This window comes from Sporomusa acidovorans (assembly GCF_900101845.1).
Classification (GTDB): Bacteria; Bacillota; Negativicutes; order Sporomusales; family Sporomusaceae; genus Sporomusa; species Sporomusa acidovorans.
Map to the genome: position 1 here is coordinate 1 of NZ_FNAM01000033.1, position 57,671 is coordinate 57,671.

General features: G+C 41.7%; 59 protein-coding genes (1 of these 59 running past the window's edge). 8 read left to right on the forward strand and 51 right to left on the reverse strand.

What is annotated here, in order from left to right; genetic code table 11:
- Positions 1-300 precede the first annotated feature (300 nt).
- Positions 301-3,876 carry an NACHT domain-containing protein gene (locus tag BLR65_RS19500; RefSeq protein WP_093795851.1) on the reverse strand — a complete coding sequence of 1,192 codons (3,576 nt, stop codon included), beginning with the start codon at positions 3,874-3,876 and terminating at the stop codon, positions 301-303.
- A gap of 494 nt (positions 3,877-4,370) precedes the next feature.
- Positions 4,371-7,145 (reverse strand): FtsK/SpoIIIE domain-containing protein, encoded by a 2,775-nt coding sequence (locus BLR65_RS19505; RefSeq protein WP_093795852.1) that lies wholly within the window; start codon positions 7,143-7,145, stop codon positions 4,371-4,373.
- A gap of 300 nt (positions 7,146-7,445) precedes the next feature.
- Here BLR65_RS19505 and BLR65_RS19510 point away from each other — a divergent pair, with 300 nt between their 5' ends.
- Positions 7,446-7,625 (forward strand): hypothetical protein, encoded by a 180-nt coding sequence (locus tag BLR65_RS19510; RefSeq protein WP_093795853.1) that lies wholly within the window; start codon positions 7,446-7,448, stop codon positions 7,623-7,625.
- A 128-nt stretch (positions 7,626-7,753) separates the two neighbouring features.
- On the opposite strand, the gene BLR65_RS19515 is transcribed toward BLR65_RS19510, so the two are convergent.
- The 3 genes from BLR65_RS19515 to BLR65_RS19525 all read right to left on the reverse strand — a co-directional run bounded on the left by BLR65_RS19515 (position 7,754) and on the right by BLR65_RS19525 (position 12,400).
- Positions 7,754-8,767 carry a hypothetical protein gene (locus tag BLR65_RS19515; protein WP_093795854.1) on the reverse strand — a complete coding sequence of 338 codons (1,014 nt, stop codon included), beginning with the start codon at positions 8,765-8,767 and terminating at the stop codon, positions 7,754-7,756.
- Positions 8,768-9,001: 234 nt separating this feature from the next.
- Complete coding sequence (locus tag BLR65_RS19520) at positions 9,002-11,629, reverse strand: hypothetical protein (protein ID WP_093795855.1); 2,628 nt, start codon at positions 11,627-11,629, stop codon at positions 9,002-9,004.
- Between the two features lie 216 nt (positions 11,630-11,845).
- Positions 11,846-12,400 (reverse strand): recombinase family protein, encoded by a 555-nt coding sequence (locus BLR65_RS19525; protein WP_093795856.1) that lies wholly within the window; start codon positions 12,398-12,400, stop codon positions 11,846-11,848.
- 269 nt (positions 12,401-12,669) lie between these two features.
- On the opposite strand from BLR65_RS19525, the gene BLR65_RS29920 reads away from it, so the two are divergent.
- The gene (locus tag BLR65_RS29920; protein WP_169716902.1) at positions 12,670-12,810 is read left to right on the forward strand and encodes a hypothetical protein; all 141 of its coding nucleotides are present in this window, start codon (positions 12,670-12,672) and stop codon (positions 12,808-12,810) included.
- 49 nt (positions 12,811-12,859) lie between these two features.
- On the opposite strand, the gene radC is transcribed toward BLR65_RS29920, so the two are convergent.
- The 17 genes from radC to BLR65_RS19610 all read right to left on the reverse strand — a co-directional run bounded on the left by radC (position 12,860) and on the right by BLR65_RS19610 (position 26,344).
- Positions 12,860-13,468 carry a RadC family protein gene (gene radC, locus BLR65_RS19530; RefSeq protein WP_093795857.1) on the reverse strand — a complete coding sequence of 203 codons (609 nt, stop codon included), beginning with the start codon at positions 13,466-13,468 and terminating at the stop codon, positions 12,860-12,862.
- A gap of 52 nt (positions 13,469-13,520) precedes the next feature.
- Positions 13,521-13,820, reverse strand: a complete 300-nt coding sequence (locus BLR65_RS19535) for a DUF960 domain-containing protein (RefSeq protein WP_093795858.1) — start codon at positions 13,818-13,820, stop codon at positions 13,521-13,523.
- Between the two features lie 42 nt (positions 13,821-13,862).
- Positions 13,863-14,864 (reverse strand): DUF6744 family protein, encoded by a 1,002-nt coding sequence (locus BLR65_RS19540; RefSeq protein WP_218130650.1) that lies wholly within the window; start codon positions 14,862-14,864, stop codon positions 13,863-13,865.
- A 20-nt stretch (positions 14,865-14,884) separates the two neighbouring features.
- Positions 14,885-16,264 carry a vWA domain-containing protein gene (locus BLR65_RS19545; RefSeq protein WP_143122619.1) on the reverse strand — a complete coding sequence of 460 codons (1,380 nt, stop codon included), beginning with the start codon at positions 16,262-16,264 and terminating at the stop codon, positions 14,885-14,887.
- Positions 16,265-16,275: 11 nt separating this feature from the next.
- Positions 16,276-17,409, reverse strand: coding sequence for an AAA family ATPase (locus tag BLR65_RS19550; RefSeq protein ID WP_169716901.1), 1,134 nt, complete (start codon positions 17,407-17,409; stop codon positions 16,276-16,278).
- A 39-nt stretch (positions 17,410-17,448) separates the two neighbouring features.
- On the reverse strand, positions 17,449-18,528 hold the full coding sequence (locus BLR65_RS19555; RefSeq protein ID WP_093795862.1) for a RecB family exonuclease: 1,080 nt from the start codon (positions 18,526-18,528) through the stop codon (positions 17,449-17,451).
- Positions 18,525-19,529, reverse strand: coding sequence for an ATP-binding protein (locus BLR65_RS19560; protein WP_093795863.1), 1,005 nt, complete (start codon positions 19,527-19,529; stop codon positions 18,525-18,527). The genes BLR65_RS19555 and BLR65_RS19560 overlap by 4 nt, the downstream gene beginning before the upstream one ends.
- Positions 19,530-19,810: 281 nt before the next feature.
- A complete protein-coding gene (locus BLR65_RS19565) occupies positions 19,811-20,380 on the reverse strand; it encodes a hypothetical protein (RefSeq protein ID WP_093795864.1) in 570 nt (189 codons plus the stop codon).
- Complete coding sequence (locus BLR65_RS19570) at positions 20,377-20,922, reverse strand: hypothetical protein (protein WP_093795865.1); 546 nt, start codon at positions 20,920-20,922, stop codon at positions 20,377-20,379. Before BLR65_RS19570 ends, BLR65_RS19565 begins: the two co-directional genes overlap by 4 nt.
- A gap of 342 nt (positions 20,923-21,264) precedes the next feature.
- On the reverse strand, positions 21,265-21,735 hold the full coding sequence (locus BLR65_RS19575) for a hypothetical protein (RefSeq protein ID WP_093795866.1): 471 nt from the start codon (positions 21,733-21,735) through the stop codon (positions 21,265-21,267).
- Between the two features lie 94 nt (positions 21,736-21,829).
- Positions 21,830-22,717, reverse strand: coding sequence for a vWA domain-containing protein (locus tag BLR65_RS30540; RefSeq protein ID WP_211285154.1), 888 nt, complete (start codon positions 22,715-22,717; stop codon positions 21,830-21,832).
- A 213-nt stretch (positions 22,718-22,930) separates the two neighbouring features.
- Complete coding sequence (locus BLR65_RS19585) at positions 22,931-23,194, reverse strand: hypothetical protein (protein WP_093795867.1); 264 nt, start codon at positions 23,192-23,194, stop codon at positions 22,931-22,933.
- Between the two features lie 127 nt (positions 23,195-23,321).
- The gene (locus tag BLR65_RS19590; RefSeq protein WP_093795868.1) at positions 23,322-24,299 is read right to left on the reverse strand and encodes a hypothetical protein; all 978 of its coding nucleotides are present in this window, start codon (positions 24,297-24,299) and stop codon (positions 23,322-23,324) included.
- A 6-nt stretch (positions 24,300-24,305) separates the two neighbouring features.
- On the reverse strand, positions 24,306-24,731 hold the full coding sequence (locus BLR65_RS19595; RefSeq protein ID WP_093795869.1) for a hypothetical protein: 426 nt from the start codon (positions 24,729-24,731) through the stop codon (positions 24,306-24,308).
- Between the two features lie 11 nt (positions 24,732-24,742).
- Positions 24,743-25,096 carry a hypothetical protein gene (locus BLR65_RS19600; RefSeq protein ID WP_093795870.1) on the reverse strand — a complete coding sequence of 118 codons (354 nt, stop codon included), beginning with the start codon at positions 25,094-25,096 and terminating at the stop codon, positions 24,743-24,745.
- Complete coding sequence (locus tag BLR65_RS19605; RefSeq protein WP_245692935.1) at positions 25,093-26,088, reverse strand: ATP-binding protein; 996 nt, start codon at positions 26,086-26,088, stop codon at positions 25,093-25,095. Before BLR65_RS19605 ends, BLR65_RS19600 begins: the two co-directional genes overlap by 4 nt.
- 28 nt (positions 26,089-26,116) lie before the next feature.
- Positions 26,117-26,344 carry a hypothetical protein gene (locus tag BLR65_RS19610; RefSeq protein ID WP_093795871.1) on the reverse strand — a complete coding sequence of 76 codons (228 nt, stop codon included), beginning with the start codon at positions 26,342-26,344 and terminating at the stop codon, positions 26,117-26,119.
- Between the two features lie 144 nt (positions 26,345-26,488).
- Between BLR65_RS19610 and BLR65_RS19615 the strand changes: the two genes are divergently transcribed.
- Positions 26,489-26,833 (forward strand): helix-turn-helix domain-containing protein, encoded by a 345-nt coding sequence (locus BLR65_RS19615; protein ID WP_169716900.1) that lies wholly within the window; start codon positions 26,489-26,491, stop codon positions 26,831-26,833.
- A 226-nt stretch (positions 26,834-27,059) separates the two neighbouring features.
- On the opposite strand, the gene BLR65_RS19620 is transcribed toward BLR65_RS19615, so the two are convergent.
- Both BLR65_RS19620 and BLR65_RS19625 read right to left on the reverse strand, forming a co-directional pair.
- On the reverse strand, positions 27,060-27,767 hold the full coding sequence (locus BLR65_RS19620; protein WP_093795873.1) for an outer membrane beta-barrel protein: 708 nt from the start codon (positions 27,765-27,767) through the stop codon (positions 27,060-27,062).
- Positions 27,768-27,971: 204 nt separating this feature from the next.
- Positions 27,972-29,498, reverse strand: coding sequence for a serine/threonine-protein kinase (locus tag BLR65_RS19625; RefSeq protein ID WP_093795874.1), 1,527 nt, complete (start codon positions 29,496-29,498; stop codon positions 27,972-27,974).
- Positions 29,499-29,546: 48 nt separating this feature from the next.
- Here BLR65_RS19625 and BLR65_RS19630 point away from each other — a divergent pair, with 48 nt between their 5' ends.
- Both BLR65_RS19630 and BLR65_RS19635 read left to right on the forward strand, forming a co-directional pair.
- A complete protein-coding gene (locus BLR65_RS19630) occupies positions 29,547-29,984 on the forward strand; it encodes a hypothetical protein (RefSeq protein ID WP_093795875.1) in 438 nt (145 codons plus the stop codon).
- A 365-nt stretch (positions 29,985-30,349) separates the two neighbouring features.
- A complete protein-coding gene (locus BLR65_RS19635) occupies positions 30,350-31,621 on the forward strand; it encodes a hypothetical protein (RefSeq protein ID WP_093795876.1) in 1,272 nt (423 codons plus the stop codon).
- A 57-nt stretch (positions 31,622-31,678) separates the two neighbouring features.
- On the opposite strand, the gene BLR65_RS19640 is transcribed toward BLR65_RS19635, so the two are convergent.
- The 9 genes from BLR65_RS19640 to BLR65_RS19685 all read right to left on the reverse strand — a co-directional run bounded on the left by BLR65_RS19640 (position 31,679) and on the right by BLR65_RS19685 (position 40,444).
- Positions 31,679-31,879 carry a hypothetical protein gene (locus BLR65_RS19640; RefSeq protein ID WP_093795877.1) on the reverse strand — a complete coding sequence of 67 codons (201 nt, stop codon included), beginning with the start codon at positions 31,877-31,879 and terminating at the stop codon, positions 31,679-31,681.
- Between the two features lie 84 nt (positions 31,880-31,963).
- The gene (locus tag BLR65_RS19645) at positions 31,964-33,427 is read right to left on the reverse strand and encodes a TniQ family protein (RefSeq protein ID WP_093795878.1); all 1,464 of its coding nucleotides are present in this window, start codon (positions 33,425-33,427) and stop codon (positions 31,964-31,966) included.
- Positions 33,424-34,674, reverse strand: coding sequence for a TniB family NTP-binding protein (locus BLR65_RS19650; RefSeq protein ID WP_093795879.1), 1,251 nt, complete (start codon positions 34,672-34,674; stop codon positions 33,424-33,426). The genes BLR65_RS19645 and BLR65_RS19650 overlap by 4 nt, the downstream gene beginning before the upstream one ends.
- Positions 34,671-36,497 (reverse strand): DDE-type integrase/transposase/recombinase, encoded by a 1,827-nt coding sequence (locus tag BLR65_RS19655; protein ID WP_093795880.1) that lies wholly within the window; start codon positions 36,495-36,497, stop codon positions 34,671-34,673. Before BLR65_RS19655 ends, BLR65_RS19650 begins: the two co-directional genes overlap by 4 nt.
- A complete protein-coding gene (locus BLR65_RS19660; protein ID WP_093795881.1) occupies positions 36,484-36,831 on the reverse strand; it encodes a hypothetical protein in 348 nt (115 codons plus the stop codon). The genes BLR65_RS19655 and BLR65_RS19660 overlap by 14 nt, the downstream gene beginning before the upstream one ends.
- Positions 36,832-37,316: 485 nt before the next feature.
- Positions 37,317-38,858 carry a glutamine-hydrolyzing GMP synthase gene (guaA, locus tag BLR65_RS19670; RefSeq protein ID WP_093795883.1) on the reverse strand — a complete coding sequence of 514 codons (1,542 nt, stop codon included), beginning with the start codon at positions 38,856-38,858 and terminating at the stop codon, positions 37,317-37,319.
- 206 nt (positions 38,859-39,064) lie between these two features.
- Positions 39,065-39,805: a polysaccharide deacetylase family sporulation protein PdaB gene (gene pdaB, locus BLR65_RS19675; RefSeq protein WP_093795884.1), complete on the reverse strand. Its 741-nt coding sequence runs from the start codon at positions 39,803-39,805 to the stop codon at positions 39,065-39,067.
- Positions 39,806-39,918: 113 nt separating this feature from the next.
- On the reverse strand, positions 39,919-40,266 hold the full coding sequence (locus BLR65_RS19680) for a hypothetical protein (RefSeq protein ID WP_093795885.1): 348 nt from the start codon (positions 40,264-40,266) through the stop codon (positions 39,919-39,921).
- A complete protein-coding gene (locus tag BLR65_RS19685; RefSeq protein WP_093795886.1) occupies positions 40,259-40,444 on the reverse strand; it encodes a hypothetical protein in 186 nt (61 codons plus the stop codon). Before BLR65_RS19685 ends, BLR65_RS19680 begins: the two co-directional genes overlap by 8 nt.
- A 208-nt stretch (positions 40,445-40,652) precedes the next feature.
- Here BLR65_RS19685 and BLR65_RS31480 point away from each other — a divergent pair, with 208 nt between their 5' ends.
- The gene (locus tag BLR65_RS31480) at positions 40,653-40,778 is read left to right on the forward strand and encodes a hypothetical protein (RefSeq protein WP_281241557.1); all 126 of its coding nucleotides are present in this window, start codon (positions 40,653-40,655) and stop codon (positions 40,776-40,778) included.
- Between the two features lie 222 nt (positions 40,779-41,000).
- Here BLR65_RS31480 and groL read toward each other — a convergent pair whose 3' ends face one another.
- From groL to tsaD, 5 genes are all read right to left on the reverse strand, one after another.
- Positions 41,001-42,653, reverse strand: coding sequence for a chaperonin GroEL (gene groL, locus BLR65_RS19690; protein WP_093795887.1), 1,653 nt, complete (start codon positions 42,651-42,653; stop codon positions 41,001-41,003).
- A gap of 41 nt (positions 42,654-42,694) precedes the next feature.
- Positions 42,695-42,979, reverse strand: a complete 285-nt coding sequence (gene groES, locus BLR65_RS19695; RefSeq protein WP_093795888.1) for a co-chaperone GroES — start codon at positions 42,977-42,979, stop codon at positions 42,695-42,697.
- Between the two features lie 205 nt (positions 42,980-43,184).
- Positions 43,185-43,766, reverse strand: a complete 582-nt coding sequence (locus BLR65_RS19700; protein ID WP_093795889.1) for an ANTAR domain-containing response regulator — start codon at positions 43,764-43,766, stop codon at positions 43,185-43,187.
- Between the two features lies 1 nt (position 43,767).
- Complete coding sequence (locus BLR65_RS19705) at positions 43,768-45,213, reverse strand: sensor histidine kinase (RefSeq protein ID WP_093795890.1); 1,446 nt, start codon at positions 45,211-45,213, stop codon at positions 43,768-43,770.
- Between the two features lie 361 nt (positions 45,214-45,574).
- Complete coding sequence (gene tsaD / locus BLR65_RS19710) at positions 45,575-46,603, reverse strand: tRNA (adenosine(37)-N6)-threonylcarbamoyltransferase complex transferase subunit TsaD (RefSeq protein ID WP_093795891.1); 1,029 nt, start codon at positions 46,601-46,603, stop codon at positions 45,575-45,577.
- A 126-nt stretch (positions 46,604-46,729) separates the two neighbouring features.
- Between tsaD and BLR65_RS19715 the strand changes: the two genes are divergently transcribed.
- Complete coding sequence (locus tag BLR65_RS19715) at positions 46,730-46,930, forward strand: alpha/beta-type small acid-soluble spore protein (protein WP_093795892.1); 201 nt, start codon at positions 46,730-46,732, stop codon at positions 46,928-46,930.
- Between the two features lie 262 nt (positions 46,931-47,192).
- Here BLR65_RS19715 and rimI read toward each other — a convergent pair whose 3' ends face one another.
- The 4 genes from rimI to thiL are packed head-to-tail and all read right to left on the reverse strand — an operon-like array spanning position 47,193 to position 49,820.
- Positions 47,193-47,642, reverse strand: coding sequence for a ribosomal protein S18-alanine N-acetyltransferase (gene rimI / locus BLR65_RS19720; protein WP_093795893.1), 450 nt, complete (start codon positions 47,640-47,642; stop codon positions 47,193-47,195).
- Entirely contained in the window at positions 47,642-48,334 is a 693-nt protein-coding gene (gene tsaB, locus BLR65_RS19725; protein WP_093795894.1) for a tRNA (adenosine(37)-N6)-threonylcarbamoyltransferase complex dimerization subunit type 1 TsaB, read from the reverse strand. The genes rimI and tsaB overlap by 1 nt, the downstream gene beginning before the upstream one ends.
- Positions 48,315-48,806 carry a tRNA (adenosine(37)-N6)-threonylcarbamoyltransferase complex ATPase subunit type 1 TsaE gene (tsaE, locus tag BLR65_RS19730; protein ID WP_093795895.1) on the reverse strand — a complete coding sequence of 164 codons (492 nt, stop codon included), beginning with the start codon at positions 48,804-48,806 and terminating at the stop codon, positions 48,315-48,317. The genes tsaB and tsaE overlap by 20 nt, the downstream gene beginning before the upstream one ends.
- 15 nt (positions 48,807-48,821) lie before the next feature.
- Positions 48,822-49,820 (reverse strand): thiamine-phosphate kinase, encoded by a 999-nt coding sequence (thiL, locus tag BLR65_RS19735; protein ID WP_093795896.1) that lies wholly within the window; start codon positions 49,818-49,820, stop codon positions 48,822-48,824.
- Positions 49,821-49,998: 178 nt separating this feature from the next.
- Here thiL and BLR65_RS19740 point away from each other — a divergent pair, with 178 nt between their 5' ends.
- Positions 49,999-51,573 carry a sigma 54-interacting transcriptional regulator gene (locus BLR65_RS19740; protein ID WP_093795897.1) on the forward strand — a complete coding sequence of 525 codons (1,575 nt, stop codon included), beginning with the start codon at positions 49,999-50,001 and terminating at the stop codon, positions 51,571-51,573.
- A 44-nt stretch (positions 51,574-51,617) separates the two neighbouring features.
- On the opposite strand, the gene BLR65_RS19745 is transcribed toward BLR65_RS19740, so the two are convergent.
- The 9 genes from BLR65_RS19745 to BLR65_RS19785 all read right to left on the reverse strand — a co-directional run.
- Entirely contained in the window at positions 51,618-52,196 is a 579-nt protein-coding gene (locus BLR65_RS19745) for a GerMN domain-containing protein (RefSeq protein ID WP_093795898.1), read from the reverse strand.
- Between the two features lie 13 nt (positions 52,197-52,209).
- Positions 52,210-53,301 carry an N-acetylmuramoyl-L-alanine amidase family protein gene (locus BLR65_RS19750; RefSeq protein WP_373657745.1) on the reverse strand — a complete coding sequence of 364 codons (1,092 nt, stop codon included), beginning with the start codon at positions 53,299-53,301 and terminating at the stop codon, positions 52,210-52,212.
- Between the two features lie 118 nt (positions 53,302-53,419).
- A complete protein-coding gene (locus BLR65_RS19755) occupies positions 53,420-53,653 on the reverse strand; it encodes a DUF3006 domain-containing protein (protein WP_093795899.1) in 234 nt (77 codons plus the stop codon).
- A gap of 2 nt (positions 53,654-53,655) precedes the next feature.
- Positions 53,656-54,555, reverse strand: a complete 900-nt coding sequence (locus tag BLR65_RS19760) for a ComEC/Rec2 family competence protein (RefSeq protein ID WP_093795900.1) — start codon at positions 54,553-54,555, stop codon at positions 53,656-53,658.
- 82 nt (positions 54,556-54,637) lie between these two features.
- Positions 54,638-54,988 carry a type II toxin-antitoxin system PemK/MazF family toxin gene (locus tag BLR65_RS19765; protein WP_093795901.1) on the reverse strand — a complete coding sequence of 117 codons (351 nt, stop codon included), beginning with the start codon at positions 54,986-54,988 and terminating at the stop codon, positions 54,638-54,640.
- A gap of 2 nt (positions 54,989-54,990) precedes the next feature.
- Entirely contained in the window at positions 54,991-55,269 is a 279-nt protein-coding gene (locus BLR65_RS19770; RefSeq protein WP_245692937.1) for a CopG family ribbon-helix-helix protein, read from the reverse strand.
- Positions 55,270-55,356: 87 nt separating this feature from the next.
- The gene (locus BLR65_RS19775; RefSeq protein ID WP_093795903.1) at positions 55,357-56,907 is read right to left on the reverse strand and encodes an NAD(P)H-hydrate dehydratase; all 1,551 of its coding nucleotides are present in this window, start codon (positions 56,905-56,907) and stop codon (positions 55,357-55,359) included.
- Complete coding sequence (acpS, locus tag BLR65_RS19780) at positions 56,907-57,287, reverse strand: holo-ACP synthase (RefSeq protein WP_093795904.1); 381 nt, start codon at positions 57,285-57,287, stop codon at positions 56,907-56,909. Before acpS ends, BLR65_RS19775 begins: the two co-directional genes overlap by 1 nt.
- A gap of 109 nt (positions 57,288-57,396) precedes the next feature.
- Positions 57,397-57,671, reverse strand: partial view of an LptF/LptG family permease gene (locus BLR65_RS19785; protein ID WP_093795905.1) — the 3' end only. It continues 805 nt past the right edge of the window; 275 of the gene's 1,080 nt are visible here — the last part of the coding sequence; its start codon lies off the right edge, out of view; it ends in the stop codon at positions 57,397-57,399.

Consider the following 57,671-nt stretch of genomic DNA (forward strand, 5'->3'; position numbering starts at 1 on the left):
AGTTCGTGGTAAGCATAAGGTCAGCGCTGTAGTTGGTCTCAAAATAATCGGGCATAATTTCCAGCAATTCATTACCTATCTAGCCAGAAAAACCAAGGAAACAATCAAGCAGGTAGCTACGTCATTTCCTACAACACCACCTCAAGGGGTTAGTCTGTCCTTTTAACAGACGAGTAATAATTAGATCATTAATTTTAGGGGTAAGTAGCTTGGAGATGCAGCGACATATATACGTAATAGGAAAAGATGTGGCTGTAGCCGATTTAAAATTTACAGCAACAGTGATAACAAGGTCATAAATTAACTTTTCGCAGTACAATCATATATCCAATTCCATGTTTGTACTTTTTCTTTATAAGCTTTCTTTCGATTTGTATCTGCATATTTTAGTAGTACAACCCATTCTTTTCCATTTTCATCTTTTGTAATGAGTTCACCCTTTTGATAATCAAAGAATTCAGGATATTCTTCTATCCATTTCTTTCCGTCTTTTTTAGAATGAATCATCTTTTCATTTTCACCTTTAAAAGATTCTTCGTCCACTTTTATGCCACCAAATATTGGGAAATCCTCATTTTTCATAAAGAATTCGTTTAATGACGGATCAAAATCCCTCACATAGGGGTCCCATGGTCCATCATACTTTTGTAATTCTTCATCGGAATAATAATCTCGTCTTTCACAATGATCCGCTATCCTGGCAAGAATATTATACATAGAAATCCATTGGTATTTTTTCCCTATGCGCTCGACTTTAGCTGTAGTATGACGATTATAATTATATCCGCCTAAACTATTGTCATAATCACCAAACAATTCATCATCATAACCCAAATCATTTATTATAAAATATATTGCATAATTAAATATCTGCTTATGATCTACTTCAAAATCACGTAATGCGGATTGAAAAGTATATCTGCCAAAGTCTCCATACATCCCCATACCTTCAAATTTCATTGAATGTATTATCTGATACAAGCCACTGCCATATGAACCATCTAAATATCCTTGTTCATTTATCTTTGGTATCTTTTTAGAAACATATGGCGGTTCAATCAAACTTCTCAAATAATGACTTTCCTCTTCTGGAAATTCATATAAGAATCTTTCCATAGTCAACCTAGCATAATCTCTCATGAGAATATCTGGATATACAAATTCTGATTGAAAAACGTGGTTATAAATATATGCCGCCAAAGTTTCAAAGACTATTTTATTTTTGTCCTTTCTCTTAACACACGCTCCCCATACTATGCCATATAAACGTTGAATCACATAAGGATCATTTACCATTTCAAATTTCTTTAATAGTATTTCTGACATGAAAAAATTATTTTTAATTATCTCAACCATCGCTTTAGCAGTTGTATCTCGTAACCATCTGCTTGATGATGTTAATAGCCATCCAAGCAATGTCAACAGTAATTCCAATTGTTTTTTTCCAGAAAAAGCCAGTCCATTACCTTCGTTATACATTTTAATCAGTTGAATAAGTCTGTTTTCTGAATCAAATTCTAATCCATTAATATACTCAGTCCATAAATAATCTCTTTTATTCAATGGATACGCCATCAATACTTCATGAAGTGCATCTGCATTAAAATTACAATTCAATTTTAAACTGTTTCCAATAAGCATGTCCCAGACCTTTTCCGGCTGAGCTTTATATTTATTACACATGTCAAAGAATTGTTCTGTCGTAACATTATGACACTTTCTACTTTGGAATGAGTCAATATATGCAGCGAACAAATCTTCTCTTTCGCAGTCTTCTTCAATCTTATCAATAATATCTATACACTCATCCCCATATTTCTCTGCATATAAAATACAAATATATATAAAGATATCCCTATTTTCATACTTAATCTGTCTGCTCTCACTTAATGCTAATACATGTTCCTCTATATACTTCCTTAATTCTTCTTTTGATGCACATTTTTTCAATATAGCTTTAGCACAATAATAATCATTCATTTGGTCATATGCAAAATATAATCGTTCTTCTTCACCATACAGATAATTATGCAAAATATTCTCTCTAACCAGATTCTGAACAAACGGCTGAAGAACAATTCCATTTGTTTTCCAAATTGACAAATCACTTATTTCATCTTTGGAAAAATATCGATGCCCTGTTTTTATTATATGATCTGCTAAAGATAGGATTACTGGTGCCACTACATCATCACACACATCATACCCAGCAGTTGTTAGTGCTGAAGTCATGTTTTTGTGAATATTGTCATTTGCAACACTTAATATTCGCTCATACAATACTGGGAAATCGATATCATCTCCTTGATATGTTTTGCAATAAAGTGTTAAGAACAAAGGATTTGTTATAGAATGATTAAACATTTGCAACGGTGTAAATGGTATTCCATAATAATTTAAAAATATTTGTGTTGCCTGAAATGATTCTTCTGCAAATCCACGATGTACTATATTGCAGACATCATTTCCTTTTAATTCTCCTTCTCCCAACAAGACTTTGCGATATTCCGAGCGAAAAGACAATACTAAACGTACATTTTCCAATTCTCTAATTTTATTAAAAAGAAGTGGGATAACTGGTTTCCAAAGTTTTGTATTCCATGTTTCATTTATTGCATCAATAAATATCGGTATAACGCAATTACTATTCTCTCCATCAATATTAAGTAAATCAATCAGCTCAAAAAAAGAATACGAAATGAACATATTCGAACGAATCTGTTCCAGTATCGGATTGTTATCCAAATAATCTCCACCAACCAACATAAGTGCTTTTCGATTATTTGCTAATAGTTTCATAGTCTCATTTGCTAATAGATGAGATTTACCAACTCCCGCATTTCCTTCAACAATTAGTATCTTAGTTGAAAGCAATTCCATTTCCTTATCTGTCAGCTTTAATGAATCACTCAAACCAATTAAAGTTTCAAAAACATCCATTTCATCCCTTAAGTTAGAAATCTTATTCCATATTTTTTTTCGTTTTTCTTCATTTTCAACTTTTTGAATATCGGATAATAACATTTCACGTTCTTCACTTATTTTATTTATGTTTATTCTAAATTTCTCAACTTCATCTTTTAACCTATTCTGAATAACGTCATTCCAGCCAATTGCTTCGAGTATGTTAAATTGTGTAACGTCACCTATACTTTTAACTACGACTTCTACTTTTTCTTTATACGTTTCGTATTTATCATATTTCCAATTCATTTGAGCCAATAAATCTATTGTATGTGTTTTTTTGTCATTCAAGTATCTAACTGCGGATTCGTCATGTAAAAACAGTGATAATTCTAATGCGGCTTTAGTATCTACATTCAACTCATCATTATATCGCTCACCTAATTTTGCTAATATTTCTTTCGTATGTAGTTCAAACCATTCTCTATTCACATAATTTTGTCCAAAATAATACAAACTCAAATTATGATATTTTCTTACAATATCTAAAACTGTTGTGTCTGTAATTAATTCAGTAGAAATATTCGCATCTGCTAATATTTCTACCACCTTTTTGTAACTTTGACAGTCCGCCGTAATCGCTTTATTGGAGAATATGTAAACATGCTCCACTTGACCCTTGTAGTATTGAACTATTTTTTCAGCCGAATGTTGTATCTGCCCATAATCAACACCGTTGTCAAAAAATTTTACTTGATACCCAATCCGGCGCTGATTTGTTTCGTCATAAATTGGTTCAGATTCTAGTCCTGCATTATTGGGATTACTATGCACATATTTATGAACCTTGTTACCTGAAAGGAACTCATATTCAAACAACTGTCTGCATAAGTCTTCAAATCTATATCTTATTCCACGAGTATCATTTGTACATGCTGAAAACTGCTCCCATGTCACTTTATCTACTACCATGTATATCTTCCTTCCTATAATGATTGGTTGAATTGGCAACACTGTTCCGGATAACTCTTCAGATAAGTAATTGTCTAAATTCCACAGGATTTTTATAGCCCAAACTTCCATGAATTCATGTATTGTTAAACCAATACACAATATGTTCTATTCGTTTTTTCTTCCCTGTTTTGTGTTTAATAAACCAAGAAAGGTGCAATCCCTCTTTCTCTTTATTATAGACCTTATTTTGTGTCTATCAAATCGAGAAAGTGACAAACTTAGGCCAAAACGATCCCCGCTTGGACATTTTTCTTTACATCAAACATATTCTCTGCTACAAAAAAATCAGATTTATATTGGTAAACAACGAAAACAGCCTCCTGTGTAGATAACACGGGAGGCTATAAGGCTACAAGCTGAGAGGTTTGCCCTAAATGGGCAAACCTCTATTTAATTTTTTATTCCATTCTCTTTTTTCATGCTGTTTCCGCACTAAATATTGACAATATCACTTAATCATTTTTACTTGATTGCTTCAGTAGCGCACTGTTTATATCAGCCTCATTATGACCATACGACCCCAAAAATTTAATTGCTTCGTCAGACATATTTTCAATACATTCAGGCAGCACTGCCCACCCCAAGTTACCATGCAATCTCTCTATTAAATGTAACTCTTCCATCCGTTCTAATATTCTGTTCGCCTTGATGTTGCCGATTTTGAGATAGGTTTGAAGCCTACTGTTCGCTATCTGTTTCTGAGATAATGACCACATAATAGCATCGGGCAATTTCTTATCATCGAAAATCCGGGGAGATTTTTGGGGGCTACTACTTGTTTCAGCATCTGATTCGATAGAGGTTGATACTAACTCCATATCTTTAAGGATGAATTGGTGTTCATTTCTTTGTTCAAAGGATTCCTTTATTTCACTAAGAAGTTCCTTCATGCCGGCTTTTGTAATATACGATCCCTGCAATCGTTTATTTTCTTTGCCAGGGGAATCCAAAATCATTTGACCTTTCCCTACTAGTTTCTCTGCACCTGCTCTACCTAGTATGGCTACAGAGTTTGGCAGATTGCCACATTTTAAAGCCATTTTTGCTTGAAAGTTTGCTTTATCAATAACCATATTATTATTTTTTGGATTTTGAATTGCCAGAACCAGATGAATATTAGCATGTCGTCCTATACTTAATAACTCTTCCAGAACGGTTTTAAGACGACTGCGTTCCTCTTTGTTTACAACACTTGTAAATAATTTTGGAAATTCATCTATAATGCAAACGATGTATGGAACTCTTTTTTCATCCTGATCTTTTGGCCTATTATTCATCTCTTTATATAATGCCCAAATCGCTTTTAGCCCTACTAACGGATCTGTAATCACCGGGCAAGACATGAATGGCTGATCATTAAATATTGCATATTCAGATCCCGTTTTATCTAAAAAATCCATAATCACTACATTAACATCTCCGGTACGCTGCTTGTAGGCTATGCTAATTAGCAGGCACATTATTGCGGTACTTTTGCCCGAAAGAGTAGCTCCACCAATTAACAAATGTGGATATTCTTCAATATCGTCAATGCGCGGAGTGCCAATTTCATCGAATCCTATAGCATAAGGTAATTTCATTTTACTATCCATGAAGTCCTTATGTTGCAATATTTCAGTCAAATTATTATCTTCCAATGGCTTATCAGCAACAATTAGTTTTATTGATTTTTTATCACTCAAATCAACTCTGAAATAGTCATATTTCTTTAAACGACGCTGAACAGTTTCTCTACCTTTATTGATATCGCTATCCTTCGTTTCTTGCAATGTCTCCACATTGAAAATAAATCGATCTGTCCTTACGACAATCGGTATTACGCGGATAAAAATTCTCAAGCCCCTGTAATGCTTTTCAATTAGCTTTGCCAAACGTACCGCCTCTCGATTATTGATACCCATTCCAGTTGGAGCAGGTAAATAACGTCGATGAAGTTCCACTAGGCTACGTTCGAATTTATCAGTCAGAATAGCTATATTCTTTTCTATGGTTAGCGGTGCCAACTCTCCATTGTGCTTAGACGTAAAACAACCAAACTCTTTATCAAGGGGAAATGTACATAATCGCTGAAAGACTCCCACATATCCTTTGAAAAAGAAGTTTAAAAATCCTACATTTTTTACATTATCTAGCGTTAAATCCGAATACTTTTTTTCTACATGATTTATGTAAGATCCAATTTCACTAAAGAAAGGAAGTTTTTTTGGTCTGTCCCATTCGCCCATATGAGGGAATAGATAGTGATCAGAGTCTTTAACGAATTCCAGAACCCATGATGCAAATATTTGCTTATTGTTTCTCAATAAATCCAAATACTCTTTGCTCATATCTAAATCTGTTAAATCCATATCAAAGACATTGTTGAAACTTGATTTAATCATATTGCAAACGAAAATTGGCAAGACATTGTATTTGTCTTTCAAACCTAGCGCCTTTTTCTTATTGGGTATGTTGACTATCTCTCTAAGTAAATCATTGTAGTAATGCTCATTTTCATAACCGGCAATAATAACAGGGACATCCTTATTATCACAAATCAAATTGTCTATGTCTTTTGCCGTAGATTGTGTAGGGTAGTATGTATAGGCTGTATACCCACAGGATCTATATGGATTGTCAATAGTGCTACATCTGCCAAGCAAACCCGAATTGACATTACATATTTCAACAATCTCCTCTATAAGCTGATACAGTACAGAACCTCTGTCACACGCTATTTGTAAAAAATATGGAGTAGTAAAACGATCCTGGTTTAGTCTTTTGCAAAACAAGGCCGCTAGACAGTAGCTAAAGATAAATAATGTTATTTTTCCATATTCATCGTCCAAGAATATGGAAAATAATTGATCAAATATAATTTTAGCTGATTCCACATCACATATGCTGGATTTATTTTTACAGTGATCTGTTGGGATAGAACGAAGACACGGATTGCTCAAGATATATTCATTACCATGCCAACCGTACTCTATTGATTCCAAATAGGACAATATCCTTTTTACATCAGCACCAGAGAGATTCATTAGTGAAAAAAAGACCTTCAACTTATCCATATCCATCGATCTTTTTTTATGATGACTTATAAACTGAACATACTCATCTAATTCAACAACGTCTTCATCTTCCAATTCCTTAATAAATACAGAAAAAGAGTCGCAGTCTTTACCGATTCCTGTAATAAGCCGTTGGCGGAATCGTTTAATATCACTGTCAGATAACTTACTCATTGTAGCTCTCCCATTCAGTTAAGTTTGTAAAAGCCAAATTCTGGCTGTTGAAATATCAGGAACAGTAACCGATCACTTTCTACTTATGTTCTTCTGTTATTAATCCATTATATAAATTATATCATAATATATATTCACTTTTTAGTAATATTATAATAATACAGCAGAAGAACATAAGTAAGCCTGAAAGATTTTTACTATAAGCTGCATCTGAAATTGTATTCTTACCATGAAACAAAAATAATCCCTGTGCCAGTCGCGGCACGGGGATTATTTTTTGTTTTAAGGAGGTCTGGAAAATTGGTTAAGTACCTAAAAGTCTGGCAGTATACACCTGCCACAGATGAAGCCGATGGGATCACTGACCATGAGCTCTACGAACAAGGCTATATATTCAAAGACGAGAGAACTCCCCCCCCTATCGAGCAGGAATTTTGTCCGGTCTTTCATAAGCAGGTCAGCATCCGAACAGTACAGTGATACTCCTCTATACGATAAAATCCCAAATTTTCTTACCATTTTTTATCTACACAAAATTACGTCTTGCTTGGAGTTAAGAAATATAATGAGTTCCCCCTGTGTGGGTTTACATTTCTGCCAAAATATAATCAGTGTGCTCCCTGCCGATCATCATCATTATTTTCATCTAGGTAGTAGTAAAGACATTTCAAATGCTTCACATCATGCCGCTTGCTTATGGTGATGGGCGACACATTAATCTTCGCAAAGGTTTTCATAACATCGTCAACTTTTCTATAATTCAAGGCTTTTTGTGCGAGCAACAACGACTTTTTCTCTGGTACCAGTGCCACTAGTCGTAACATTCGCCGTCGAAACGTCATATTTTTTACTTCTCTTTGGATAATCTCTACAGCCATATCTTTTTTATAAAAGGCACCAAAAGGGACTACACGTACAAACGTAGCTAAAAATATCTCCCGACTGTTTTCCAATAAAACTGCTAATTGCTTGGAAGTATCGTTTTCATCAGTATAAGCTCGTACTGTCTTTGGCTGAGTTAAGCGAATTTCAGCTCTTAAAATACCTTCGGAATTTTTTATTATAGATTTCATTTTCTTATGATTTGTTTCGTTTTTTCTAAATTGGCTTGCGAGCAGTCCTTCTAAATCATAAATTAAAAACTGAATGCCATTACTGTTTCCATCTAAACAAAAACCAATATCAGCATCCATACAATCATAACTTAATGGCGAGAACCCTTTTACCTTGCCAATTTTTTGTAAAACTTTTATATATGCAGATACTTTTGCTCGGCTACCAACATCAATGTCTGCCATAAAAATCATTCTTTTCAAATTAAAATCGTTAAGATTGCAGATTGAACCGAAATAATCATGAACGCATCTCTCCAGCTTATGGATTAACTTGCCTGAATCAAGATCTCCGCCCTCTAGCATAACATTTGAGTTTATAGTAATCTGAACTTTCTTTTTATATTGCTTATCTTGGTAAGTCACAACTATTCCTTTAGACGACAAAGTCTGATCAATATATTTATGGTCATTCAAATATTCTGTTTGTTTACAGACTCTGGTTAATAAATTATGGAATTTTTCATTGTCCAGCACCATAGAAAGTTCAAAAACATAATTTAGATACATATATTAATCCCTCCGATTGTAATTATTTTTTACACTATTGTTATGGATGGGTTGCTTTTTAATGGAACCATCTACGATAAAACCATCGACTAGCATTCCCAGTGATTTTTAATGGTCGATTTATTCGCTGCGTTAAGGAAAAATCATGATTTCATCAAACACTTCTTCAATTAAAAAATATAATTAAGGAGAAAAAGCGGCACAATTAAATGATTAAGCTGACAAAAATAGATTTCAACTTTCATCATTATCATCATAATTAAAATTATTCATTATCGTAGCTTGTCGAAGTGGGAAATTAGAAAATAAATTAACAGCACATTCACATCTCAACAATCTCGCTCTGCCTACAGCCTGTTCTAATTCTGATTCTATCATGTAGAATTGTATGGCTCTTAGGTTCTTATCGTCATAGGTGTTAAAATGGAAGCGGTATCCATTATGAGTAACAATGGTGTTGGGTTTCAGTTTTGTATCAATGCCAAATCCAAGTGCATAGGAAAACAACTTATATATCCACTCTGGCTGATGCGGCGTTCCAATAACATCAATGTTTTCGTTTTTCAGAATATCGCAACCAGAACAATTACCAAAATGCAGATCACCCATGTAATGATTATCGAACTCCTTAAAAGAAATGGTATGCTTAATCCCTGACCATTTCTTAATTTTACCAATGATTGCAGGATTGTCTCTCATGAAAGATCGGCTCATTGTTTTACCACCATACTGAAACAAAGTACCTGTAAGTTTAGCTTCCTTAGAAGTATAAAACTTCACGTTATCCTCACCAAAACAATATTCGCAGATGTCTTTGTCCGCTGTTGCTGATAGCATGATATACTTTGTATTTTCTTGAATTTTAATAGGCTTGATAAAGCTGACGCAGTCTTCTGTTAGGTCATTTTCAAAATTTGATGGTTTCCGATAACAGAAATATTTTGCGTCACACAACGCCGGTATATTAACTTCCATCTTTATACTGGAGTATGATCTGTCATAATCAATCTTACGCAGAGTAAAAAATTCTGATTTCTCAATGTGCTTTAAGATTTTTACAATTTTTGCCGCCAACGGGTCGCCGGTGTTCAATTTCTTTTTTAGTTTTTTTAGTTTAGAAATAGGAACTGTGTCTCTGCTAGGAATAACAGTGCTAAAGATTAAATCTTCATCAATGATGACAAGATCAAACTTGCTCACATCCATGCTTGTCAGGCGCCGGTGAGTAGTAATAGCATGACCGTCACTGTTATTGAATTCATCTAGTTCTCGCTTGTATTCTTTAAACAACTTAGCACATTCTAAATCATCTTCAGCAATAGCCTTGTTCAGACGAGGCATTGGCGACCTACCTGTCTCGTAGAGATTTTCTATATCGTCCCAAACATTTTGAGGCAAATCGTCTTTTAGTTCATGCAATGAAGGTGATACGATTATGTCTACCCCCATCGCTTTCGCTCGTTCACATTCTTCACGCTTCAATTTGTTGGTTGGAACGGCAATTAAAACCCTTAGGTGAGTATCCCTAAGCAGCTCCAAAATTGCTTGAGTTTTGCCAAGAGCCGTTTGACATTTGATGACGTGCCATATCTTGTCTCTTGACATTACCGCACTGTGAAAATTCTCTTTAAAATCTTTCCATGCTTCATCTAATCCAACCCAATGATCGTTGCAATTAGCAATTTTCTCAATTTGATGGTATTTAGGCTTCGATGTAGAAAGGATGTTTTTTCCATGGGGACAGGTAGCATGATAAGAACAGAAGCTGGTACACGGCCTAGGATCTTTATCTTTGATATAATAGAAATAGTAACTCCAGTTGTCGTACTTTTCCTTCCTGCTAGAGTAATATGAGTTTGCGCTGATAGTATCTTTGAATTTGATTTCTCCTGATTCTACCTTAGCTAGATTCGTAGCTACCCCGAGTAGTTCTCGTTGAGATAATGTTTTATTTCCCAACTCAAATTCCTGATACAATCTACAACTGGAACTGAGGGATTTTAGAGTATCAGAGGGGTAATCTTTATGGATAGATGGTTTTTTTTGATTTGATGATACACTATATTTATCTTCATGATCTTCAAATTTGATTAAATAATTTAAATTTGATAATTTCTCACTATTTCTATGGTATATCATAATAGGATTTTGTGAGTTTTTATCATTTATATTTTCTTTAATACCTTCAGTGAAATCCTCAACTATAGAAATTTCAGGAAGTTTTTTTTCATTTAATGCAACGCCTGTTGTTTTAGAAAACTCAACTATCTTCCGTTTGTAGTTGGTGGCTCCATATCGGTTTCTCAGATAAAGGCTCATATTCATAAATAGCATATCAACACTTACCTCAGGAGTGGTATCGTCAAAATACAATACTTTATTCCCGCCATTATATACCTTTGAAACATCATCACAGCTTTTATCAGCTTCTGGAAACATCATCATCAAGGAGTTTTGCATGGCTTCAGCTTCTTTTAATGAAGAAGACGGACTGTCTTTTAGAAATACAATGCTAAATCTATTACGGCTTCCGATGGAAAAAGCATCATAGGCAAACAGTATGGGAAGATCATATTGTTCGGTTCTGTCCTTTATTGCCTTAAATGATGTTTCTTTGCTGTCAAAATGGAGAGCTAATAGCTGCGACTGTTCGAAAGTCTCTTTACTTTTTAGTCCCTCCTTGAATGTAGAAGGACAGAATACATGACCTTTTGAACCAACTTGTTCTACAAATGACCTAACGTTATCGCTTTTAATAAGTTCGCTATTATCAGCAATTAAAGTATCGAACATTTCCATTTCCTTGCCGTTAAACTCTCTCTTACTGGAAATTTTGCTGATGCTAACATTAAATTCATTCATACTCTCAACTCCTCAGGAAATATATTTTATTTCCTTGTAAGAGCTAATTACAAAAAATATTGCAAAAAATAGAGGACGGTTTTGGGCCGCCCTTCATTTTACACGTTTGTTTCCTGAGGGATTCTATGCTTATTTTAGCAATCTAGTCTCCCGCTATGTTAGCACTGGGATGACTGTAGATTCCATCTGTAAAATACAAATATTTCTACAGAGAATTTAGCTGTTAGATTCCCGTACCTTCCTATAGAATGTAGAAGGTTTCATGTTTAACCTTCGCATAGCCTCAACCGCCGTCATGTTGCCCGATTTCCATATAGTCACGACCTTCTCAAATTCCGGGTGGCAAATAGGCTTACGTCCCTTGTATTTTCCTAGCTCTTTAGCAATAGCGATTCCTTCATTTTGGCGTTGCAGGATATACTCACGTTCCAATTCTGCTACGGCTCCGAATATCGTCAGCATAAATCTACCAGTCGGAGTTGTCGTATCAATGGCTTCTTTCTTAGAAATAAACTCAACCTGTTTGGCAGTCAACTGGGAAATGAGATCAAGCAGGTCTCGTGTGTTACGGGCGAAGCGGCTGATGGATTCAACAATAACAGTATCGCCCTGCCGGACATAAGTAAGCATCCGCTTCAGTTCTGGCCTATCGGTATTTTTGCCACTGGCCTTGTCGATAAAGAGTTCATCAACGCTAAGCTCTTTTAATAGAATCTCTTGCCGAATCGTATTTTGTTCTGCTGTGCTTACGCGAATATATCCTATCTTCATACAAATTCCTCCATTAAAATAAGCCATTAGACTACAGCCCAATGGCATGTTGAAAAAGTGTCTCAATAGAGTTGTTTTTGGATTTTTGGCATGTGCCCTTGTCAAAGACAACCCTATTGGTAAAATGAGTGAAAATGTTTATTCATTTCACACCACTATAATCCGCAAGATAAAGATTGTCCCCAATTTAATCTCCTCGTATCTTTTACTGTCAAAATAATATATTATGATAGATATAGATGGAAATAATTATATGGGAGGGTATTATTTTGAAATTCATTATATTTCGAGGAAAAAAGCTTCCTGTAGGTTTAGCCAGGAAGCTTTTAACAATAGCTGGACATGTAGTACCTCTTAATAAATTATATAGAGATCTTTATTTTGCACTGGCAACCCAAAATAAAAAATAGATGGGATTAACCCATCTATTTTTTTGATAATAGTATCTCAATTTGTAAATCACATCCTGCCTTGCTCCTTAAGGCTAAAGTAACCTCCGCCAGCAGCAGCTACAATAATATGGTCAAGCACTTCAATGCCAATAATCTTGCCACATTCAACCAATTGCTTCGTTAGCAAAATATCTTCATTACTCGGCGAATGATCTGAACTTGGGTGGTTATGAACTAAAATGCAACTAGCACATGATCTACGAATCAAACCTTTAAATGCTTCACGAGGATGCACTATACTGGCATTTAATGAGCCAATCGAAATATTCTCTCTGAAAATAACATGATTCTTGGTTGATAGACCAATCACATCAAAATGTTCAACCTGCAAAAATTCCATATCGGCACGCACTAAATCAAATACGTCTTGGGGGCTTCTAACAATAATGCGCTTACTTGCATCTGGCATATATACCTTACGAGCAAATTCCAGTATCGCGCTAAGTTGCTTCGCTTTTACTACACCAATCCCCTTAATACTGTTGATTTCTTTTTCACTGGCGTTCATTAATTCGCTAATATTAGGGTAACTCTCAATCAGAGCATCTACAACATATCCATTGGCACTTTCGCGTAGACAACCAGCCAATAAATTTCTCATTCCTTCCATATTCATACACTCCTCACAAAATAATTTGCCAGCCCTGAATTACAAGGCTGGCTTATTTTTAATACTCATCGTTTAAAAGCATCGTACAATGTTCAACATCATCAATTACATAAATTTTATGCTGTAATGGGTTCACCACTTTGTCAAATTGATATATCGCCTGATATGGCGGATTTTCCTGCCGATGAATAATGGTTTGATTACCATTTTCACCGTAAAACTCAAAGACTTGCAGATAATCCGGTTCCTCTGCCATTTTTGCAACTAATTCATCTAAGAGTGACCAAAGAAACATTTGAACTTCAGGCGGTATTGTATCCGCTACGCCTCGCGTAATCATTCTTTTGCCTTGAAACAAGTTTCAACGCCCCTTTCAACATTCCCATTACTTCAAAATTATTTATGCCACACCATTTTCAGCACTAACCCGATCTAGCATAATCCGTACCTGTTTACGCAATATATCAATTGTAGCTCGCACTTCACCGAGATTGCTTTCCAGCAGGTTTTCATATTCCGCTACTTGCTCTTTTAACTCCTGTAGCTGATAAATGGCGTGATTGGCTGTTGTTTTTGAAACTACGTTCTGTGCTCGTAAGGTCACTGCAAATTCCGATGCTAACGATTTAAGCGTCTTTTTCACGTTCAGCACTTGTGCATTCCCTCCTAGCATACTGCCAATCTGGGAAACCTGTGATAATACATGACCGCGAAGTTTTTCTTCAAGCATCTGCTTTTGTTCAGTAGCATTCACTACAGGTAAATAGTGCATCTCCACTGCATTTCCTGGAAGTGTTTTTACTAGCGAGTTAAGCGCTTTTATCGTCGGCTCATAGGCGGCTGGTGTAAAATACACTGCGCCTGCTGGACGAACGCCAACAGCTTGGCAATCACCCAGAGCAACTTTAATCAGCCGCCGAATATGGTCTGAGATAAAATAGTCCCGATATTTACTATAAAGCACTTTCGCTTTATGCAAGGCTGGCTTGGCTTCATCGGTAAGTGCTACCGTACTTATGGTTCCCCATTGCCGTTCAAATTCAATTTCGCCAATTTTTTCATAATGAAGTTGAACGTTCTTTTTGTCTCTGACTTCTTTAATTAAATGCCTTATCACTCGTTCTTCAGCAGATAATACCTCGCGTACCATCAATACCTCTGTCATTTCTTCATTCGAGCGTAATACACCACCAATTTCGGAAGTTGCTCTACGAAAAGCGTCTGACGGACGTATCGGTGCAGGCACATACTTTTCAGGAAGTCCAACCGTGACAGCCAGCTTCACCAACTCGTCACGTAGTATTTCCATATCGGAAACACTAAACCACACCAAATTACCAAGGATATTATCCGTAGTACCACCACTTACCGCATATAAAGCTGTTGTATCTTTTGTCATCATTACCATTATTATCGCCCCTCTTATATTTTTTGAAATAATTCTTGTACCGTAGTTTCATCTAATAAATCGGTTATACTCCACACCGCATCTGACCAGCGGTTTAGCTCTTTCAGATTGCTACCAATAAGAATGCTGTAAATTCTACACTGTTTTTGCACTTTTACTTTCTGCAACTCTTTTAAAAATTCATTACCCACAGCGCATTCACCGTCGGTAATCATAACAATATCAGCTTTGCTAAAGGTACTCTCGCGCAGTTTATCCATTGCCCATTGTAACGGTTGCTCAAAATTAGTTCCTCCGCCAATGAATTCACTGGCAATTTTGATTACCTTATCCGGGGAACGTTGTCCGATCTGAAAATCATCTGTAATTAATGCAGCCCTGCCACTGGCGAAAAGCGCATAACTAAAGCCTCGCCGCTCTTTTTCCGCAATTTCAGCCAGACCTAATGCAACGGCTTTTGACCAATGTTCGCGATTGCCAACCATAGAACTAGATGTATCAATGAGCGCAAGAATCGGGCCTTGTCCTACATACTCTTGCTGATTCAGGTCATACTGAAATAACTGTTTTTCCATCATCCGCCGATAAAAGTCCAGTTTTAATAACGGCCTACGCAGTGCCAGTAATTCCTGGGGTAATACATGATTAATATCAGCACCCTGCGTAATAGAGTGTAGCTCCACACGTTGTTCCAGCTTGGCTTTGCGCGAAACACTGGCAAGTCTTCGCATTCGCCCTACTAAATTGCTCATGTCTTTAAATTTCTGCTGGCTTCGTAATACGTGTAGTAATTCTAGCTTTTTCTCATAAGGTAATCTTGTAAACTCACCTTGATTTAGCCCCCACGAGGTAATAACCTGTTCGACTTCTTCTGCCTCAGTGACCGCTTTGTCAGTAGCAAGCTCGACTACCTGCCGTAATTTACTTTGCAGACTAGCTACCCTCGGATGCACTTCATCAGAGGGTATGCCTATTTGCTTTTTCATTGCATCATTAATTTTGTTTGAAACTTCTTTTAAATCACCATCCTGTTCCAGTTGTTTTAGCAAATTTTCAAGCAAAGCTTTACTACCAAGCCCTGCTCCTAGTTCGTCGAGTTGGGTATATTCTCGTAATTCGTAGTAGGACTGTGATTCCATCAGCTTTGACATCAGCCCATGATTTAGTAAATATTCCGTCGCCATCTCATTTGCTGATGTTAGCTCGGGTTTGACTTTATAAAGAGCAAAGAATACATCCTCAGCCATTTCTGCGAACGTATTCAAGGTTTGTGTCCCCTGCGCGCTTATGTTTTGCAGTTCTTTGGATTGGCGAAGTATTTCTTCATATGCTGCCTTATCGAAAGAATCATGCCGAACACAATTTCGTGATAATATGCTGCTATTTTTTCTCATAACATCCACCACTATATTCCTAAAAGATAGGTATTCACTACGTTTTCATTCATTTCTTTAAGCTGTGCCAAACGCTCGATAATTTTAGCTGTTGCTTTTCCCTCACTTTTCGCCTGTTTCAGGAGGCCATCTAGCATCTTTTGCGCGGCTTTGAATTTATGATTGGCTTCGGCGGCCATCGCAGTCCGCTCGCTGCCATCAGGCGTTTCTTTTAGCTTTGCTGATAATTCAAACGCTCCGTCAAATATTTCATTGGCTTTTACCGTCAGTGGATTAGCAAATCCCATTACAATTTTCTTCGTCAGCTTGATTTGATCGGGTTCTGTCCAGAGCATGTTAGATAGAATAGAAATATCATCTTCAGCAACTTGTACACGCCCTTCAAACCAAGCATGAGCCTTTAGGAAACGCAAACTATTTCTAAAACGACGGTCTGAAATCAAAAAGCCTTGGCTTTTCAGCTCTTTCCAGAGCCGTACCAAGGCATTGATTGTATCATCGGATATATTGACTTGTTCTGCTTGCTGCTGTGCGCTTTGTAGCTCTTGCAGGCTTATTGTGGTAGATGGCTTATTGGTACTGAGTTTTAGCATCGTCGCAAAATTTCGTTCGTCTTTTACATAAGCAACTGTATATTTCAAATCAAATCGATCCCATAGTGCTGCCAGCTCTCCATTTACTCCACCATCAGGAAGCTCATTGGAAAGTCCAACCAATACCTGTAGCGGGATTGGCTTAGGAGTACTGCTATCATCAAAATATACCCGTTCGTTCATAATCGGGAGTAGCGTGTTCAGCACTGCACTATTGCATTTAAAGACTTCATCAATCACCGCAAGATCGGCCTCTGGCAATTTTCCTACCGTCACTCTTTTATATTGATCATTTTCCAGTGCTTTTAGTGACAGCGGACCGAATAATTCTTCGGGAGCAGATACTTTCGTTAATAACCGGCTAAAGAATTTACCGCTAAGTTGTTTTGATAATGCTTCGGCTATAGCCGTTTTCGCCGCGCCTGGCGCACCAAGAATCAGTAGATTGCCTTTAGCCACTGCGGTTACAAGTAGCCCACGTACAATTTCTTCACGTTCCATGAAGCACCCATTGAGTTCTGTTTCTAATTTTAATAATTTTTTGTGTATCATTTTAAAATTCCCCCATCTCATGTTTTTATTGACTATTTTCTAACAAGCTTCTTTGGCTTTTACTAGCCGAAAAGTCTTTGTTGTCTTCTGCTTACCATATAACTGCAACTGCGCATCCGTAACCCCCATTTTCTTTAGGTTTGCGGCAGTGAGCGTTAAATATTGAAATACATCCAACCCGCGATCATGAAGTTCACTGCATAACTCATACAGCTTTTCAGCATCAATATTCCAACTTACGCTCGGAACAAAATCAAAACTACTATCCCCTACTGCAATCGCCCCATGTTCTTTTGCCCAAGCTTTCAAATGCTCTTTCATTTCTGATGTGGCACTTTCTAGTCGGATTACTTCTGCCGCTACTCGCTGTGCATCTACTTCATCATCGATTTTTACAGGTTTAATCTGAACACTTTTAATGCAAAGGCTGGCATGACTACAAGTTTGACAATGTTTCCCCGGAATGGCAGGGAATAAATGTTCATCCTCTCCCCCATCCAGTAAATTCAGTTCTGCAACCTTATCCTCAATTTCTGTTGCGAGTGCCATTGCCCACCTTCGGGCTTCTTCCATTTCAACGCTTGTATAGGTATAAGCTTGCCGACTATCCGCATATGGATACCGCAGAAATACCAACTCGGCATCCACTTCGGCAGCACCTGTCACTTGCGATAAATACCAGCTATATAAGCCTAATTGATGATTGTCGGTAGGCGCATATTTTTGCCGATTGCTTTTCCAGTCGATTAGTTTTACAGCACCACCGGGTAGTTGCTCGTACCAGTCAATATATCCCTGAAGCTGAATCACACCCTCACGGTCTAGTGGAATTAGAAACTGCTGCTCAACCTGTCCACCTTGAATTTTTCTTACCATCGGATGCTCAACCAAGCGCAGTACTTCATCACGATCAACAGGCAACTCACCTTCCTGCAAGATGGCTTGCTCCACTGCGTTTTCTAGTTCCGTACCTGTTAGATATAGCTGAATGGCGGTGTGAACGGTTTTACCCAATACCAGCGGTTCCGTTGGTAGTTCGGACATTTCATACAGATATTTATATTGAAAAGAAGCGGGACAATCAGCATATCGCTTTAACCGCGAATAGCTATAGATCATGCCGCTTCACCTGCCTTAACCAGAGCATATTCTTCAATCACATTTGTCCCCTGTTTTGCTGTCATTTTTGCTGTGATGAGTGAACCCGCTGGAATATCAAGTATTTCCGCTTGCGCCGACCATGCCAATATATGCGTATCACCTTGCTGTAATACGATTTTAGCAAACACCTGTCCATTTCCTTTAGTCTTTGCTTCCGTACTGATGATACGATACGCATTGCTAGTATCTAGGTTATCCTCATGAAATACATCAGGAATGACTTCTGATGCTACTTGCGGGATAACCGGTATTACCGGCTGTGTACTCTGGCTCGTACTACAATTTAGCCATGCAAGCAATTTTTGCCCTGTTTCAGCATGAGGTTTAAAATATTGCCCATCAAATAAACCTGTACGGTCTTTACTGGCAATGGCAATATGTTCTGCGGATATATCGAAAAACACAGTAAATTCATACTCCATCCCTTCGCGTTGTATCGGTGCCATTCCAAGTTTCTTGACAACAGATTTCCCATTTTCCGTAACTTGCGTATATTCGGTTTTAGATCGCATGGTCGCAATGATATGACAGGAGGATTTTAAGATGGCATCGACTAACGCATTATGTTTTGGCGTACACTCCCGCCAAGCAGCCCAACTGTTTCCCTTATATTTAGAATCGGCAGCTTTGCCTTGCTGGTCAAGTATACCGCCTTCTCCTGTCCAAGCATGACTTAAGCTATCAATAATAATGACTTCAAAACCTTGTTGTTCGGCAATTTTTATAGCTTCGATATATTTCTCTGGGGTATATGGGGTGCCAATCGTAAGTACGGAATAGGTTCCTAAATGGGCATATAATTCTGCACTGCCATTTTCACTATCAATGACAGCAATTTTATTCCACGTTGTCATGCCACTGGCTATAACTAACGCTGAATACGATTTGCCACAGCCGCTAGTTCCAGCAATAGCTAAACGTAACTTGGCTCTTTTTCTTTGCGCTGTTTTAAATTCCATAATAACTCATTCCTTTCATTTGATATTTGGGTGCCACAAGAAGATAAACATAGGGCTTCCCGTATGGAAGCCCTAGTTTAGGTAATTATGAAGTTTTATCATTATCCTCTTGTGATTTTTCTTGTTCAATAATAGCTTTTGCTACAGCAAGTAGCACGGAAGCTGCTACCAACACCATATCCATTATTTTTTTCTTCGACAATAAAATCTTCCTCCTTCTATATATTACTAAATTTATAATATATAGATGAGGCATAAGGTTATTCGATTTGCCAAAGTCCTTATAACCCAAATGCTGCTTGTAGCTGCTCCCAGCTTACTCCATCGCCATCTTTATTTTTCCGTGTCTGTTCTCGCCCTGCAATGTCAGTTTCAAAGATATAGTCCCCTATAGCCGCGCCTAATGCGGGGTTAGCTTTCACTGCTTGACTGATAATATGGAGCACAGCTTCTTCCTCCGGCAACTCCCCCGTAAACTTGGCAAGACGAAGCATACAACTAAACAGGGGACAACAAACATCTCTGCCCATTAAATCATGCTTCAAAGAGGAGTAATCCAATAATCCGTCCTCATTGAAATAGATTGCCTGGACACCACACTCGTCATAGCGCTCGTCTGGAGAATTGGATATTACGGCATGGCAGACAGGGATGTTTGGGCGGTTGTCGACAGTTACTATATCTCCTGGCTTGAATGGGACTCTGTTCAGTTCAATACTATGACTTCCCCAGCCTACACAATAGAAAACGTTAGTAGTTAGTTGTTTCAATTTATCATTGAAATCTTCGTTAATATCGGCAAACCAAACCACACCTTCATTACTTACAAGCCATGTTACTGTATTTTTCATTTCATCGTTACCATTGGGCAGCCATTCTCAATAGTATACATTTTGCATTCTGTATACACGTTATCCTCGCCAAAACTTGTACGCTCTTCTTGTGTCTGTTCCTTAAGACATTTTTGAGCCGCTTCATAGGAAGTAAACGGAATAGCATCCCAATAGACGTTGACACCGGTTCTTTCGCCATACGTATAACCGCTTAACAGAAATATGGTTCCTGCCGGGGAATTTTGGGTGAGCTCTTTTAATGCAAAGTCGATAATTTGGATCACCTTGTTAATCCTTATTTCTATTTCCCGATAATATTCTTTGTGCCGTTCATCAGCTTCATCTGTTACAGGAGCAGCGGCTTGGGCGGCATTGTATTCGACAAGTTCAGCATAGACAAGCTGAAGGGCAATAAATTTATCTTCTAACGGAGCGCGGGAGTACAAGATAATTTCGATTATATCATCGATATCTAATTTATCTTCTCGTAAATGGTCAACCATTTCAGGCGACTCTATAAACTTCAAGGCGATTTCCCTTATTTTATTTGGAACTTCCATATTCTTTAAGTACACCTCCTGTTCAGTCTTTCCTTCACCATATGCAGATCGATTTTCAGCACGTAGCTCCTTAATTATACTGCAATCGTGGGTGTCAATGCGGAAGTTTCTTAAAACCTCGGGGCATATACTTGTTTTTGGTAAATATATGATACATTTGATAGTTATTTAATTTACAATTTGGGCAAGGATTATCAACAAATCGTACCTGTCCGAGAGTATACGGACATTGGTGGCAGGGTGGTTTTATCAGATAAAGCAGTTTCTTTATTTGCAATCATAACGCCTCCCAGGATATAGACAGAGTGACGGAGGATATCACCGTCACTCTGTTCCCTATATTTAGATTCTGTTATAAAATGAATCTTTAAAACCGGCTCTTTCACCATAGAAACGCATATGATACGCCAAGTAAAAAGCCATTTCGCCTGCTGACATGGCAACTCCTGTTTCTGCATAGGTTCCATTCGGTTTAAGGTATCGCCAATCCAAATCGGAGTTTGGATCTTCCATTGGAACATACATATTTCGTTGATCATATCTATACATGAAATAATATGTTTTCACATCTGATATTTCCGTCTTGCCCCTATCAGCATCAGGTACGCTTACAACGTTAACAGCAATGATATAAACCGGCGGTTTATATTGTTTCACAACCAAAGAACTACGATCAACATAATACCCTCCCCCCATATGTCCATCGCACAAGATGTAATTTGAATCTCCATTTAAATGCGCTGGGTAGGCAAATGCTACGGAAGCTAACATCATCATAATTACGCCCACAAAGGTAGATACTATTTTTCTCATAACTAATCTCCAGCAGCTAAAGGTCGTTCTGCCACTTGGCCTAATTTATTATCTTCCATTGCAACAGGTTTATTAAAGATTAACAACTTCTTCATCACTTTAAAATATTCCTAAGTTCGTTAATCCTTGCTTCATCGCCACTATTTGCCTCTAGTGCTTTTAGCTCGTCCTCTAAAACCTGTCGAGCAATATCATTTACATCGGGAATTTTACCGTTATTTGCTTCTGCCACTTCAAAAATATCCCCGAAAACATCTACTAAATCATCCGCCGCTCCTTTCGCACCGCCTACCGCCGCCTTCAGTTTAGCTAAAGTTGCCTTTAATTCATCATGCGTAACACAATCTGATGAATTGTTTTCAGATTTCACGGAAGTATCCAATCCGTTAAATGGCTTTCCCCCTCTGTAAGCCGTAGAAAAAGCCGACATAGCCGCATATGCTACACTTGTTCCGATTGCATCAGCGCAGTAATTTTGTGCGTGATCTGCTGCTATGCCAAGTTTCCCTGCTTCCATTACGGCATCCATATTTGCGCCAAAGAATACAAATTCCCACCCGTACCTTTCTTTTTGGCGTTCTATTCTTCTTTTAATACGCTCCGCTGAATATTCACGACTTGCATTTTCCTGCCCGTCAGTGATAATGACAAAGAGCACTTTCTCAGCGCGATAATTATTAGCAGTATGTTTTTGCACTGCACGTATTTTATGGATTGTCCTGCCTAGCGCATCAAGCAACGCTGTAGTTTCCCGGACTGTGTAATCCTTGTCAGTCAGTGACGCAACCGCCCTTATATCGATTCTATCGTGAAGCAATTCGTATTTATCATCAAACAGTACTGTAGTCACGACAGCATCGCCCTCAACCGCCTGCTGTTCTTTTAGCATAGCGTTAAAACCGCCGATTGTGTCGCTCTCTAAGCCGCCCATTGAGCCGCTCCTGTCGATGATAAATACCAATTCGGTTAATCCTTTTTTCATGTGAAATCCCCCTCGTATTTTACTATGTTAATAATATATAAGTGGTTTAGAGCGGTATACGTTTAAGTATTCACAAAGAAAAGCCCCCCTGCCTGACATAAGTTTTAGCAGGGTTCTGCCGTTTGCTTATATTCTATCAAGCAGGGAGGACGTAAGGGTGTCCATGTAAAACAGTTTGTCTAAGCCTCACTATACTTCTCTGGGAAATTCATTTTACAACATACCGGGCGGACTCGTAGTGTCTATGTCTTTTTTTACCCATCCCCAGGCTTGTTTATCATAACCACGTCCTATTAACAAACCATGAATAGCATTTTTTCTCACAAGGTTGCCCCCTTGTTTCTCTAATTTAGTATATTCAACTTGTAACTCTAGGTCAGAAAGATGCTCATATTCCTCTGTATATTGATTGCTTTTCTCGATAAGAGTCTCTACACCTACTACAGCTATTTTTGCTATAGAATCAAATAAACCCATAATCATTCTCCTCTATGTGGTAAATTCATCCTGTTTTTTAAACTAAAATAGCGCATCCCGAAATATAGTAGCATTGGCCTTTTTGATAAATAACGAAAACAAGGGATTTCCTGTTTTACCCCCTGTCCTAATCATCATCCAGTGCAAGGAGTGGATCATTACTCGCATCTATACTTGGCATTGGGACTTCACTTTTTGAGTACCGATAAGCATGAGTATTAAGCGCGTCATTATCACTAAAATCGTTATCCTCAAAAATACCCTCAGCTACAAGTGGCTGCAATGCTTGGATTATAAAGAACTCGCTCCATTCCATGCTTTTATCATTGCCAGAATTGAAAGCAAGCGGAAGTTGAAGGTCTTTCAGTTCTTTGAAATCTTTGATTACAGATGGAGAATATGTCCCTTTTTTTGACATAACCTCTGAAATCAACTTCGGGTATTGTTCAAAAACAGCAGAACTCAAGTATGCATAACATTCTTTGATCGACCATGGCTTAAGCTTTTTTTCAGCCTCCTTTCGTTTTTCTTTTATTTCTTTGTCGCCTGCTACCATATCCGTCAACTTAGCCAATAGCTTTTCAGGATAAAGCTCATCCAATTTTTTCCGGCGTATGTTGGCTTCATCATCTACTGTTTTTATATTAGCTATGACCACGCCTTCTTGTTCTAGCATATTAATCTTTTTCGCATAATAATAATTTCTTGCTTTCAACTTGCTGTAAAGCGATTTATATGGCATAGGCTGGCCTGTCGCTATCTTCTTTTTAATATCAGATGATACAGAACGTGAAATGATCGGGCCGACAATGAATAAAAATATCACCCGCGCAAAACCAAGTGTCAGTATTGAAGTTAAGCTTTTTATCATGAAAAGCTTATCAATTCCTATTTCTAGGTCTTCGTAATAATCTTCCGCAATCATAATATCCCGTATGCAGTCAATTATAGGGATTATAGCTACTATCCCGGCCGGCCATTTACCTATCACAATAAGCGCCAGGTAAAGCATGGTTATGACGGAATTTACCCTTGGACTAAATAAAATATACTTTCCTAGCAGAATTAAAAGAATAATAACCACAAGCGCGATAACAAACTGCAAAACCCATCACTCCACTTCAAATACTATTTCGCCTTTGGATTTAAATTCCCCCAAAGCCTCAAGCGTAAACTTGGAAGTCGGTATATCACTCTTCGCTTCAGCCTTGTGCCATTTCTCAAACTCATCTTGGAAATAAAGCTGAAAGGAAACGGCAATATACTCCAATCCATTTTCAGACATACCAAATTTTAGCTTACCGCCGATAAAGCGCAAATTTCCCTCGTCTACGGCACTGTCTTTTACTTTGTCAACGCCTTGTATGACAACATTAGCCCATTCTTCAATAGTCATCCTGCCCGCAACCACACCCCTAATCGTATCGCGTGCGGCATTTAGGGCTGCTTCCGTTGCCTCATCAACGAAAGGCGCGATTACAGTTGTAAGGGCACCTTTAGCGAGAGTAACTAATGCTCCTGCTGCGAAAACCGCCATACCTACACCTCCTATGCGCTTACCACAAGTTTTAATTCTTCCGTTGTTGAAATTTCCACGTCAAGTGCCTGATTTCGCACCTTCGCTAATATGTCGGGAGGAACCTCACTTTCTTCAACTACCTTGGTATAAACTACTTCTTCCCATTCGCGGGTTACCTTGTTTTGATAATAATATTTGGATTTGTTCTTGAAGCCTTCCATAGTTTTAGTGATAAAAGTCCTTGTGCCTTCAACTGTTAAGCGAAGCACCTCTTTTATCTTGTTTACGGCCTTCTTAATCCATGCCACAATATTTTGCCAAAACATAGCAAGCCCCGCAATCAGGGCGGCGGACAATAAAAGTATAACAGCAATAGCAATCATTTAGGTAACTCCCCTCCAAATTGTGATTTGACATAATCTTCACTGACCGTGCGCCTTGAAACAAGCGTTCCCATGTTGTCATTGTCAGCTTTGCTGTTGATAATACGTTCGATGGCTTCTTCAAAGTAGGCATGGCAGACAGTCCCTTCATCCAACCTAGCAGCTTTGAGCGAAGCGTTAAACACAGCATTTGAAATATCCGAACCTGACACCCCGTTATATTTTGCTGCCAGTCCTCTGATATCGGCATTTGTGGGCAATGGCTGCGGGATATACATGCGCCACAGCTTGCAGCGATTTTCTTCATCAGGTAGTTCAAACTTGACGTGAGAAAGAATCCGGCGAATAAATGCCGGATCATAGTTGGTTATAAAGTTTGAAGCATACAGTATCAAATCGTCAAATTCATTGATAAGGACAAGCAGAACCGATCTCGTCTGGTTCACACTTACGTCCGTAGAATTTGACATATTGGTTACTCGTCTGCTTAATAGGGCATCGGCTTCATCAAAGAATATAATCGACTGTGATTCTTTGGCGTAATCAAACATAGCCACAAGGTTCTTTGATGTTTCGCCCACATATTTTGATTCTATCTGAGAATAATCAACTGTCAGGATTTTACGGTCAAGTTGATTAGCGATTGCATGAGCCGCCATACTTTTGCCTGTTCCGCTATACCCATAAAGGTTAATTCCTGCCCGGTTTTGTCTTTTCTGTCTTTCCCCCAAACCCCACTGATTAAACAGCAAATCACGCTTTTCATACATAACAAGCACATCCTGAATAGCGTCATATGTACTATCATTTAGGATAATGTCGCTGAAGCTGTATTTGGGTTCTTCGGCTTGAAACAACGTAAACTCTGTAATCTTGTCGGCATTATCTGAATCGGCGGGGATCTTGGGAACTTGAGGCGGTACGGCCTTTGTTTCTAACGGCTGCTCTATTTGCTTTGCTGCTGATGGTTCTATCCGTTTGCCAAGTGGCATTTCCTCACCTCATTATAGCAAATTTATCCTATAAAAGCCTGCTTGCCTCAACGCTAGGCTCGTAATGCTTACAACTAGAGGTATTATTACCAGTAGAACCTATGGTGCCGTTAGTTGCCATACATTTACCAGAAACACCTGTGGTAAACTGGAATCCTGCTGTCGGACTCTTAAACTCAAGATCGGCATTTCCGTTCCATCTTTTACAAAATGCGCAGAATTTTACTTGTTTGGGATGAGCGACTTGTTTAGCCATGTTGTTTACCTCCATTAATTTACTTTCCATTTATTAATAAATATACCATCAATACTTCTTATGGTCAATATTATGTCATTTAGACCGTTAATTCCTTTTAAAAGCTCATCTATCCTGTATATAGTAAAGGAGATGATGCTAATAATGTACAATATTGACTATAAAGAACTTGGAAAACGTATCCGAGCAGAACGACGGAAACAAGACCTGACACAAGAAAAGTTAGCAGAAATGGCCAACATTAGTGATTCTTTCATGGGACATATAGAACGCGGTGGTCGCACATTAAGCATAGAAACATTAGCTAAACTTGCCAACGCTTTGAACCTGAGCATTGAGTACATCGTCTGCGGGGAGTTCAATTATCAGCCAGATATGCTCCCTGCTGAAATACTTGATGCGTTGAACCGTATGAGCAGCAATCAGCGTAAGGTATTCCTAAATATGATGAAAACGCTGGCTGCACACCAAGATATGTGGCCTGTATAACAAAACTTACTGTTTCATTTAGCCAATACGCACGACAATATCTTCCTTATATACTTATAACAGAAAAATACACTAAAAGACAGTGCTGGCAGCACTGCCTTTTCTTTGCGTTCTTACTCTGAAGCACTCAAGTTATATCTGATGCACTTAGGTAAATACGATTAATAGTAATATCCATCCTTAAGATTATTACATATTCTGCTTACCACAGTGAATAACTGGTGTTTTAAAACTTGTAGGTTACGCCGAAGCCGACGCCTTTAGCGCTCACATCAAATTCGCCATCGCCGATTCCAAAGTCTAATTTCTTAGCTTTTAATCTGCGATAATCTACATTAAATTCAACGTTAGGAGCGATCTCTTGGGATACACCGACTTTCCAATTGGTGAAATTAGATGCAACACCCACTTGAGCATAGGCAGTTGTTTTCTCAGCTAATTTAGTGCTGCCTATTACGCCAAACTGGATTTTATTTTTAGTCTTAGTAGTATTGCTTTCAAATTCAGAAGGACTGCCGTCGGTGTAACTGATATTGGCATTTTCTTCGGCCTTAAGTCTGACTAGGCCAGTATAGACGGATACATTTTTATTTAATTTATACAGCACATTGAATTCTTGAGTTTTCAGGTCCACATGTGCGATGCCGGTTTCGTCAACATTGCTCCAAGAAACCGCATCTTTTGATTTTGCATTGTATCCATTATATTGGATAGCAAAATTATTACCCAGACCTGTTGTGACTCCCCAATCTAAATTATGTTTTTTACCGAAGGAAACTTCATCTTCTGAGTCAGTGGTTTTGACATCAGATTGTCTCCATGTTAAATCGATACTGGTTTTACCTGCCGAATAGTCGTTTAGCGGTGAAGCAAAACCCACGCTAGTTGTTAACATAGTAGCTGCTGCCATTGCAAGTATAGCTGTTTTTTTCATTATTCTTTCGCCCCTTTTCAAATTTTAAAATTTTAATAAGTAACTATTGTCTACTTTTTAGTAAAACTTACTGTTTCATGCAAAAACTACACATGACAATAGCTTTCTTATATACTTATAACAGAAAATAGCAATAAAGGACAGTGCTGCCAGCACTGTCCCTATTTTGCGCGGTTATATAGCTCTTCTATGGATAATAGCCGCTTACAGACCGGCTAACTTGAAATTCACCAGTATCTTCTGTATCGGCAAATAATTATCAGCCAGAAACATAATATTCATAATAGGCTGACGCCTTGTACTCACATTCATATATGCATGATCTAATGGTAGCCGATACCGCACCGTTTCCCCTATTGCTATCTTATTTTTCCTGTAAAAAAACGAATGCTCCTTCTCCCGTGTTAAACCCTCTATGTCTAGCGTTACGTCATCCATGTTACAGAAAAGAAACGTAATACCCAAAAGAGGGTTTATCATATCCTGTCCGCTATTATTTTCGATAGTTATTTCAATGGCTGTCCCTCTGGGAAAATAAACAATGCCCTGCTCACCCTTCCGCCAGGTTTTCCAGTCATCAATAGCCACATCATAGGATGTAGCCCCTTTCATTTCAACGCCTGCAAAACTGGTTGTGATGTTGACTTGCGAGAGGGGAATCCTTGGCAATTTCTGCACGGGATGTCCCTTCTTGTCTACCGTCGGCTGTTTATTGTCCGCAGGTAAATCTAGAAGAGTATCTTGTACTTGGTTTTCTCCATCAGTTGATTTTAGGATTACATTCTTATCCTTTTCTTGGTTTTCCCCAACTGACTGTTCCTCCCCAATGGCTTTCCCCATATCCCTTGTCAGACCTTGCCTATCTTTTATTTGCGGCACAACCATTTCATATCTATATAAAACTGCGCCCGTTATAGATATCGCTACAATCATATAAACAACCGACGCGGCTACTTGTTTCCACCATATCCTGGTGCGAAATCCTGGTATTTTCTCTATAAACCCCGTTACCCGGTTCATTCCAAGCTGACATTCTAACTCCCGTACGCTTCCGTACCGCCTCTTCGGGTCGAGTTCAATACACTTTTGTATAATTTTTTTATATCGCCCTTCGTAAGGGGAGTTGATTTCATTCGGTTTATAGCCGGTAAGTATTTCATGAAACAGGATACCAATGGCGTAAATATCAGTACGAGGGTCTGATGCCGCAAAGCCGTATTGTTCAGGCGCGGCATAATTTGGCGTTCCAACAAGCTCAGTATCTCTTTGTTGGTTGGGTGTAAACTCTTTCGAGGCATCGAAGTCAATGAGTTTTATAATTCCATCAGACGAAAGCATGATATTGGCCGGTTTAATGTCCCTATGAATGATAATCGGACTCTGCTCGTGGAGCAGCCTTACCGCTTGGCATAACTGTCCAATCCAATGTACCACTTTTTCCTCCGGTATCGGCCCATTGGCAATAATCTCTGCTAACGTTGCGCCGTTGATGTATTCTTCATAGGTAAAGCAATTAGATGTGGTTTCTTCCAGCCCCATTACTTGAACCAAGTTTTCATGCCTTACGTGAACCAATTGCCTATACAATTCCTTGTTTATTCCGCTGATTGTTTTTCGGACAATCAGTTTTTTCGTTTCGTTATGGCACATAAGGGTTACATTTTCATTCCCACTAAAATCAGTCAGGCTCTCATATTCCTGCGGATCAAAATCTTCAGCAAAGTATTGCATTTCAAACACCTCGATATTACAATAGAAAAAAATGTTGGAGGACACAAAATGGAAATAAGTACTAATGGATTAGCAGAAATCCTTAAAAATGCGAAGGACATCAGCAGCTTTCTTCAAGAGAACGAATCGTATATTACAAATCCTACATTACAGGAATATCTAAAGAAATTATTATTATTAAAAGGATTAAAACGGCAGGATGTAATCAAAAATGCCCAACTTGATAGCAACTACATAAACCAGCTTTTCAGTGGTATCAAAACGAACCCTAGCAGGAATCAAACCCTGTCTTTAGCCTTTGGCTTCGGGCTAAATAACGAAGAAACGGCTAGACTTCTCAAAATTGCCGGAGTAGGCGCACTATATCCAAAAAACAAGCGTGATGCCGTTATTATTCATTCCCTTGAAAACGGGAATTCTATCATGCAAACAAATGAGATTTTGAATTCTCTGGAAATTGAAACCTTAGCCAATTATAAAAAATAGCTGTCTCCTCTCCTAAGAGACACAATATAATGGAATTTCGTCAATACACGGTAACATTCTTCTCTTTTTTCCAATATAAAGTATACCGTGGAATACCCCGAACTGTCATCCTCTGGCACCTAAACAAATGGAAATCCTATGTATTGCCTACAATTCCAAGACGTTTCTATTGGCATACCGAATCTGGAGTTAAAGTCAAAGCAATGATTGCTGAAGATAAGATATATCAGGGATAGAATTTGTGATTTCTCGTATTTAATTTAATCTTCACATTTTATAATCTAGTGATATCGCATTTTGTTGTTATATATGTAATAATTAATTTAATTATCAATTATTTGATAGATCGAAAGGACCGATAATTTATGCTCAATGATTTAAATGTGGCTTTAAATAATTTCAGCTTACCTGTAACAGTAAACTACGATGACAACTATTACCATGAACTTAGCAATCTATTGGAAAGATACTGTAATTATGTTGAATCTATTACTAATTTTCCAAACGAAATCCTCACAAAAATAAAAAATAATTGCGATCTGATTTTCAAATGTTTTCAGGATTACCAAAATGCAAAATTAGATAAAGCAAAGGAAAGAATCACTGATATTATTTCCCCCTTAATTGATAATCCCTTTATTGTTGCTAAGTTAGATGAAAGTTGCGCCTTCAAAGGTGCAGCTCCTATAACGAATATATTTCAAACCTCTGATTATAAACAGGCTTATCAAGATATTTATAAAAAAATGAATTCTTATCCTCTCTCATTTTTTAAAGGTCGTATTGGAATAGAACATTTTTCTTCATCAGATATGTTACATATTCCTTTTAATAAACGCGGAGTAGTGGCAACCCAAAGATTTAGTATAGCTGGGGTACCCTGCATGTATTTAGCAACGTCCTCACTTGGGTGTTGGTTAGAATTGAATATGCCTCGCGAAGATTTATTTCAAGTATCATCCTACAAACTAAATTTAGATATTAAGATTCTTAACTTATGCATCTCCCAAGATTTAATCAATGGAATATTTTCTTCGACAGAGTTAGATAAGGCTGCCTTCTCTTTACTCGAAATCTTTCCATTAATTTGTGCAACTTCTTTTCAAGTCCGAGACGCCCATCGCTCCTTTAAATCTGAATATATCATTTCGCAAATAGTAACGCAAATAGCTAATGAACTGGATATCCAAGGAATAGCCTACATCTCTAAAAAAATGACTGATCGTGCTGGATACCATTTCTTAATGAATTTAGCATTAACAATTCCTGCTGACAACAATCAAATTGATTATCCGTATTATAAATTATCTAATCTAATTCATTTAACTAAACCTGTTCGGTTTTCTGATTTTTTAACTGAACAAAATAAAACATCGCCAAGTTTTGATAAAAAAAGCTACTGCAATGAAATTTATGGCAGGGATTCATCTTTACTAAAACTAAGCCAACAACTTGCACAAGCTAGAGACGTAGAAACCCAACAAAACCTTATAAAAGCAATAAAAGAATACCATCTCGCTAATCCAAACGATTGGATTAACTTACACGGAAGATCTGTTCCTTATGTTGAAACAGCATTTTCTGCATTTGATAACTATTTAGTAAATCAAGTACATTCTAAATTTCAGGATAAATGAGTTTACTCATTTATCAATAGCGTAGCCGGAGTTCATTATGGACTCCGGCTACAACTATTATGCAACAGCATAAAATGTATTTGCACAAAATGCCGTGTATTTAACTTCAGAAAGGTTGCTAAAAGCCTGATGCAACTTTGGAAAGTGGATATCATTCAAAAGTATAGATTTTCTTAAAACGTCTATTTCTTCAGTTTCATTTTTGCATTGCAGCGAAAGAAGAATATTTTTGAGATCAACGAGTTGTTGATTGTCCATAACCTTACAGTCTTAGGCACTCCAAATAAATGACTGGGTTATGTGGGAACTAAATTCTAGACCTCATTTGCAATTTCAGATTATTTATAATAGGTGTAATATTTGTTCACCAAGTTCACTATCTGCATAATCAGGAATATACGGCAGACAGGCTTCAAAGTCCCCACGGCGCATATTCGTTAAATCCCGTACCTTGCGCCATGTCAAAGTGACACTACTATCTTCTACCTGACGTGCAGCCCAAGCTACTTCTCTAGCCCAATATTGCTCCTGTGATTCCTCATGACGCTGTATCTCAGCAAGGCATTTTGGCAGATGCAAAGATATTTTCTTACTGGAAAGATGCAAGATTTTCTCAACAGCAAAAGCAGTAATCTTTTTAGGTCTGGTTGTTCCATCACCCTGTAACTGGCTGATAGCTTCTTTTACGAGTGGTAGTGTATTCTCGTCAATCTGATTCCAATTTTGAGGCTTCGCGCCGCTTTTAAGTGATGCTTTAGGTGGCTTATGATAAGTTCCATACCTCCGTTCACCGATAGCCTTAACAGTCGCATATGGGGCACTGAGAGCTTTCGCAATAGCTGGATACTTCAAACCCTGTTCATGAAGTCTGTAAACCTCTTCATCAAAAAGCTGTTGTTGTGTTTTCTCCGGCAGTTCCATATGTACCATTTCATCATTAGTAATACCAAGAAACATAGCCATGAGACAGATTTCATAGAAGTTCACTCTATCATTCGTCAACACCTTCTGTGTCTGCCATAACTCCGTAAACCAGTTTTGGGACAAATTCCTATAATACTCTGTAAAATCTGCATGAAAGAGTGCAATATTACGCTGCTCTCCACGTACAGACCTATATTGGGTATTAGCCATTTGAGAATGAAGAAAATCACCAACCGTAACACATAAATCCATGTCAACATCAGCCTGAAAAACCTCTGCCATATAAACGACTACGCGGATTTCAATTTCGTTATTCGCAAATACGCAGGATTCCGATTGTGGTATTATTTCCTCTGCTGTTTTTAAAGAGGGCGTAGCTTTCCCACTGATCACCACACTGCTATCCATCAAGTAACACCGATGAACTGGGCAAACATGAATCCCTATTAGCTGATGAATCCGATGCCAGTATGCTTCTCCATATTGTTCTCTATCATTAGCTGCACAAGCCGGACAGTAGCGCAAACAGCGAACTTTGCCATTCTTGCTTTGAGGTATCGGCAAAAGATTATAGTAATTTCCCATCATAGATACCAATGATTGAAATGCTTTTTGTCTGCGTTCCCTCGGCAAAAACCGCCCATAACAAGGGAACATGGTATGCTTTTCAATGACTGCTTTCATGGATATATTCCTTGTTATGGCCTGTACTGCGGCAGGAGTATAACTATTGATAAAATCCATATCTGGACGTACAGTCTTTGATGCAAACAGTTCTTCGGCAGCAAAGGTGTAGGCCATATATCCTGATTTCGTGTAGTATCGTGCCAACTGGCTATAAAGTAGCTCATCTGGATATGCGGTAGGAAAATAAGCTATCATACAGCTACCTCCACAACGGACATATTGGACTTTAAAAGCTGCACAATATCTATACTTTCATTCTTGGCTTTGGCAAACAAATCAGCAATACTAATACGACCATCTGAAGTTTCATTCTCAGTCACCATTGCAGTAGGGACAGGCGCTTTTCTCTTGATTTTAGAGGTCTGCTTGCCTTGAGAAATAGATGGCTGAATATACCCATGAAGGAAAGATAGCCGCTGTTGATAGGCTGCGTTTAGAGATTCCAGATTCAAAATTTCTTTGCCACTCAAGATAGCGATTTCCTGTGCATCATGAACCAACGCTACAACAACCGATGTAATTCCTGCGCTGTGCTCATAGAGCCATTCAATGATTCCTTCCGTGATTTCCGTTCTTTGCTTCACGTACTGATATCTGAACATGACCTTGCAGAACTCTTGAAAATATTTGTCATAGCTCATAGTAGTGTACTGTAATCCCACTGAACGCCGTGCAAGCTGCATCGCCGATTCAAAAAACCTGGTGCTTTCAGGAGTGCCTACCATGCAGATACTGATTCCGCTATTATTGATGAGCTGCGTTAAAGATCCTATAAGGCTTTTGCCGTTTTTGCTGTTGGCTACGTTTTGAATCTCATCAACCACCAACATACCGATATGATTAAGAGCAACCTGGCTGACAGAGCCAATAAGCATATCTGTTGTAGCTCTTGCCCTTAAAGCATTCTGATAGTATTTGGTATCCAGAACTTCATCAACTTTACGCAAAACCTCCAGTAACAGACCCTTTACAGACGAATCAAAGGGGCATTGCACAATTACACACGGAACGACATGCGTATAGGGATTATCAGCTTCAATCACTTTATTCTCTGTAATCAGGTTAATGGCTCTGCTGATAGCGGAACTCTTACCGATACCAGACTTTCCAATGATCGTAAAGCTGTCAGAGCCACCCATGATGCCGCTATATTCCTGCTGCATGATGGCTCTGTAGTTCTGATTCTGCTGCTGAACCGCCAGCTTCGTTCCCTTCTTTTGCATAGAACGCAAGAAGGCCAGATACAGTTTGCTGTAGATTTCCAGCGACATTTGCGAGGGAATATACACCCTGTATAAGTCCGATAACGCCATAAGCCTTACGGAAACATCACCATTACGGATTTCAGGATTGTACCCTGGCAATACTTCCAATGCGGTTATCAAATCATCCCCTGATTTCATACGAGGCAGGACGTTGATGATGTCTGAAAGATTTGTCATGACTCTGCTCCTTTCATATAGTTTTTATGGTGTTTACGCTGTTCACGCTTGCGGTTATCTTGGATATTCTTAACGCTTACATCAGCACTGCTCCTGGCGCTGCCAGCGATTGCCTCAATATGCCGGGCAAGATTAATCTGAGCCTGTAGATTATCCTGGTTGGCTCCTTTTGCAATGTCTCTCTGAGCTATCTGTAAACTCTGTACAGCAGTCAAATCTTTACCCTCAAATCTGGATTCAATAATGGTAAACTTGGCATATATTCCATTTTCCAACAGCCATACAGAAGTAACGTCCTCTGGATTATAAGCAACTGTAGCCTCACCGCCTTTAAGATACTGCTCTGTATACCCGTCACAGTGATAACGCATTTTATTGACTTTCAGGCCAAACCTGCTGAACTTACCCGTAGTTCTCGGCAGAAGGGTAAGAATAAGCTCTTTAGTGCCTACTTCAATTAAATTGGCTCCCATTTGGGATCTACCCCAGTTCCAGATACAGCTTGCATATGGTTTCACATTCTCGGCAATCATGGCTTCGGTATAAGGAAAATTCTCAACTATCCGGTGAGAGTTGTAATAAATGATGCAATGAAGGATAATTTTCTCAAAGTCCGTCATGGTCATGCAGGCATCTTTCCTGTAATCATGTACTCCCCGTTCTTGATAATCAGGCTCAATCACACCTTTGCCTTTCAGGTGCTTTTTATATGTTGCCTGAATTACATCAAAGAATTTTTCCACCATGCCTTTCAATTCAGGTCTATAGGAGGGGAGATTAATTACTTTAACGCCCACCTCTGCAATTTGCTCAAAGTTTTCAGATTTGTATTCACTCCCCATATCCGTGACCAACGTAGCAGGAAGTTTGTCACAAGACCAATCTTCTACATTCATAGAAATACCAAACTGCTTACACCAAGCCGCTTTATCCGCTATAATGTTCAACATTAGCCCCCTAAGGCTATACACGCCGCCCGCCCATGATAGGACATACCCGCAACATAAACTGCTGTAAGCGTCAATACAGGCCGCTAGAATGGGTCTGCCCACAAGATTGCCCGCATCATTGATGAGGTAAATATCGCATACAGTAGAATCCAGCATACCAACGCCAATGGCAGGAGCAAACGACTGTATACCATCGCCAATAAGAGGCCTGTTGTTTCTCTGGTAACTCTTTAATCCGTCTCTGGAAATATAAAAGTTCTGCATCTTTTTTGTTTTACGATAGAAGTAACGAAATTGATAAAAAGTCGGGTATGCGTTTGACAGAACATCCATACTGTCACAATATTTCTCTTTCAGCATCATGGTATAAGCAGTCATAAGAGATTGCTTTTTCGTGGTATAGAAGAATTTATTCAAAGCCCATCGTATGTTTTTTTCATCTTGTGTGAGCTCTAAATCATCATCCAGCCGCTTCCGTGGGGCAAGGGCTGTTATATTCATATAGGCCAGATACAGGCACAAATAGCTTCTGATGGTCTGCTTGGATATGTTGTGTTCTATAGCAGTGGAACCGATAACTTTAGAACGCATTCTTTCATCCGCTACAAAAGGGAGAATTGGTACAATCAACGTATAGCGGTCATACATGGTTCTTTTCTGCTCAGCATCCAAAGCATCAATATCAGCAGCAGTAAAATTCGTTACCTCGTTCAGTACTTCATCAGTCCAGCCAGAGAAGGAATCCAAAGCCGAAGATTCCACCCATACGGGCATAGTCCTTTTGATGCAGTCGATAATGAGGATTTTATCAGGCTTTACCTCTAAAACCCTAATAATGTTGTTACCGTCCTTCAACAAATCATGCTTCTTCATCAATGACTAACCCCCAATCGGTGACCCCATGCCTTAACCAGTATTCCCTTGAAGCATCCAGCAGCTTGACCGTAAGCGGCTTCATCAGAAACTTACGGAATACACATTCACGCACCATCAAATCATTGTCAGACTTGACGCAGACAAAATCCGATGTGTATTCGCTAATGTCCCGCCCATCAAGCGGGACATTACACTTGATCTCTTTTACTTCATTACTTACTTGCAGAACATCCGCATAGGCGTACTGGATGGCGTCATATGTCCTGCATACCTCACTGCACTTGGCAATGACACGCTTCTCACAACGACCCTTGAAATTTTTCTTCCTCACCTTGCAAAACCTCCTTGCGTGGAACGCTCTGCTGCTTGACCCCATTTTCCCAAAAACACTTCCCAAAAATAAAAATGGGCGGTTTTGGGGGAATTGGAGATTAGATTTTTGGGGAAACAGAAAATCACGGATATGCTCTTCCGCCCCATGTTAAGGGCGTTTCAAGCCAATGTTCATGAAATCATAGCGCTATGCTTTTTTCCCAAAAAGCTAAAGAGAAAATATCACCATGTCGTGGGGCACTGCCATTTATTCTCCAAAGGGCATTTTCCCGTATTCTCCCTGGCAAAGCCAGGAATGCCCGCCACTCCATGGTGACCGATCTCTTTAGCAAGCAGAAATCCCTTTATTTATGCGGGTTGAGGATAAAAAAAGACCTTGCACAAGCTTCGTAAAGCTTTAATGCAAGGTCTTTTTGTCTATGTCGGCAGGCTAAGCCATTTTGCCTTTTGGAGAAGAAATGGCAGTGCCCCACGACATTTAGATTATTCCCATTCAATTGTGGAGGGTGGCTTGGAGGTGATGTCGTAAACAATCCGGTTTACCCCTTTGACCTCGTTGACAATCCGCCGCGAAATGGAATCAAGAACCTCATAGGGAAGGCGTACCCAATCGGCCGTCATACCATCTTCACTTTCTACGATTCTAAGTCCAATCGTGTAGGCATAGGTCCGCTCGTCTCCCATGACACCGACGCTCTTCATGGCAGGCAGTACGGCAAAGGACTGCCAGATCTTGCGATACAAGCCGGCGGCTTTAATCTCCTGATAAACAATGGAATCCGCTTCCCGCAGAATTTCCAAGCGTTCGCCGGTGATTTCCCCAATGATCCTTATGGCCAGGCCTGGTCCCGGGAAAGGCTGCCGATATACAATCTCCTCGCTTAACCCCAGCTCACGCCCTAATTCACGGACTTCATCTTTAAATAAATCTCTGAGCGGTTCGACCAGTTCAAATTTCATATCTTCCGGCAAACCGCCGACATTGTGATGGCTCTTAATAACAGCAGCCGTGGCCGTGCCGCTTTCTATTACATCAGGATACAGCGTTCCCTGTACCAGATAGTCGATGTCGCCTAATTTAGCCGATTCTGCTTCAAATACACGAATAAATTCCTCACCAATAATTTTCCGTTTTTGTTCAGGCTCCACAATACCTTCCAGCCGCTTCATAAAGCGGTCAACCGCATCGACATAGACTAAATTCATTTTAAAGCCATCCCGGAAAGTTTTGACAACCTGCTCAGCTTCCCCTTTGCGCAAAAAGCCATGATTTACAAATACACAGGTCAACTGGTCCCCTACAGCCCGGTGCACCAGTACGGCGGCAACGGAAGAATCAACCCCGCCGCTCAACGCGCATAATACACGTTTATTGCCTACCTGCGCCTTGATCTTGGCAATAGCTTGGTCAACAAAAGACCCCATATTCCAATCGCCGCTGCAGCCACAAATGGTAAATAAAAAGTTCTTAAGCATTTTCATTCCTTCGGGCGTATGAACGACCTCCGGATGGAATTGTACCCCATAAATACGTTGGCCCTTATTTTCCATGGCAGCTACCGGGGTGCTGTGGGTATGCGCGGTGACAGTAAAACCTGCCGGCGGTTCGGCTATATAGTCGCCATGGCTCATCCACACCTGGGTTTCGGCGTTTATTTCGGCGAAAATGCCGTCTTTTTTGTCAACTGAAAGTTTGGTATTGCCGTATTCGCGCGAGTCGGCGTGGGCTACCTTACCGCCTAACGTATGGGCTGTCAACTGCATGCCGTAGCAAATCCCCAAAACAGGCAGGTTAATTTCAAATACTTGGGGATCGCATTTAGGCGCCCCCTCGCCGTAAACACTCGACGGACCGCCGGAAAAAACAATCCCTTTAGGTGCCAGCTTACGAATTTTATCAATACTGGTATTAAAGGGTACAATTTCGCAATATACCCCGCACTCACGGATTCGTCTGGCGATTAACTGACTATATTGGCCGCCAAAGTCCATAACCAAAACCATTTCTTGTTTTTCTGTTAGCATGTATAGAGACCTCCACCTTAGATAGTTCGGCAAATTTAGTTATCGGCATAAGTCTGGAACTTTATGCAATCTCATCATCTTCGCCATACATCGCCAAATTCCTGCCCACAAAAGAAACTAAGCATAAAAAAACAGATTGCTCCCCCTTGTACCAAGTGACGGCAACCCTAACCGCACCACGGCACAAGTGTGGCAATCTTGCTTTTTTAATGTCTTTGTATGCCTTTATCGCTATATTTTTCTAACAGTTCGCCTACTGTGACAAAGCTATACCCTTCCGCTTTGATCTTGTCGATGAGAATGGGCAGCGCATCCGCCGTCTGCACCGGAGTATCAGAAGCATGCATTAAAATAATAGCTCCCGGTTTTAGCCGTTTCATAACCCTTGCAACAATTACGTCCCGCCCGGGATTTTTCCAATCCAAAGAGTCGACATTCCAGATAATGGTCTTATAGCCAAGCTCATCGGTAACTTTTAATGACGTTTGGCTGTAATGGCCATTAGGCGGACGCAATAAACGGGGTTCTACACCAGTCACTTCTTTTATTTGTTCATGGGCCTTCATAATATCCTCTTTTACCCATTCTGGTGACATGTCGCCATAATTTTCATGCCTGTAACCATGACTGGCTACCTCATGCCCATCCTGGGCGATGCGTTTAGCAACTTCAGGAAACTTAGTAGCCCATGGCCCCATGATAAAAAAGGTAGAGTGAATATTATTTTTTTGCAGCGTATCTAAAATCGACGGCGTAAATTTATTGCCCCAAGAATGATCAAAGGTCAGCGCCACTACCTTTTGATCGGTACGGGTTCCGGCAATAGCGATCGGCCCACCGGAAATTACATCCGCAACTTGCATGTACATAACCGATATAGCCAATAAACCGAAGATACTGTAAAAAATATTTCGGTGGTGCAACAGGCGGCGCAAGCTGATAACCATACATTCCCCTCCCTCCGCACTACAATAGTATGTATGCGGTACCAGGGATGATTATGCTTTAAGTATTCACTCTTTGCGACAGGACAATCAAAAAATTAATATAAAATCGCTGCTTATCTCCCCTGCCAAGTTTTAAACCGCCTGATTTTACGCAACAGTCCCGGAGCGTCGCCATCAAAGGTTAACGCCCGGTCATCCACATATACAATTGCCGGCGGTTTATGGGCAAGTACCTCATCCACCGTAATACCATACTTGTCCAGCCAGTTCCTAACAGCTTCCAAGCCGCCCTCCTGAAAGCAGCGGGTCGAAACTACAACAACCTTATAATACTTGCGAATTTCCTTAATTGCCTCTTGAATGCCGTCCACCGGCGGATCAGGAATAACGTCTACCCCTTTCCAGCCACTAGTGTAACTGTGAATGACCCCGTCAAAATCCAATACCACCGTCTTAGCCATGTTCTTTTCCCGCTGTAGGCGAAGTCACTTCCGTCTGCGCCATAAGATCCTGCCCGGCTGCTTTTTGGACCTGGCGGCGCAGACAGATATTTTCCTGCAAGGCCATTAGATAGGCTTTTGCTAGGGTTGTTCTGTCCATATTTTCTAGTGGTGCAAGCAACCTGTCAACATCACACATCTTCTTTACCTCTCTTTTCCAAGGCAGTGTTAAACAGCCTTTAATATTCTTTTCTTTGGCTTTTATATAGTATTACCGGCATTTCTAAACAAAAACAACATACTAAAGATTTTTGCAGACGAGTGATGTGTTGGCAAAAGCTAATTTCAGATTTTACCTGCCGTTATTTTTCATCACGCGGCAATACTAACATAGGAGGTGAATGATTTTGGAAGACACTATTTTTAGCGGCAGTAAGTTATCCCGTCTTATCGCTTTAAGACGCGGACCGGCCAATACCCCGCAAGACGATAAACGAGTGAAACGCGATATTCGCAAGGCCCGCAGCAAATAGGCAGGCCTTGCGGTCTATTGCCAGTTACGCCCTTTCTATTCCCGCAAGGCAGAATTCTTTAGGAGCACAGCACCTCGATACACGAAAATGCAAAAAGAGATCCCCCAGAGTTCACAAGAACCGAGGGGGAATCTCTAATTTATTAGTATTATGTGAATCGAATGTGAACAACAAGCGTAGGGCGTAGTACCCAAAACCCGTTTACCAGGGTTTCGGCACTTCTTACATCATGCCGCCCATACCGCCCATGCCGCCCATTCCACCCATGCCGCCCATACCGGCAGCAGCACCGGCACCAGCGTCTTTTTCCGGTTTGTCTGCAACAAGAGTTTCGGTGGTAAGAACCATAGCCGCAATACTAGCAGCATTTTGCAATGCGGAACGAGTAACTTTGGCCGGGTCAACAATACCAGCGGCAATCATATCAATATATTCTTCATTCAAAGCGTTGAAGCCTTTGCCTTTACCGGCTTTCTTAACATTTTCAACAACAACCGAGCCTTCTAAGCCAGCATTGTTAGCAATTTGACGGACCGGTTCTTCAATGGCGCGTTTAACGATTTGAACACCGGTCTTTTCATCGCCAATAAGTTTCAGGCTGTCTAAGCTGGCTTGAATGTCAATGAAAGTAGTACCGCCGCCGGCAACAATGCCTTCTTCAACAGCAGCGCGGGTAGCATTCAAAGCATCTTCAATGCGCAGTTTCTTTTCTTTGAGTTCAACTTCAGTAGCAGCGCCCACTTGGATGACAGCTACACCGCCGGCCAGTTTAGCCAGACGCTCTTGCAGTTTTTCTTTGTCGAAATCGGAAGTGGTTTCTTCAATTTGAGCGCGAATTTGATTAACGCGTTTTTTGATTTCGTCAGCAGCGCCGCTGCCATCAACAATCGTAGTTTCTTCTTTGGAAACACGGATCTGACGGGCACGGCCCAGGTCTTCCATGGTTACGCTGTCAAGCTTGCGGCCAAGTTCTTCGGTAATAACAGCGCCGCCGGTAAGAATGGCGATGTCTTCCAACATAGCTTTTCTGCGGTCGCCAAAGCCAGGAGCTTTAACAGCAACGGCGCGGAAGGTTCCGCGAAGTTTATTGACCACCAAGGTAGCCAGAGCTTCGCCTTCTACGTCTTCAGCAACAATTAACAATTCTTTGCCTTGCTGTACGACTTTTTCAAGAACCGGCAGCAAGTCGGCGATAGCACCGATTTTACGGTCAGTAATAAGGATGTATGGTTCGTTTAATACGGCTTCCATTTTATCAGGATCGGTGATCATGTACGGCGAGATATAACCGCGGTCAAATTGCATACCTTCTACAACGTCAAGATCAGTACCCATGGTTTTGGATTCTTCAACAGTAATAACACCGTCTTTACCGACTTTTTCCATGGCCTCGGCGATCAGTGTACCGATTTCAACATCACCGGCGGAGATGGAAGCAACTTGGGCAATGGCATCTTTGGTCTCAACTTTTTTAGAGTTGTTTTTAATTTCTTTAACAAGTACATCAACAGCTTGTTGAATGCCTTTTTTGATAATCATCGGGTTGGCACCGGCTGCTACGTTTTTCATGCCTTCACGGATCATAGCCTGTGCAAGCAAAGTAGCGGTAGTGGTACCGTCACCGGCAACATCGTTGGTTTTGGTAGCAACTTCTTTAACAAGTTGTGCTCCCATATTTTCAAATGGATCTTCCAGTTCAATATCACGGGCGATGGTTACACCGTCGTTGGTGATGGCCGGAGCGCCGAATTTTTTATCAAGGACTACATTGCGGCCCTTTGGTCCTAAAGTAACTTTAACAGCATTAGCCAGTGCGTTTACGCCTCTCTCCAGTGCACGGCGTGCTTCTTCGTCAAACAAAATTTGTTTAGCCATTTATGTATTACCTACCTTTCGTTTTATAATAAATCAGCTGTTTACTCGATTACAGCCAGAATGTCTCTTTCACTAATGATCAGGTACTCTTTGCCTTCAACCTTAACTTCAGTACCGGCATATTTGGAGAAAATAACTTTGTCGCCAGCCTTAACATCCAAAGCAACCTTTTGACCATTTTCCAAAGTTTTTCCTGTTCCAACAGCTATAATTTTACCTTCTTGGGGTTTCTCCTTAACGGTGTCGGGAAGAACAATACCGCTTTTGGTAACTTCCTCCTTTGCCAAAGCTTCAATGACTACTCTGTCGCCTAATGGCTTAATCATGTAAAGACCTCCCTTTATGATGTGTTAATTTTTAGTCGTGTTGTTAGCACTCGCTTAAGTCGAGTGCTAATTCCATAATTTATAATATATAATTCCCCGAAAAAAATCAAGAGCATTTGCAAAAAAACGCATAATTTTTTTAAAAAATTTTATAAAAAAATTTAAGGCAGAGACGGGTTGCTCTCTGCCCATAGGGTCATTGATGTCATCTTTTCCGGGTTGCGGAATCTACAATCGCGACAGCGACTTCTTTAATTGACTTTCGTTTGCTCATACTGTACTGCTGAATACGACGGTAGGCCTCGCTTTCCGTTAAACTATAGGCATCCATCAAAATCCCCTTAGCCCGGTCGAGTACCTTTCTGGTTTCCAGTGAATTTTTAACTTCTTCCAGTTCCCGTTCTAATTCCGCAAATTCCTGAAACCGGGACAAAGCAATCTCCATCGCCGGGAACAGGTTGGCTTCTTTGACCGGTTTTACCAGATAGGCCAGTACTCCGGAATCCTTAGCCTTTTCAACAATCTCCTTTTGGCTGAAGGCAGTCAGGAGAAGTACAGGAGACAGTTTTTCATTGGAGATAATTTTGGCCGCAGTAATGCCATCCATTTCAGGCATTTTAATATCCATAATAACAAGATCCGGATGATATTTGCGGGCAAGTTCCACGGCCTTTACACCGTCAGGAGCTTCACCTACAACGGTATGCCCTGCTTCTTCTAATAACTCTTTTAAATCCATTCTTATGATCGATTCGTTATCGGCAATTACGATCCGCAAAGCGTCCATGTTATTCCTCCTTTGCCTCTTTTGCGCCTTCCGCTAACCTGGGAATGGTAATAAAAGCATGTGTGCCGGAACGGGAAAAAAGGCGAAACTTACCACCCAAATCGTTTTCTATCAGCGTCCGGACAATTTGCAGGCCCAAACTGTTAGTATTTTGCAGGTTAAAATCTTCAGGCAAGCCAATTCCATCATCATAGATATCTATCTGATAGCTTTCCGCTGTTGTCGCAATATCGACGCCAATCAGTCCCTCTTTGCGACCGACAAAGCCATGTTCAATGGAATTTTGAATAAGCTCATTGATAACCAGCGCCAAACTGCTGGCTTGTTCAGACGGCAAAATAACGGTTTGCCCATTAAGAACAGTTTCAATATTAAAATTCGGTTCAAGCATATTTTGAATGACCAGATCAAGAATATTCTTGGTAACCTCAGCCACATCAATAACACCCTGATCTTGCTGGGACAAAAACTCATGTACTACCGATATGCTCAAAATCCTGTTAACACTTTCCCGGAGAGCCGCCTTGACTTCCGGTGTCTGCGTGCGTCTGGCCTGCAATCGCAGCAAGCTGGCAATGGTTTGCAGATTATTTTTTACCCGGTGATGGATCTCCTGAATGACGGCTGACTTAATCAGCAATTCCTTTTCTTTTTTGCGAATCTCGGTCACATCGGCAACAGTAAATACTGTGCGTACAACTAAGCCGCCGGCGAAAATCGGAATGGCCCGCTGGACTAAAATCATATTACCGGCTTCAATTTCCTTCTCCAGCGATTTTCCCGTTGACATCGCCTGCTGTGCCAGTTTCATATTGGCTTGTCGGTCCGAGACCCGCCTGCCGATCACCCGGTTAATCCCGAGGACTTTGTAAATAGCATCAGCCGCTGAATTGGCAAAAATGATATAGCCGCGTTCGTCAATAATCACAATGCCGTCGCGCGTACCCAGCGGGCGATACATTTTTCGGCCCAAAGGCTCGCCGGTCGCTGCCATGGTTAATAGCATATTGGCAGTTTCCACCAACATGCTATGTCCGTCTGCGCTAGCTTCCTGATTACTGGTTTCAAAACTTGCGGCGGCAATGACTTGGCCGGCCACATCCTTGATGGGATAAACCCGCATCTCAAGCGCATCCATGCCAAGTGCCCATTCGCGCTGTCCGGCTATCGCCGTTCCGGAAACAAGAGTTCGCCAGATTAACGGCTCTTCGGCCGCTTGTACCGTGCTGCCAATAATATTGGTTTTAAAATCAATATAACTGGTATTTGGTTTGGCTTGAGCAACAATGGCCAGAAAGTTTTCACTGTGTGCCGGAGCATACAAGGTAACCTGTGCATGGGCGAGATCAGCTGCCAATCCCAGTACACTCGCCGCGCTATCGATTACCTGTGTTTGAGTTGAAGTCAATGCTGTTATTTTGCGGCAAACATCGCTAACTACGCCCATAAACTTTCCCCCGTCCTATAAGTCAAACCAAACCCTCCAGCAGCTTATCCGCCTGAAAGTAAGCCATCCTTTTCTACATACGTAGTGACTCTTAACGGCCACTTAGCCGCCTGCGTAATAAAACCAAGCCGCTAATTTATTATGTATTCAACTGCACCTGAAAAAATTCCTTGTTATCTGGTACCAAATTGACTAAAGTAACCGTCATTGTTTTAACAAGATGATAAACCAGGTTATCCAGGAGTTATCCACAATATCCACAAGGATATCCACAATTACTATACTGAAATAACAGGGAAATTACCCGTTTTGTACAAAATTACCCACATTATCCACAATTGTCGTTTTATTGTTGTCCACATCACCTGCGGCCTAGCTTAAGGGCCGGCACAGCGTTAAGGTTAAGATCGGCAAAATCATTAACAAGAAATTGATAATAAGCACGGCAGGCAATCATGGCCGCATTGTCGGTACAAAGCACCGGCGGCGGATAAAAAAGTGTAAGACCATGCTTATGAGCCGCTGCTGTTAACTCCTTTTTCAGCGAGGAATTCGCGGCCACACCGCCTGCCAAAACTAATTGCTTGACACCTACATAGTCTGCCGCCAGGATTGCCTTCATAACCAAAACATCCACCACAGCCGCCTGAAAGCTCGCCGCCACGTCAGGAATGTTTACCGTTTCGCCTCGCTGTGCGGCACTGTTTAAATAATTTAGGACAGCCGACTTTAAGCCGCTAAAGCTAAAAGAAAACCTAGTTTCCTCTTCTTTTCCGGTAAATGCCCGGGGAAAAGCAACCGCGGCAGGATTTCCCCGCTTAGCGGCTTTGTCAATATGCGGCCCGCCCGGATAAGGAAAATTCATGACCCGGGCAATTTTATCAAAGGCTTCACCGGCCGCATCATCGCAGGTTTGCCCCAGAAGAACCAGCTCATTATAGTCTTTTAGATGAATCAGGGAAGTATGCCCGCCTGATACGACCAAGGCCACAAAAGGCGGCTGTAATTCACTATGTGCCAAAAAGTTTGCAAAGATATGACCTTCTAAATGATTTACGCCAATTAGCGGTTTATCAAGAGCAAAGGCTAACGCCTTGGCTGTAGCTACCCCCACTAAAAGTGCGCCCACTAACCCCGGCCCATACGTTACGCCAATGGCATCAATGTCTTTAAGCGTGGTTTTGGCTTCCACCAAAGCCTGGTCGATAACCGGAATTACATGTTCAATATGTTTACGGGAAGCGATCTCAGGTACAACACCGCCAAATTTTTGATGTGTTGGCACCTGCGAAGAAATAATATTGGATAAAATTGTACGCCCGTTGGCAATCACCGCTGCTGACGTTTCATCACAGCTTGTTTCTACAGCCAACATTAATTTTTGTTTCATAGGAACAGACCTCCATCATCTGTCTGCTAATTATTACATGATGCAATGATGTATTTTAAGTTAGAAAGTGAGCCACATTAAAGTCAAGGACAACAAGATGCAGTCCGCGAAAGGAGGTGCATGTAAATGGCACGCTCGAATAAACCTGTTAACCCAGGGGCAGAAAACGCTCTTGACCGCATGAAAATGGAAGTAGCTAATGAATTGGGGATTACCGAGCGCGTTCGTAGCCAAGGCTGGTCAACGATGACTTCTGCTGACTGCGGCCGCGTAGGCGGTCACATGGTTCGTAAAATGATTGAGCAGTATGAATCTACGCTCCAATAAAGTTTAGTACAGGGCGGCCTGGCCGCCCTGCTACTTTTATCACCTTTTTGCGTACTCATACATATGTTAAATTACACAATCACCCTTTGGGGGCTGCGAATTTATCACGCGGCCCCCGTTTTTTTCCGAAACTTGTTATAAACGCCCATCTGCTTCGTTACTCTTGCGGGCGTTCCCTCCGACGTACTTCCCAGTACGACTCCGGTCACGTCCTCATCGCGCCTCGCATCTGAACATTTCTAACAAGTTTCGGTTTAAGTGACTATAGCTTGTCCAGCCACATAATCAAAGCGTCTTCGCCGAGCTCGGCATAATAGTTGGGCCGCACGCCACGCTCAACGAAACCGCGGCGTGCATATAGCTTGCGGGCGGCAGCGTTAGAGGGGCGGACTTCGAGTGTCATACTGACTGCCCCCAAACTTTTAGCGGCAAAAATCATATGTTCTAATAAAAGCGAACCTAAGCCGCGTCCCTGATACGGCGGCGAGAGGGCAATATTGGTAACATGCGCCTCATCCAGCACGAGCCAAAAACCGCCATATCCCATTAATTTACACTCGCCAACGACGACCAGATAATGGGCCAGATCATTTTCCATTTCTTCCTCAAAGGCAGCACGGGACCAGGGAGTTTCAAAGGCCTGCTGCTCCACGGCCAGCACGGCATCCACATCTGCTGCCAGCATACTTCTGATACATACCTCATCGGCCATTATTGGCACGCCCCTGAGTGCCGCCGTTCCCACAGCACTTCCGCTTCTGATCGTCTGATATAGAGCGGCTCTAACGTAGCTATGTCATGTCTGATCCCGCGCGCATACATAGCTTGCGCCATAGCGGCAACACTGCCGGCGCGAGGCATAATCACATGCGGCGGTACAGGATGCGCAATATCCTCTTTATGCATAACAGCAGCCTCCCCCAACATCAGGGCAGGCCGCTCCATTTTATCAAGTTCAGCCTTTGCTGCGGTAAATGGCACCACCTGCGGCGGCTGCAGTTCACAAACACTATCGTTTTGCCATTCATATAGTCCTAAATAAACATTTTCTTTCTGGGCATCAAGCATCGGGGCCAGAACCACGCCCGGAACCGGGCAGGAAAAGGCAAGCGCAGCCAGCGTAGGCACCCCGATAAGGGGAATATGTAAGGCGTAAGCCATAGCCTTTGCCGTTGCCAAGCCGATTCTAAGGCCGGTAAAGGAGCCGGGTCCAATACTTACGGCAACTGCTTTTATACTATTCTGGGTCATTTCCGCCATACTGAGCAAACTGGCAATATGCGGCATAAGCCGTTCTGAATGTGTTTTTCTGGTCTGAATCGTCAGTTCAGCCACTAACGTATCTTGGGTGGCTATCGCCACACTTGATACAAGGGTAGCTGTATCAATAGCAAGAATGGGCAACCTGTTTCAACTCCTCACAAAGCGTTTCATACCGCTTTCCCTCGGCTTTGATCCGGATAATCCGCTCATTGGCCGAATCACCATATTCGATCGTCAGCCATAAGCGCTCATCCGGCAAAAATTCAAGGAATTTCTCCGGCCATTCAATAATGGCAACGCCACCGGCATCCACGTAATACTCAAAGCCAATATCGGCAAGTTCAGCTGGATGTTCCAGTCGGTATAAGTCAAAATGATAAACGGCAAGCTCCTGCTTACCGGTGCTTCCCGCATAAACATTAAGAACTGTAAAAGTAGGGCTCCCAACTGCATCCGTTACCCGGAGCCCGGCTGCAATTCCCTGGGTTAACAACGTCTTACCGGCACCAAGATTGCCGGACAGGCAAAGAATATCGCCGGCCTTCAGCACTTTCGCCAAATCCTGTCCAAAATCATAGGTTGCATCTGCCGATGCAGTTTTGTATACTAGCATATTTCCCGGCTCCTCCTAGCGAAAGTGATTGTATCCTTTGGCTTCAAGAATTTGCACTCCGCCTTCTTCATCAACTAATGTCACTCCCTGGCTGGTCTCAACAATTTCCCCAATCCGGACCAACTGTAAATCCGGGTGATCCGCTAGCAGCATCTCATAATTACTTGGCTCCATAGTAAATAAAAGCTGAAAATCCTCACCGCCATAAAGGGCATAATCAAGGGCCTGCTTATCCAGCTTTTCAGCAGCCTGCTTCAATTCAGCCGAAAGCGGAATCTGGGCGGCGTACAGTCTTATACCCACGTTGCTGGCTTCCGCAATTTCATGCGACTCGCTGGCTAAACCATCACTAAGATCATCCATACTGGTGGCGCCGGCGGCAGCAAGGATCGTACCGGCTTTAACCTGTGGCCGCGGCGTTAAATGAGCAGTAACCAGCGGCCAGGCAAAATCATACTCCTCCCATTCACCGACTGACAATAAATCCAAACCTGCCGCTGAATTTCCCAGAACGCCGGTAACAGCAATAATATCGCCGGTTTTAGCGCCTGAGCGTTTAACCAGGTTGGCCGGCTCAACTTCACCGGCCACGGTAACATTAATGACCAGTCCCTGAGGACTGGAAACTGTATCGCCACCGACAATATTAACAGAATGCTCGCGGCATATCTCCTTCATACCCTGATATAAATTTATGATAAACTCTGTTGGTGTTGTTGCGGGCAAAGCGACCGATATGACGGCATGGCGCGGCGTCCCGCCCATAGCGGCGATATCGCTTAAATTAACCGCAATGGCCTTATAGCCTAACTGCCAGGGAGTAGTCATGGTCAAATCAAAATGGATAGATTCCACTAACATATCCGTAGTCAATAACTGCAGTTGCCGGGGTGTAGGCAAAAGTACGGCAGCATCATCGCCGATACCAACAACTACAGTGCCATGATCATGAATTGTATCTTGCTTAATTAAATCAATTAACCCGAATTCCCCGATTTCTGTAAGTTCATTCATGGAAACACCACCTTTACGGCTGCGTAGCGTAATGTTTCTAATAAATTCTCTTTTAACCAGTCATTTCCTGCAAGAGTAGTATGCCACAACGCGAAAAAAAGTTGTATAGCCTAAAGGAATTGGGATTATCACTGGCAAATTTATCTCACCATAGGTAATAAAACCGGGGGGATCTCAGATGGATAACCTGCGATTGAAAATCTCTAATATCGACAGAGTTGGCCTGGTTCTTGATATTTCCCAGCTACTTGCCATCCGTCAAATTAATATTATTTCCATGGAAGTCGAACTCAATACAGTTTATATGGAAATCCAGGCACTTGATTCTGCCAGTAAACAGGATCTGGTAAATAAATTGCGCGCCATTCCGCACGTAACTACCGTAGCCGAAATAAATCTCATGCCGCATCAGGAACGCTCCGAACAGATTAACGCCGTACTTACCTCAGTGAGTGACGGTATTATCAGCATAGACCTGGAAAGACGGATTACTCAATACAATGCTGCCGCGGAAAAAATCATCCGGCTGCCGGCCAGGGACGTTATTGGGAAAAATTTTGCTGATATTTTTCCCGCTGACAGCCCGTTATTGGTTACCCTGCAGCAGGGAGTTTCCTATAATAACCGTGAAATTGTCCTTGAAAAAACCAAAAGCCACTATCTATCAAGCGGCCGCCCCATCTTTGACAAGGTCGGCCGCATTATCGGCGCGGTTACTGTCATCAAGGATATTAGCGCCGTCAGAGAACTAGTTTATACGGTAACAGCCCAAAGGCAAATCACCTTTAAAGAAATTTTATTTACCAGCCAGGCCATGCAGCGAATAATCAGTATGGCCAAATCCATTGCCAAAGGGGATTCGACCGTCCTCATCCGCGGCGAAACAGGCACAGGCAAAGAACTGATTGCCCGGGCACTGCATGCCGCCTCGGTCCGGCATGACAAAATTTTTGTGCCGTTAAATTGTGCGGCCATTCCTGATGCCCTCTTAGAAAGTGAATTGTTCGGCTATGAAGACGGCGCCTTTACCGGAGCCACGAAAGGCGGCAAACACGGACTGTTTGAGTTTGCCAACAATGGAACCATTTTTCTGGATGAAATTGGCGAAATGCCTCCCCACCTTCAGGCCAAACTTCTCCGGGTACTGCAGGAGGGTAAAGTTCGCCGCATCGGCGGAAACCGCGAAATTCCTGTTAATATTCGCGTTCTTGCAGCGACCAACCGCGATCTTGAGAAAATGATAGCCACCGGGGGGTTCCGGGAAGATTTATATTATCGCTTGAATGTTATCCCGCTATTTATTCCGCCTCTCAGAGAGCGCCGTGACGATATACCGCTGCTGGCTCAGTTCTTTCTCAAGCGTTGCGCCAGCCGCCTTCACAAAGAAGTGGACACCTTCCAGCAATCTGCGTTAGAAAAACTGATCAACTACCATTGGCCGGGCAATATCCGTGAACTGGAAAATGTCATCGAGCGGGCCGTCAATATTGTTCCTGATACCATGATTCTGCGTGAGCATATCATTTTCGATCAGGACTACACACCGTCAGTTTCTGCCGTCTTCGCTTGTGACCAAACACTTGACGAAATTATTTATGAGGTGGAGCATAATGTCCTGCTTAAGGCGCTCGGTAAATATACTACCTCGCGTCAATTAGGGGTGGCTCTGGGCCTGTCCCACACAGCCGTATTAAAAAAACTGCGCAAACATCAGTTGTCCTTGAGCCATGAGCGTGGACGTCATACCAACTAAAAAAAGCAGCAATTCTGCCTTTAAAGAATTGCTGCCTTTTAACTTTATTTTTTTATAATTTTTTCAGAACGGCTAAGTGGCTCACTGGTATCCATATGCCCGGATATTGTCTCAATTTTTTTGCCGTTAACCAGGATCTGTACTTGCTGAATATCGGGAAACTCAGTAAGGGTGTTGACAATAGCCCCTACCAGCAAAATTTCACTGGTTGAGCCGCCGCCATTTTTCTTAATTAATTTTTCATTAAAATCGGCGTAGGCAATATGGTCTTTTACTGACAGCTTCCTCAGTTGCGCGCCTTCAGGCACAACACTAACCAACTCCGGATTTTTCGTGCCGGCAAGCAGCAGTTCAATGGCCGTACGGGCCGGATGGCTGTTAACCGGCACTTTATGAATTTCCGGTACAAGATACATAGCATCCTTAGTCGCATAATAAACCACAAGCTGCATTGTCTTTCCCGGCACAGAAACTGTATTTTGACCAGACTGCGACTGTTCAGACGCCTTATTATCAGCTACCGCCGGCGTTTGCTGACCGGCAGGCACTGAACTATCGCACCCGGTAATTCCCAACGCCACTATCATCAGAGCAGCCGTTATAAGTAGTCGAATCGTTTTCATAATACCCACCTCTTTAGTTTAGCTTGGCAGCCTGACTAAAAAACCGTTCTAGCCCCCGTACTATCCCTAGAGACATTTTCTTCTGAAAATCGGGTGAGCTTAAAAGCTTTTCTTCATTCGGATTCGATATAAATGCCATCTCAACAAGCACTGCCGGCATTCTAGTCCGCTTAATTACGTAAAAATTAGCTTGTTTCGCGCCTCTGTCCAATAGGTTGCCGGCATCGACCAGACTTGTTTGCACCGCATCGGCCAACATAGCATCGTACAACGTTTTTTGATAGTAATACGTTGTCGTTCCATTTGCCGAACGATCAGAAAACGAATCGCAATGAATACTGACAAATACATCGGTTTTTCGATTATTCGCTACGGTAGAGCGGGCCTTCAGTTCGTCAACATCTGAGGCGTTCGGGCCAAAAACATCGCGGTCGTCCTCGCGTGTCATCACAACCGTAGCCCCCGCTTTTTCCAGCAGGCTCTTCACATTTTGCGCCACTGCGAGCGTAGCCGATTTTTCCTGGTAGCCGCTCGGACCGATCGCGCCGGGATCACTGCCGCCATGCCCCGGATCAATGGTAATAACCTTATCCTTTAGTCCGGGTGTAAAAGAGAAATCAGGCGGACTAAGCGGTTTGTTAATATCGACAACAACCCTAAAAGGCTTATTGGCTTTTACATCCTTCGGCAATGTAAAAACTTTGTAATCATTGGGTTGAACCATAAGCGGTAAATCTACGAGGATTTTCGTATCTTTGCCACTCGTATCAAAACTAACCTTTTCAACAACTTTGCCGTCAAAAGTGAGATCTTCCACTTGTTTCCCCAGGGTTGTCCCTTTTATCGTTACAACCAGACGGGGTGTAGGCTCATTAACAACGATTCCACTGGCCTCAACAGGCCCCGATACATCCATAACCATTCGCAGCATAGCCGTACCGGTAAGGGCTTCCGTATGATTTGCCCACCGAACTTTGCTAAGCTCCATGCTTCCCCCCCGTGACTGAGACGATGGTATAGCAGCCGCCGCAGCGGACAAACTGGCCAAGGATGCCATAACCAGCATAAGCAATGTCAATAACACTATTTTTCGCAATAAAGGCACCTCCAAACCGCGAAGTGTCTTTATTGAATTCGCTTTTATTGTCAAAATTCCTGCAGGACAAAAGTCACAAAACCCGTAAATCCATAAAATATTTGTATGAACTTGTAATTTATTACAGTTATTGACTGCTTTCTCCCTGATTCTGTCGAGTGATTTCTTCAAAAAGTTTATCGGCTTCCGCCCGTGCCTTGGTTGTCGCTTCAACATCCACAGTAATTTCAACCTTAAGGACATCGCCTTCTTTAACTGTTGGCAGCAGTTCCTTAGGCCAATTTACGCTAATCTCCCGGTCTCCGGCTAAAAGGACAGCCTTGCTGCCTTCAAACCGGTCAATCATTGCCCTGATTTCCATGCCTACCGCTCCTTCGTTATCGTATACGTATTACCGTCACTGGCAACCGTCAGCGTGCCATCGGTATCCGTACGATAGATCTTAATTTTATTCTCTTTGTATTTTTTCAGCGTGGAGGGATGCGGGTGATGATATTCATTGTTGGCACCGAGGGAAATAAGCGCCGCCTCAGGCTTTACCGCCTGTAAAAAGGGTACGGATGACGACGTATTGCTGCCATGGTGGCCGCTCTTTAACAGCGTGCTCTTAAGCCCGGCGGCATCCCTTTTCAGCATACGTTCTTCCGCTTGAGCTTCCGCATCACCGGTCAGCAGCAGCGAAAAGTTTTTGTACACAAGCTTGGTCACGACGGAATTGTTATTCAGGTCAGAATCACTGCCGCCAATAAACGGTTGTTCCGGTGCCAACACCTTCAGCAAAGTCTCGCCGCCCAGATCAATCGTCATCCCGGCGGCAACCACAGTAAAAGGAATATTTTTCTTTTTTATCTGAGTTAAGTATTGTTTATATAAATTCGAGTTGGTTTTTTGGCCGCTGTCATAAACCTGTTTGACCGTAAACTGTTCAAATATTGCCGCCGCCCCCCCCATATGATCGGCGTGCGGATGGGTGATAATCAGTTTATCAATGGTTGTAATTCCCTCGCTTTTTAACATACTGATCAATTTCTCTCGCGCCGGAACATCGCCGGTATCAATTAAGGCAACCTGATCCTTGGTACGAATCAGAATGGCATCCCCCTGCCCGACATCAAGCACTTTAACCGTCAGCGGCGAACCTGCGCCAGCCGGAACTTTGCCGTCAGGCTGTGTAAGTGTTCCTCCATGGCAGCCTGTTAAAAAAACGAGTAAAAAAACCGCCATGACAATAAGCAGCCATGACCACTTGCCGACTCTATTCATTTTATCTCTCCCTTATATGTAAAAACGTCTTTTAAAATTAGTAGATTAAACAAAAATAGGCAGTCACCCGCCTATCCGCTAGTCAAAGCTGAACCAAACCAATACTAATCCGTATCGCCTCGTCCACTTTATTCATAATTTCCTCACTTAAATGAGTTACCTTTTCCCGCAGGCGCCGCTTGTCGATCGTGCGCAATTGTTCCAGTAATACTACCGAGTCTTTTTCTAAATTGTACTGTTTGGCATTCACTTCAACATGGGTAGGCAATTTCGCTTTGGAGATCTGCGAAGTAATCGCTGCAACGATAACTGTCGGGCTATATTTATTGCCAACATCATTTTGAATAACCAAAACCGGCCGGTGGCCGCCCTGTTCCGAGCCTACCACGGGACTTAGATTCGCATAATAAATGTCCCCGCGTTTAACAATCATTGCTATTCACGCTCCGCCAGCAGGCCAGGAGGCATTAACTCAAATTCATCAACATCTGCCAATAAGCCTTCTTCGGCTAAAGTCAGATTAATGACGGCCATTTCCTGATAACCTTTTTTCATCATATCCCGTACGGCTTTCCGCTTGCGATCCTCAATGTAGAGCCGCATGGCATCCCTGACAAACTGACTTCGACTCAGTTTATCCATCGCAATTATGCCGTCAACTTCTTGTAACAACGCATTAGGAATACTGATCATAATTCGCCGTAACTCGGCCACACCATCACCCCCGCCAGTATGGAGCATATTAAAAGATAATATTATTATATAAGCACTGCTATACTAGTGTCAACTTTTTTCTACACTTTAGTAATTTTTCATGCCGTAAAGCGCTGCCGGCATCGCTTTAATCAAATCCGTGGCCGCCATGCCCACCATTCCGGCCTGGGCCGCAATATCTCCGGCCAAACCGTGAATATACACGCCGGCTACGGCAGCGTCGTGACTGGACATACCCTGGCCCACAAAAGCGGCAATGATTCCGGTCAATGCGTCACCGGTGCCGCCGGTTGCCATACCAGCATTTCCTGTGGTATTAATATATACTTCTCCATCAGGAAATGCAACAACAGTATGGGCTCCTTTTAATACAACAATACTTCCCCATTCGCCTGCCGCCTGCCGGGCAATTTGCACACGATCGCCATTGACCTCCTCGGCGGAAAGTCCTGTGAGCAGGCCCATCTCCCCCGGATGAGGCGTCAATACCGGTAAAGCGGCACACTCAGTAAGAATCCCGGTATAGTTTGCCAACGCATATAAGGCGTCGGCATCAATCACTAACGGACACTCCGCCGTCTTAACGATTTCCCTTACCGCCGCCACAGTATCCTCATGGCGGCCAAGCCCGGGGCCGATTGCCAATACATCACTGTCTTTCGTCAGGCTGGCTATCTCTCCCAAAGCCTTCTGGCTGATAGTACCTGAAGCCGTCTCGGCCAGTGCTCTTGTCATAACCTCGGTAAGCTTTACAGCCAAAATATCCTGTATTTCGGCAGGAACTGCCAGCGTAACCAGACCGGCCCCTGCTCTAAGGGCAGCCGCAGCAGCCATAGCCGCCGCACCGCTCAAGCCGCGTGAACCGGCAACCAAAGCCACACGTCCATTCATCCCTTTGTGGGCGTCAGGGCTGCGCTGCGGTAATATAGCCCGGACAGCAGCGGCCATCAAAATATTCTGTTTAATCTTTTGCCCGGCCACAATGGCCGTAGGTATGCCAATATCAGCTACCGTCAGTTCGCCCGTATAATCGGCCCCCGGATAGAGAAACAGTCCGGGTTTCGGCAGTCCGAGAGTGACCGTATGAGAAGCCCGCACCGCCTTCCCGCAAATCTTCCCGGTGTCGGCATTTACCCCGGAAGGTATATCTACGGCAACCACCAGCTTGCCGGCCGCATGAATCAGGTCAATCATTCTTGCCATGTCACCGGTGACATCCCCGCGGAACCCCGTACCCAAAAGCGCGTCAATTAAACAATCGGCAAATGTCGCCGCCACTCTCACTTTGTCCCAGTCGCGCTCACTCACAACCTCAATGACATCCATATTCATCTTATCCAAAATATCCAGGTTGATTCGGGCATCCCCCGTGATTGCCGCTTTTTCTCCCAACAGAAAAACTTTTACCTTGGCTCCCTGATTCGCCAGGTGCCTGGCAATTACATAGCCGTCACCGCCGTTATTGCCTTTACCGGCAAAAATACAAAACCGCTGATCCGCTAACGGGTTGATAATTGACTCCAAATATCGCACAACCGCTCCGCCGGCATTCTCCATCAGTACCGCCCCGGGAATACCATATTCGTTAATGGCAATCCGGTCAATCTCCCGCATTTCCCTTGCTGTTGCCGCTCTCATCACAGATTTCCTCCTTCTAAAACCGCCTGGGCAGCCGCATATTCACGCGCATGTGTCAGAGAAATATGGATACCGGTAACACCCAGTTTAGCCGCCAGTTCGGCAAACCCTTGGTACACAACGATTCCGGGCTTGCCGCTGTCGCCAACGACAACTTCAATATCCTGGGTATTGCCGCCGGCAAATCCACAGCCAAACGCTTTGGCCACAGCCTCTTTAGCCGCAAAACGCGCAGCAAAAGAAGCCGCACACTGTACGCCCCGGCTGCGGCAATACGCCGTCTCTCTGTCCGTAAAGACCCGTCTGACAAAGGCTTCACGCTCAATAGCCGCCTTAATCCGCTTTATCTCAATAATGTCAATACCGATCCCAATAATCATGCCATCACCTGCTACAATTTTACAATTACAATTATATACCAATTTTTGCAAAAGCCAAGCAAAAAAAAGAGACTGCCGCTATGCAATCTCTCCCCTTACCGGACACGTGCTATCTGGACGCCCGGCGCAGCAGCCACAGGCCTATCCCCAGTGCCGCAATATTGGGCAGCCAGGCACCCAGGCCCGCCGGTAAAACACCATTCTGTCCCATCGTCGATCCCAGGGTCATAACAATATAATACAGAAAAATAATCACAATGCTATATCCCAAACCACTGGCCGAACCGGACCGCGGCGAACTTAGCGCCAGAGGAGCGCCGACAAGGGCAAAAAATATACAAGCAGACGGAATGGAAACCCGTTTATTCAACTCCACTAAATAGA

Excerpts from the sequence above, each read along its gene's own strand:
- BLR65_RS19500 (WP_093795851.1), bottom strand. The coding sequence starts at position 3,876 with ATGGTAGTAGATAAAGTGACATGGGAGCAGTTTTCAGCATGTACAAAT.
- BLR65_RS19505 (WP_093795852.1), bottom strand. The coding sequence starts at position 7,145 with ATGAGTAAGTTATCTGACAGTGATATTAAACGATTCCGCCAACGGCTT.
- BLR65_RS19515 (WP_093795854.1), bottom strand. The coding sequence starts at position 8,767 with ATGTATCTAAATTATGTTTTTGAACTTTCTATGGTGCTGGACAATGAA.
- BLR65_RS19520 (WP_093795855.1), bottom strand. The coding sequence starts at position 11,629 with ATGAATGAATTTAATGTTAGCATCAGCAAAATTTCCAGTAAGAGAGAG.
- BLR65_RS19525 (WP_093795856.1), bottom strand. The coding sequence starts at position 12,400 with ATGAAGATAGGATATATTCGCGTAAGCACAGCAGAACAAAATACGATT.
- radC (WP_093795857.1), bottom strand. The coding sequence starts at position 13,468 with ATGAATATGGAAGGAATGAGAAATTTATTGGCTGGTTGTCTACGCGAA.
- BLR65_RS19540 (WP_218130650.1), bottom strand. The coding sequence starts at position 14,864 with ATGATGACAAAAGATACAACAGCTTTATATGCGGTAAGTGGTGGTACT.
- BLR65_RS19545 (WP_143122619.1), bottom strand. The coding sequence starts at position 16,264 with ATGAGAAAAAATAGCAGCATATTATCACGAAATTGTGTTCGGCATGAT.
- BLR65_RS19550 (WP_169716901.1), bottom strand. The coding sequence starts at position 17,409 with ATGATACACAAAAAATTATTAAAATTAGAAACAGAACTCAATGGGTGC.
- BLR65_RS19555 (WP_093795862.1), bottom strand. The coding sequence starts at position 18,528 with ATGATCTATAGCTATTCGCGGTTAAAGCGATATGCTGATTGTCCCGCT.
- BLR65_RS19560 (WP_093795863.1), bottom strand. The coding sequence starts at position 19,529 with ATGGAATTTAAAACAGCGCAAAGAAAAAGAGCCAAGTTACGTTTAGCT.
- BLR65_RS19565 (WP_093795864.1), bottom strand. The coding sequence starts at position 20,380 with ATGAAAAATACAGTAACATGGCTTGTAAGTAATGAAGGTGTGGTTTGG.
- BLR65_RS19570 (WP_093795865.1), bottom strand. The coding sequence starts at position 20,922 with ATGGAAGTTCCAAATAAAATAAGGGAAATCGCCTTGAAGTTTATAGAG.
- BLR65_RS19575 (WP_093795866.1), bottom strand. The coding sequence starts at position 21,735 with ATGAGAAAAATAGTATCTACCTTTGTGGGCGTAATTATGATGATGTTA.
- BLR65_RS30540 (WP_211285154.1), bottom strand. The coding sequence starts at position 22,717 with ATGAAAAAAGGATTAACCGAATTGGTATTTATCATCGACAGGAGCGGC.
- BLR65_RS19585 (WP_093795867.1), bottom strand. The coding sequence starts at position 23,194 with ATGGGTTTATTTGATTCTATAGCAAAAATAGCTGTAGTAGGTGTAGAG.
- BLR65_RS19595 (WP_093795869.1), bottom strand. The coding sequence starts at position 24,731 with ATGGCGGTTTTCGCAGCAGGAGCATTAGTTACTCTCGCTAAAGGTGCC.
- BLR65_RS19600 (WP_093795870.1), bottom strand. The coding sequence starts at position 25,096 with ATGATTGCTATTGCTGTTATACTTTTATTGTCCGCCGCCCTGATTGCG.
- BLR65_RS19605 (WP_245692935.1), bottom strand. The coding sequence starts at position 26,088 with ATGCCACTTGGCAAACGGATAGAACCATCAGCAGCAAAGCAAATAGAG.
- BLR65_RS19610 (WP_093795871.1), bottom strand. The coding sequence starts at position 26,344 with ATGGCTAAACAAGTCGCTCATCCCAAACAAGTAAAATTCTGCGCATTT.
- BLR65_RS19615 (WP_169716900.1), top strand. The coding sequence starts at position 26,489 with ATGTACAATATTGACTATAAAGAACTTGGAAAACGTATCCGAGCAGAA.
- BLR65_RS19620 (WP_093795873.1), bottom strand. The coding sequence starts at position 27,767 with ATGAAAAAAACAGCTATACTTGCAATGGCAGCAGCTACTATGTTAACA.
- BLR65_RS19625 (WP_093795874.1), bottom strand. The coding sequence starts at position 29,498 with ATGCAATACTTTGCTGAAGATTTTGATCCGCAGGAATATGAGAGCCTG.
- BLR65_RS19630 (WP_093795875.1), top strand. The coding sequence starts at position 29,547 with ATGGAAATAAGTACTAATGGATTAGCAGAAATCCTTAAAAATGCGAAG.
- BLR65_RS19635 (WP_093795876.1), top strand. The coding sequence starts at position 30,350 with ATGCTCAATGATTTAAATGTGGCTTTAAATAATTTCAGCTTACCTGTA.
- BLR65_RS19640 (WP_093795877.1), bottom strand. The coding sequence starts at position 31,879 with ATGGACAATCAACAACTCGTTGATCTCAAAAATATTCTTCTTTCGCTG.
- BLR65_RS19645 (WP_093795878.1), bottom strand. The coding sequence starts at position 33,427 with ATGATAGCTTATTTTCCTACCGCATATCCAGATGAGCTACTTTATAGC.
- BLR65_RS19650 (WP_093795879.1), bottom strand. The coding sequence starts at position 34,674 with ATGACAAATCTTTCAGACATCATCAACGTCCTGCCTCGTATGAAATCA.
- BLR65_RS19655 (WP_093795880.1), bottom strand. The coding sequence starts at position 36,497 with ATGAAGAAGCATGATTTGTTGAAGGACGGTAACAACATTATTAGGGTT.
- guaA (WP_093795883.1), bottom strand. The coding sequence starts at position 38,858 with ATGCTAACAGAAAAACAAGAAATGGTTTTGGTTATGGACTTTGGCGGC.
- pdaB (WP_093795884.1), bottom strand. The coding sequence starts at position 39,805 with ATGGTTATCAGCTTGCGCCGCCTGTTGCACCACCGAAATATTTTTTAC.
- BLR65_RS19680 (WP_093795885.1), bottom strand. The coding sequence starts at position 40,266 with ATGGCTAAGACGGTGGTATTGGATTTTGACGGGGTCATTCACAGTTAC.
- BLR65_RS19685 (WP_093795886.1), bottom strand. The coding sequence starts at position 40,444 with ATGTGTGATGTTGACAGGTTGCTTGCACCACTAGAAAATATGGACAGA.
- groL (WP_093795887.1), bottom strand. The coding sequence starts at position 42,653 with ATGGCTAAACAAATTTTGTTTGACGAAGAAGCACGCCGTGCACTGGAG.
- groES (WP_093795888.1), bottom strand. The coding sequence starts at position 42,979 with ATGATTAAGCCATTAGGCGACAGAGTAGTCATTGAAGCTTTGGCAAAG.
- BLR65_RS19700 (WP_093795889.1), bottom strand. The coding sequence starts at position 43,766 with ATGGACGCTTTGCGGATCGTAATTGCCGATAACGAATCGATCATAAGA.
- BLR65_RS19705 (WP_093795890.1), bottom strand. The coding sequence starts at position 45,213 with ATGGGCGTAGTTAGCGATGTTTGCCGCAAAATAACAGCATTGACTTCA.
- tsaD (WP_093795891.1), bottom strand. The coding sequence starts at position 46,603 with ATGAAACAAAAATTAATGTTGGCTGTAGAAACAAGCTGTGATGAAACG.
- BLR65_RS19715 (WP_093795892.1), top strand. The coding sequence starts at position 46,730 with ATGGCACGCTCGAATAAACCTGTTAACCCAGGGGCAGAAAACGCTCTT.
- rimI (WP_093795893.1), bottom strand. The coding sequence starts at position 47,642 with ATGGCCGATGAGGTATGTATCAGAAGTATGCTGGCAGCAGATGTGGAT.
- tsaE (WP_093795895.1), bottom strand. The coding sequence starts at position 48,806 with ATGCTAGTATACAAAACTGCATCGGCAGATGCAACCTATGATTTTGGA.
- thiL (WP_093795896.1), bottom strand. The coding sequence starts at position 49,820 with ATGAATGAACTTACAGAAATCGGGGAATTCGGGTTAATTGATTTAATT.
- BLR65_RS19740 (WP_093795897.1), top strand. The coding sequence starts at position 49,999 with ATGGATAACCTGCGATTGAAAATCTCTAATATCGACAGAGTTGGCCTG.
- BLR65_RS19745 (WP_093795898.1), bottom strand. The coding sequence starts at position 52,196 with ATGAAAACGATTCGACTACTTATAACGGCTGCTCTGATGATAGTGGCG.
- BLR65_RS19755 (WP_093795899.1), bottom strand. The coding sequence starts at position 53,653 with ATGGAAATCAGGGCAATGATTGACCGGTTTGAAGGCAGCAAGGCTGTC.
- BLR65_RS19760 (WP_093795900.1), bottom strand. The coding sequence starts at position 54,555 with ATGAATAGAGTCGGCAAGTGGTCATGGCTGCTTATTGTCATGGCGGTT.
- BLR65_RS19765 (WP_093795901.1), bottom strand. The coding sequence starts at position 54,988 with ATGATTGTTAAACGCGGGGACATTTATTATGCGAATCTAAGTCCCGTG.
- BLR65_RS19775 (WP_093795903.1), bottom strand. The coding sequence starts at position 56,907 with ATGAGAGCGGCAACAGCAAGGGAAATGCGGGAGATTGACCGGATTGCC.
- acpS (WP_093795904.1), bottom strand. The coding sequence starts at position 57,287 with ATGATTATTGGGATCGGTATTGACATTATTGAGATAAAGCGGATTAAG.